Source organism: Kinneretia sp. DJ1R-11 (assembly GCF_025717595.1).
In the GTDB taxonomy this organism is placed as follows: domain Bacteria; phylum Pseudomonadota; class Gammaproteobacteria; order Burkholderiales; family Burkholderiaceae_C; genus Paucibacter_A.
In genome coordinates, this window is the sequence record NZ_JAJIRR010000006.1 from 169,922 (window position 1) to 227,448 (window position 57,527).

Genomic DNA, 57,527 nt, shown 5'->3' on the forward strand with positions numbered 1-57,527 from the left:
AAGGCCGCCAGCAACAAGGCATGGCGGAACACAGATCCAGAGTCAGACATGGCAGTTCTCGCAAGAAAAGAAAAGAGGTTGAAAGCGCTGGCGCCGGACTCAGAAGGCGTGGTTGTATTCCACGGTCAAACGGGCCGAGCGCGGCGACATGCGGCTGGTGACTTCCTGGTAATGCGGGCTGATGTGATCGTCTTCCTCGCGAATTTCGTTGTACGAGGCGGCGGTCTTCTTGTTCAGCACATTGAGCAGCAGGAACTTGGCGGTGAGGCCCTTGACGAAGCTAGGGCTGTAGGCCAGGTTCAGATCCAGCTGCGTGGTCCAGGGCGTGCGGCCGAAGCTGCCGCGCGGCGCCGGCTTGCCATCGCAGAAGAAGTAGCTGGCGCCATAGCCTTGGTCTTCCACCACCGACTCGGGCACATTGCCCTTGCAGTTCTTGGGTCGGCCCGAAGTCAGGTTCAGATTGCCGCCCACGGTCCACTCGGGCGTCAGCTGGTACAGGCCGTAGGCACGGATGGAGTGCGTGTGGTCATTGGGCAGGTAGCCGTAGGAATTGAGCATCAGCTCCTTCAGGTCGGTGCCCACGGTCAGGGCCACATCACCACCGCCGATGGAATCGATCTGACCCTCGGCATTGCCCTTGCTGCGCGACCAGGTGTAGTTGACGCGGCCGTACCAGCCATCGCGCATGGGGTGCTCAGCGAACAGGTTCAGGGCCAGGTAGTTGCGCTTGACCTTGGGGTTGCCCCAGGCCTCGGCCGAAATGTCCACGCGCGTCAGCTTGCCGTCGCCGGCCAGGTCCAGCCACAGGCTGTTCGCCTCGCCGGGGTTGATGACGGCGCAGGGGAAACCGTAGTGGCTGGTGTCCACGCCCTTGGCCTCGCCCCAGGCGTCGATGGGGCGCTGGTCGCAGGTGTCGTCGTTGGTGCTGCGCAGGGTGCGGTAGTTGAGCGAACCGCCCACCACCAGCTCCTTGCTCAGCGACTTCTCGAAGCCCAGGGCCAGCTCGTCCTGGTAGAGCGGCTTCAAGTCGATGGCGACGATGGTGCGCGGGTCCTTGCTCTGGCCGAAGGCATTGTTGGCCGAGACCACGTCCGAGATGGCATGCAGGCCCGTGGGCGCGCCGGTGCTCGGGTCCACGCCGGTGTAGGTGTAGAACTTGTCAGTGCTGCGGAAGGGGCTGGCCAGATTGCTGGACAGATTGGAGGGCACCGGCAGGTGGTAGCGGCCGGCATGGGCGAAGAGCTTGGTCGAGCCGTCGCCGTTGAAGTCCCAGGTGGCGCCCAGGCGCGGCGCCAGCATGCGCTTTTGCGAGATGAAAGGCTTGCCCTCGCTGTTGTTGTTGGTGAACTGTTCGTTGCGCAGGCCCAGGTCCAGCAAGATGTCCTTGGTCACCTGGTAGCGGTCCTGGATGTACTGGGCGCTCTGGGTGCTGGTTGGCGTGGCGATCGAGTAACTGATCACCTCGCTGACATAAAAGCCCTGGGCACCGAAGCCGCCGCCTTGCAGCGGCGACTCGAAAGCCTTGAAGGGTTTGGTGTTGGGGTCGCTCATCTTGCGATAGCTCCACAGGCCGCCGCCGGCCTGGCTCTTGCCCACCACGGATTCGACCTTGATATGGTCGATGCCGGCGCGCAGCGAATGCTTGCCCAGGCGGTACTCGGCGTCCAGGCGCAGCACCTTCTGGCCATCGCCCGAGCCAGGCGCGGGCAGATCGCCGCCTGTGGTTTGGCCGGCCGGGTAGATCAGGCCCGGCACACGCGTGGCGACCGAGGAGCTGGTCTGGTAGATGCCGGGCTTGTAGCCGAAGGGCGTCAGCGAATGGGTCGTCTTGGACTCGCCGTAGAGCGCCGTCACCGTCACATCGTCGTTCAGATAGCCGGTGTACTTGAGCACATCGACCTCGGCACCCGGCGCACTGCCGGCGCCGCAGCAGTTGATGCTCAGCGAGCCGCCGGACTGGATGCCGTCGCTCCGATTGGCGGCGTAGTCGTAGCCAAAGGCCTTGCTCTCGCCACGCGTGCGGTCGCCGATGCGGGTGTACTCGAAGTGATGGTTGTCGTTCAGGTGGTAGTCCAGCTTCAGCAGGTAGCGGCGCACCTGGCTTTCCGATTCGCTGTAGCCGGTCTTGCTGAAGGTCTGGCCGTTGGCCGCTGCGACGCTGCTGCTCTCGCTGGTGGTCTGCTCCAGCGCGGCGAACATGAAGAGCTGGTCTTTGATCAGCGGGCCACCGGCGTAGAGGCCATAGGTCTGGGTCTTGGAGTTGCTGAGGTTCTCGGAAATCAGCTTGCCGTCGGTCAGCGGGTTGGCCCCGGTGTTGGGGTAGTAGCTCGCGTCCTGCTTGGCGCGCCAGGAGGCCGGCACCACGGTCAGCTTGCCGCCCACTTCCCATTGATTGCTGCCGCTCTTGGTCGTGATGTTGACCACACCGCCGGTCGAGCGGCCGAACTCCGAGCTGTAGCCGCCGCTGAGCACCTGGGCATTGGCGATGGCGCCAAACGGCAGCTCGGAGGCACCCACCTGGGTCAGCAGATTGGTGACCGGAAAGCCGTTGATGTAGAAGGAATTCTCCGACGCACCCGAGCCACCGATGCTGGGCGCGCTGCCATAGGCACTGTTGGTGTTCTTGTAGGTGCCCGGTGCCAGTTGCACGATGGCGCCGATGTCCTGGGCAATCGGCAGCTTGGCCAGCTCACGCGCGGTGAAGGTCACGCCGTTGTTGGTGTTGGAGACATCGATGCGCTTGACGCCGCCGCTGACGCGCACGGTGTCCAGGCTGTTGATGGTGACGAAGTTCGCCTCCACGCCCTGCCCCACCAAGGCCTCGACCTCCTGACTCTTCTCCACCGCACTGCCGCGCAGCAACTGCACCTGGTAGCGCCCCGGCGGCATGGAGCTGGCCTGGAAGCGGCCGTTGGCATCGGGCTGCAGCGTGCGCTGCACGCCGGTGGCCAGATTCTTCAAGAGCACGCTGAGGCCCTCGCCGGGCGGCAGCTGTCCGTAAATCGTGCTGGTGGCATTGGACTGCGCCCGCACGGCCGGCGCCAGCGCCAGATTGAGCGATGCGGCGCCAAAGGCCAGAGCCAGGGCCTGGGCCACGGCGCTGATGCGCATGGCACGGAGACTGCGGTGATCCGACATGGGGAACTCCTGCGTGAGGTGTGGCGGGGAAGTAAAGGGAGACGCTGCCCTTGGCCAGGGCCGAAGCCCTGGCCGCACGACATCACCAGAACTTGTAGCTGGCCGACACGCTCAAGACACGACCGAAGATGTTGTAGCGGTGGTCATAGCCCTCCCAGCCATTGGGGTCGTAGTAGGGCTGTCGGTTGAACAGGTTCTTGACGTTCAGGCCCAGATCCAAATGCTTGACTGGGGTCCAGTTCAGCGACAAATTGACCGTCGAATAAGACGGGATGCCGCGGCGGCAATCGTCCGCCGTCAGGGCGCCACCCTTGGTCTCGCAAGCTTCCGGCGTGTAAGTCTCATCACCTGGGTAGTCGGCCCATTTGCGGGTGCCGGTGTAGTTGACGAACACACTGGTCGTGAAGTCGCGGTACTTCCAGTCGGCGTTCAGCGTGGCCGTGACCTTGGGGTTGCTGTGCAGGCCGATGTAGTTGCCCGACCAGCCTTCACCGTCCTCGTAGTTGTAGATGGTGCGGTTCATGATGGTGGTCTTCAGCCCCAGGCCCAGTCGGCCATAGTCACCCAGGCTGAAGCGGCCCTGGGCATCGAAGTCGAAGCCGTCCACCAGGGTGCGGCCGCGGTTCAAGTACTTGTTAACCAACCCGGCCAGATTGCCCACCGTGTACTTGGGCACGCCGGCCGCGCAAGCCGCCGCATTGGCGGGGTTGGCGCACATCGCGGCAACTTCCGCCATCACCGACTTGTCACCGTCTGACAGCGGCACGCGCTGGGCATTGGGTGCGCCTTCCAGGCCCGGGCCGTACTTCTCGACCGCGTCCTTGAACAAACGGGTGAAGTCTTCACGCACGATCTCGTTGCGGCGATAGACGAAGAAGTAGTCGGCCGAGACATTGAAGTCCTTGTGCGGCTGCAGCACGAGCCCCAGAGTCGAGATCTTGGCCTTCTCAGGCTGCAGGTCCTTGTTCGGCGGGGTCATACCGCCCACCACGGTGCTGCAGTTGCTGTTGAAGAGCTGGGTGCCGCGCTCGCGCTCAGAGGCCACGGCCGACTTCTTCAGCAGGTTGGCGATCGCATCGGTCTGCGTGCAGCGCAGCTCGTCGCGCACCACGGTCTGGGCATAGACGCCGCCGTTGCCGGATTCGGCCAGATTGGGCGCGCGGAAGCCTTCAGAGTAGGTGCCGCGCAGCATCAGTTCCGGCGTGGCGCGGTACTTCAGGCCGATCTTGGGCGCCAGATTGGCCGCGAAGTTGGGGTACTTGTCCAGACGCACAGCTGCGTCCATTTCCAGGTCCTTGCTCAGCGGCACGATGGCTTCGCTGAACAGGGCAGCCACATTGCGTTCGCCCTTGAACCAGGAACCGCCCTGCTGGGTGATGTCGCCGGCTGCGGCAGCCGGATTGCCCGGCGTGTAGAACTCCTCGCGCATCAGCTGAGCGCCGAAGGCCGCGCGCACGGCGCCAGCCTCGAGCCGGGCGACCTCGCCTTCGATCTTGCCGTCCCAGGTGGCCAGCTTGGTCCAGGACTGGATGTCGAAAGTCGGGAAGGCCTCGCGCAGCAGGGCCGCGTTGCTGTCGCTGTTCACGCCGAACTTGTAGGCCGGGTTGTCGGCGATGTAGGTGCGCTTGGTGACCGGATCGTAGGTGTAGGGGCCAAAGGCTTTCTCGAAGCCCTTCTTGCTGGTGTTGATGGTCTGGTAGAGGGTCGAGTGGCTGCCGGCCAGGCTGAGGGCCGACTCGTAGTCCCAGGCACCGAAGCTGCCGCGCACACCGCCCAGCACGCGGTAGCTCTTGTCCTCATTCTTCTGGCCGATGTGATTCAGATCGTCCAGCAGGTAATAGGTCAGGCCAGCGGCGCCGCCCATCTTGGCCTTGAGCTCGGGCGTCAGCTTGTTGTAGACGTTGTTCGGGCCCAAGAAAGGCTGGGTGAAAGTGTTCAGCGTGGTGCCGGTGTCGCGCGAGAACCAGTTGCTGGTCGAGCCGCTGTTAAAGAAGGCCGGGCGGTTGATCGAGCTCAGCTCGATCTGGGTGTAGTTGGCCTGGCCGAAAAACTCCATATCGGCACTGGGGGCGTAGACCCCGTTCAGGAACAAGGTGGCGCGGTCCGATTTGCCAACCACGGCCAGCTGATAGGGCAAGTTGTTGATCGCGCAGCTGCTGTTGGCACCGGTGACGACGATGCTGGTGCAGCCAGGCACGGCCATGCTGGAGCGAGCGTTCTTGCTGTCGAACACGAACTGGGTGCCGGGATTGAGCACACCGGGCGTGCTGCCATCGCTGATGCGGAAGTTCTTGATGTAGTTCGGGTTGTCGATGTAGTAGCCGGCCGGGCGCTTGTCCAGGGTGTCTTGCGGGGACACGGTGTCGCGCTGGTAGAGGTTGACCGAGCCGTAGACGTTGAACTTGTCGCGCGCCAGATCACCGAAGCCAAACATGGCGCTGGCCGAATGCTGGCCATAGGCCTTGATGCGCTGCGAGCTTTCGGTGTTGGCGCTCAGCTGCAAGCCGCTGAACTCTTTCTTGGTGATCACATTGATCACGCCGGCCACGGCGTCCGAGCCATAGATGGCGGAGGCACCATCGGTCAGGATTTCCATGCGCTCGATGGCGGCGGCGGGAATCGTGTCGATGTTGACGAACTGGGTCTGGAAGCCGTCCGGCGCGCCGTAGAAAGACAGGCGGCGGCCATTCAGCAGCATCAGCGTGCCTTGCGCGCCAAGGCCGCGCAAATTGGCCTGCGAGGCGCCGTCGGTGCCGGTGAACATGGAGCGGAAGTCCTGCAGAGCCGGCATATTGGCGGGCAGATTTTCCAGCACCTGCTGCAGGGTCTTGGCGCCCATGTTTTCGATCTGCTTGGCGTCGATCACCTGCACCGGTGAGGCGGTCTCCGCATTGATGCGCTTGATGCTGGAGCCGGTCACCTCGACGCGGTCCAGCTTCTCGCCAGCGTCTTTGCTATTCGGGCTCGCGGTCTGGGCCTGGGCCCAGGAGGCCAGGCCGGCTGCGGCCAGGACGGCCACCAATTTACTCGTACGTTTCATCGTCTCATCTCCAGGGTTTGGGCACGCCGCGACGCGGCTGGCCTGTTCTTGCCAACGAATGGGGGTTCAGTGAGGGGGGAAAAGATCGGGGAGCTGGCTGGGTCGTCAGCGCGGGGCAGAAGTTCCAGCTTGCGGCTGCGGCAGCGCGGCCTCGTGCTTCACCGTGGCGCCGGCCAGTCCCAGCAGTGAGGCATTGGCCCAGTTGGCGCAGACCTTGTGGGCCTGGCTGCCGGTGGCGCCCAGGGTGCGCAGGCTCAAGCGCTGCAGACCGCGCACATCGAGTTCGGGCTTGACCACGGCCGGCGCCTGGACCAGGCCGCTGTCGTAGAGCAGACGGCCATCACCCCAAACCTGGAACTGTAGGCCGCCGAAGCTGCGGCAGCTGTCGTCGACGCCGAGGTCGGCGCGGAACAAGTTCCAGTTGCCGCTGAGGCTGAAGTCCAGTCGGCTGCTGGCGCCCACGCCCAGGCCTTTGTGGAACTGCAGGCCGTTCATGCGCATCTGCGGGGCGGCGCTGGCTGGCCGGTCACGGCGCGCCGCGCCGAGGGCCGGCAGCTCGGAGAGGTAACGCTGCTGCTCGGCGGCACCTTCAGCCGCGCGGTGTTCGAGCACATGGAACTCCGACAGGGCGATGGGCTCGACCTCGCTGGGCACCAGAGCATTGAAGGCCTTGGCCGGCACGGCACCAGGCTTGTCAGCCACCGCCGTGACCATGGGGTCCAGCGCAGCAGGTGCATCGGCCGTGGCGTTGTGCGTGCTCAACACCCGGAAGCGCAGCAGGCGGCCGGCGGCCGGCTTGGGGAAGGTGATGGTCTGCAGGCCTTCTTTCAGCGGCAGGCGGCCGGCCAGCACCGGGGCGCCCCAGTCGCCGTTGTTGTCGCCCATGTAGACCTCGAAGTCGCGAACCTGGCCGTACTTCCAGTTCTTGTCATTGCGCGGCGCGATCTCGATGCCGTCGATCAGGCGGCGCTCACCCAGGCCCAGCACCCACTCATGCGGCCCGGCCTTCATGGCCTGGTTGCGGGTGCTGCGGAACCAGGTCTCGGGCTTGCCGTCGAACGCACGCTCGATGTTGTGCCCAGGCTCTTCGGCCGGGCGGTTGACCACGGTCAGGCTGTCCACCGGCACCTGGCGGCCCAGCACCGGGGCGGCCGGGAAATCCTCGCTACCGGCCAGCACGCTGCCCGCAGCGATCTTCAACAGGAAGCTGGCCGGCTGGCGGATGGAGCGCGGGCCGGTCTTGATCTGCACGGTGCCGAAGCGGTCGGCCGCATCGAAGAACCAGCCCTGGCTGGCCGCCTGCAAGGCCTGGGCATCGGCCAGCTCGGGCAGAAGCTGACCGCCCAACTCCACGGATGCCGGCTTGACCCGGGTGTGCACGCTCAGGGCCAGGCGGCGCTGCGCCAGCTGTCCGGCGTACTCGCCCTCGACCGCGCCGACCTGCACGCGCACATCGCCGGCGCCGTCCGTTGGCGCGCTCATGCGGATCAGCTGACGGCTGCTCTTGCCCTGCTCGCGGTACTGGCGGGTCAGTCCATCGTCCTCGTACAGGGTGAAGCTCGATTCACCGAGGGGATAGAGGTCCAGGCCCAGCTCGTCCTTGGGCTTTTCGCCGTCGTACAGACTTTCCGGGTAGAGCGGCAGGATGGCGCCGCCACGCACGAAGACGGGCAGCTTGTCCAGGCTGACTTGCAGGTCGATCGTGCGGCCGGCCTCAGGCGCGCGCACGCTGCGGCCGTCCCAGTAGTCGAACCAATGGCCTTGCGGCAGGTGGATGTTCTTGCGCCAGCCGCCCGAGGCGGCCTGGCTGCGGTAGACCGGCGCCACCAGCAGATCGCGGCCGAGCAGGAACTGGTATTTGTGCGCCTCGGTGTAGGCGGCCGGGTCTTGCGGGTGGTCCCACATCAGGCCGCGCACCAGGGGCGCGCCGCTCACCTCGGCCTCATGGGCCAGGGTGTACATATATGGCATCAGCCGCATCTTGAGCTTCAGGTACTTGCGATTGATGCTGCGGTAGGGTTCCTCGTAGGCCCAAGGGTGCTTGCGCGCGGCCTCGGCCCAGCCGCTCATACCCATCAGCACCGGCGTGAAGGTCTTCCACTGCAGGTCGCGGGTGTAAGTCTCGGGGCTGCCGCCGAAGATGGCGTCCACGTCGCCGGTGGCATAGACCTGGCCCGAGAGGCCGGAGCCGACCAGGGTCGGAATGTGCCAGCGGATGTAGTCCCAGCTGCTGCTCTGATCGCCGGTCCAGGTCACGGCGTAGCGCTGGATGCCGGCCCAGCCCATCACGGTCCACAAGAAGGGCCGTGCGTCGGAGTTGTCGAGAATGCCCTTGAAAGCAGACTGGTTGGCGTCCATGGCGAACTGGTAGCCCTGGCCGGTCCAGGCCACGTCCAGCTTCTGCGCGCGGCTGCCGGCCGTGCCGACTTCCCACTTGATCTTGTCCACGCCGTTCTCGGTCCACAAGCCGGTGCGGAAGCCCAGATCGGCCAGGCCCTTCACAACATCGGGCAGGTCGGTGTAGCCGCAGCCATAGCCGTCGTTGGGCAGGATCCAGCCGCCGGGCATGTCGTGCTCGCGGTATTTGCGGGCCACCGAGTTCAGCACATCGGGTGTCTTGCCGGTCGGGCCGTCGCTCCAGCCCTTGGGCACGGTGCCGGGCTTTTTGACGTTGTCGCCGTCGTTGTAGCAGTCGGCATCACCGTACTCATAGGCCCAGCGCGGCAACAGGCGGGCGCGGCCGGTCAGCTCGGTGTAGCGGGCCAGCACCTCGCGAATGCTCGGGCCGACGAAGAAAAAGGCGTCGAAGCGCCCCTCCTGGTGCTGCAGCGAGATCTGCTCGGGCGAGCGCAGGTCATAGCTGCCATCGCTCCAGGTGTTGCGCAACATGCCCCAGCCGCGCGAGCTCATCAGGAAAGGCGCGGGGCTGGGCCGATCGCCCTCTTCCCAGCCGCCCGAGTACGAAACCTCAAGCTGCTTGCCCTTGAACTCATAACGGCCATTCTGCTGGCCACCACCGAAGAAACGCTCGTCCTTCTGGCTGCTCAAAGTTTGCACGCTGAGCTTGTCGGCAATGTCCAGGCTTTGGGTTTCCTGCCAGAGCAGGCTGCGGTTGTCGGCCTTGTACAGCGCCAGGCGCAAGGGCTTCTTGTAAACGCGCAGGGCCAGGGCCTCGGTCTTGAGCAGGTGATGGTCGCCCTGATCGCTCCAGCTGTGCGCCACTGCTTGGTTGACGGTCTCGATAACGATGGGCGCGGCCTTGTCCGTGGCTGGCGGCAGCTGATCCTTGGCACCGGCCCAGAGGCGCAGCACATCGGGCTTGAGCAGGCTGATGCGCAGACGCATCTTGCTGTCGGTGCGCAGGTCCCATTGCTGAGCGCCCTCACCCGGTGCAGGCGTGGCCGAGGCCGGCACAGCCTGAATCTCGCGCAGCGCACCCAGCGGGGCCGCAGCCACCTCGGCAGCTGCCAGCAGCAGGCCACCGCAGACCTGGAACATGGCCAGAGCCAGGGCCGGCGAGCGCAGCGCTGTGGGTCGCACTTGCCTCTGTTGCTGCTGCGGTAAGCGGTTCTTGACCATCTGCGAATCCCTCTGAATCAACGACGTCCTGCAATTCCTCGAGCCCTGCCTTCATGTCGGCACGGCCCGGATTGCGGTGAATTTGTGCTGCCGACCCTGGGTGGCCGGCGCCTTCCAACTGCGCCGCGAGCCCCTCGCCTGTTTGCGCAAATCGAAAGCAATGAAAAGACTCTATGCAGCACAAAGCAAGATGTCAACGAAGAAAACCAGCAATATCCCTGCGAAAAAGACAAATTCAGTAGAAACCACTAGCAGAAATTCTTGCTATGCCGGTGAAAAGAAAGATTTTTATTGCTACATTCTCACTCTGAAAGTTTTGTTCTGGGCCGGCACTGCCCCACTAATGCAGCAATTGGCCGACAATTTCGAAAGTTAAATGTTTCGTTTCGAAAGAAATAAGCACTAAACAGAAGCAATGCCGCGGGCGTGCCAGAAGCTGGCCGCAAAAGAGACGAAACTCCCGCCTGCGACCGGCCTCGCCGGGCCTGCAGGCGCCGCCGCTAGAAGCACGCGCTCAACAATCAAGCCATCCAGACGCCACGGGCCCGCTGGCCCGACCCCGAGGAGACATGCGATGAAACCGACCGCCACGATTTGCCTTGACGCCACCGCCACCGCCGCCGCAGTGCCCGCAGCACGCCGCGCCTTCTGCCGCCGCCTGGCTCTGGCGGCCGGCAGCGCCGCCCTACTCTCTGCGAGCGTGCTGATCACTCCGGCCCTGGCCGCCGAGACCGCTGCGCCGATCAAGATCGGTTTCATCATCAAGCAGGTCGACGAGCCCTGGTTCCAGGACGAATGGCGCCATGCCGAGCAGGCCGCCAAGGACAAAGGTTTCACCCTGATCAAGATCGCCGCACCCGATGGCGACAAGCTGCTCTCCGCCATCGACAACCTGGCCGCGCAGCGCGCCCAGGGCATGATCGTCTGCGCCCCCGATGTGAAGCTGGGCCCGGCCCTGCAGGCGCGGGCTCGCCAGGCCAATCTCAAGCTGATCAGCGTGGACGACCGCCTGGTCAACGGCGCCGGCAAGCCGATCGAGGCGATCGCTCATGTCGGCATCTCGGCCGGCAATATCGGCGCCCAGGTCGGCGAGGCCTTGCTGGCCGAGGTGCAAAAGCGCGGCTGGAAGCTGGCCGAGGTCGGCGCCCTGCGCGTCACCTACGACCAGCTCAGCACCGCCAAAGAGCGCACCGATGGCAGCAGCGCCGTGCTGACCCAAGCCGGCCTGCCGGCCACCAACATCGTCAGCGCCCCCATGCCCAAGGCCGACACCGAGAACGCCTTCAACGCTGCCACCGTGGCCCTGACCCAGAACCCCAAGTTCAAGCAGTGGCTGGTCTTTGGCCCCAATGACGAGGCCGTGCTCGGCGGCGTGCGGGCCAGCGAGGGCAAGGGCTTCAAGGCCGCCAGCGTGATCGGCGTGGGCATCGGCGGCAGCCAGTCGGCTGTGAACGAGTTCGCCAAGGCCGAGCCCACGGGCTTCGTCGCCACCGTGATGCTGAGCCCGCGCAAGCATGGCTATGACACGGCGGTCGCCATGTTCGACTGGATCAAGAACGGCAAGGAACCGCCCAAGCTGACCCTGACCAGCGGCACCCTGGCCGACCGAGCCAATTTCAAGCAGGTGCGAACCAGCCTGGGCCTGTGACACCATGAAGCAGGACCTGCACATCCGCGCGCTCAGCAAGTCATTCCCCGGCGTGCGCGCCCTGGGCGGCGTGGACCTCGACATCCCGGCCGGCCAGGTTCATGCCCTGCTGGGCGAGAACGGCGCGGGCAAGAGCACGCTGCTGAAAATCCTCGGCGGCGAGCTGCGCCCCGATGGCGGCAGCCTGCAGCTCGCCGGCGAGACCCTGCAATTCAAGAGCGCCGCCGATGCGTTGAACCAGGGCATTGCCGTCATCCACCAGGAGCTGCAGTACATCCCCGAGATGACGGTGCTGGAAAACCTCTGGCTGGGCCGCCTGCCGCAGCGCTGGGGTTTTGTGCGCTTTGCCGAGGCGCGCGCGCAGATGCGTACCCAGCTGGCCCGCATCGGCATCGCGCTCGACCTGGACGCCCGCATGATCGAGCTGTCCATCGGCCAGCGCCAGATGGTGGAGATCTGCAAGGCGGTGCTGCGCGATGCGCGCGTGATCGCGCTGGACGAGCCCACCAGCTCGCTCTCCCACAGCGAGACCGAAACCCTGTTCCGCCTGGTGCGCGAGCTGCGCGATCAGGGCAAGGTGCTGATTTATGTGTCGCACCGCCTGGATGAGATCTTCGCCCTCTGCGACGGCGCCAGCGTGCTGCGCGACGGCCGCTCGGTCGGCCGCTTCGCCAGCCTGCAAGGCGTCAGCCGCGATCAGCTGGTGCAGGCCATGGTGGGCCGCGAGATCCAGGATGTGTTCGGCAGTGGCAGGAAAAAGCAAGGCGCGGCAGCTAACGAAACCGCTGCACGCAGCCCACGACTGCAGGTGCAGCAGCTGAGCGGCCGCAGCCTGCCTGAGCAGGCCAGCTTCGACGTGGCGGCCGGAGAGATCGTCGGCTTCTTCGGCCTGATGGGCGCGGGCCGCAGCGAGCTGATGCGCCTGGTCTTCGGCGCCGACCCGCGCCGCAGCGGCCAGGTGCTGCTGGACGGCGAGCTGATGCGCGGCGACTCGGTCGCCGGCTCGATCGCCGCCGGCCTGATGTTCTGCCCCGAGGACCGCAAGGAGCAAGGCATCATTGGCTGCCGCTCGGTGGCCGAGAACATCAACCTCAGCTGTCGGCGCAACAACTCCGGCCTGCTGATCAACGCCCGACGCGAGGCCGAGGTGGCGGCCGAGTTCATCGCCCGCCTGCGCATCAAGACGCCCAGCGCGGCGCAGGAGATCCGCCTGCTCTCGGGCGGCAACCAGCAAAAAGCCATCCTGGCCCGCTGGCTGGCCGAGCGCGAGCTCAAGGTGCTGATCATTGACGAGCCCACCCGCGGCATCGACATCGGCGCCAAGAGCGAGATCTACGAAGTGCTGCATGAGCTGGCCGCGCGCGGCGTGGCCATCGTCGTGGTCTCCAGCGAGCTGCCCGAGGTGCTGGGCCTGGCCGACCGCGTGCTGGTCATGCGCCAGGGCCGCATCGCCGGCAGCCTGGCCCGCGGCGAGGCCAACGAAGCCCGGGTGCTGGCCCTGGCCCTGCCCGATGGCGGCGCCCGCCCAGAAGCGCAAGCGGCCTGAGGCCCTGATCTCGAATGTCACCGAATCCCGAATCGACCCCGATGAACACGAGCACCGACTCTTTGTCCCACAAGCCCATGCCAGAGCCCATGCAAGCAGCCGCCTCCGCATCCCCTGACACGAGAAAGACTTTGCTGCGTCTGCTCGACGAGCACAGCCTGCTGCTGATCTTTGCCCTGCTCTTCGGCCTGCTCTCGCTGACAGTGGAGTACTTCTTCAGTGTGCCCAACATGATCGGCCTGGCCCTCTCGGTCTCGCAGATCGGCATGGTGGCCTGCGCCATGACCTTCTGCATCGCCTCGCGCGACTTCGACCTGTCCATCGGCTCCACCGTGGCCCTGGCCGGCGTGCTTTGCGCCACGGTGATCAACCAGACCGAGAGCATCGCCCTGGGCATTGCCGCGGCCCTGGCGGCCGGCGCCGTGATCGGCTGGGTCAATGGCGTGGTGATTGCGCGCTGGAAGATCAATGCCCTGATCACCACCCTGGCCACCATGGAGATCGTGCGCGGCCTGGCCTTCATCACCGCGGGCGGCCAGGCCGTGGGCATCTCGGCTGATGCCTTCTTTGAGCTGGGCAATGCCTTCTGGCTGGGCCTGCCGGTGCCGGTCTGGATCACCATCGCCTGCGTGGCCATGTTTGCCCTGCTGCTCAACCGCACCGTCTACGGCCGCAACACCCTGGCCATCGGCGGCAACCCCGAGGCCGCCCGCCTGGCCGGCATCAACGTCGCCCGCGTGCGCATCACCATCTTCCTGATCCAGGGCGTGGTGGCCGCGGCGGCCGGCGTCATCCTGGCCGCGCGCATCACCAGCGGCCAGCCCAATGCGGCGCAAGGTTTCGAGCTCAATGTGATCTCGGCCTGCGTGCTGGGCGGTGTGTCGCTGATGGGTGGCCGCGCCAGCATCTCGGGCATGGTGGTGGGCGTGCTCATCATGGGCACGGTGCAAAACGCGATGAACCTGCTCAATATCGACGCCTTCTACCAATACATGGTTCGCGGCGGCATCTTGCTGCTGGCCGTGGCCTTGGACCAACTGCGCCGCAAAGACAGCTAACCCTGGTTTTCGAAAGCAACTTCTTTTGTTTCATCGTAATTTCTTTTCTTTACGTCAATTTTCTTGACGAATCGAAAGTTAAAAGATAAATTTACCTGCAATCTTTCGATCCATCCGATGACTACTCTTCTCAACCGCTCCGCCAGCGACTGGCAGCAATTGCAAGGCCTGGCCACGGCGGAGGAAATCGCGCAGCAGCCCAGCGTCTGGCGTGAACTGGCCGCCTCGCTGGCCGACCATCAGGCCCAGCTGCGCGCCTTTCTGGACGCCTGGCTGAAGGAACCCAGCCACCGCGTCATCCTGACCGGCGCGGGCAGCTCGGCCTATGTGGGCCAAACCCTGGCCGACGAGATCAACCGCGACTGGCCGGCCGAGGTGCGCGCCGTGGCCACCACCAGCCTGCTGACCCACCCCGAGCTCTATCTGCAGCGCGAGCAGCCCACCTTGCTGGTGTCTTTTGCGCGCAGCGGCAACAGCCCGGAAAGCCTGGCTGCCGTCGAGCTGCTGCGTCAGCAGATCGATTCGCCGCGTTTTCTGAACATCACCTGCAATGCCGAGGGCGAGCTCTACCGCAACAACGCCGCCCGCGCCGACACCCTGAACCTGCTGATGCCGGCCGCCTCCTGCGACCGCGGTTTTGCCATGACCAGCAGTTTCAGTAGCATGCAGCTGGCCGCCCTGGCCGCCTTCAGCCGCGCGCCCTGGGCCGAGCGCCTGGCCCGCCTGGAACTGGTGGCCCAGCGTGCCGAGGCCTTGCTGGCCCAGCAGGCGGCCACCCTGGCCGAGCTGGCCGCCCAGCCCTTCGACCGCATCGTCTACCTGGGCAGCGGCCCCTTGGAGGCGCTGGCGCAAGAGTCGGCGCTCAAGGTGCTGGAGCTGACCAGCGGCCGCGTGCTGGCTTTCTCGAACACCTTGCTGGGCTTTCGCCACGGCCCCAAGTCCATGCTCAATTGCAAGAGCCTGGTCGTGATCTTTCAGTCGCAAGACGCACATGCCCGCCGTTATGAGCAAGACCTGCTGAACGAGCTGCTGCGCGACGGCATCGCCGGCCGCGTGCTGCTGATCGGCGAGGCCGGTCCCGGCGCGCTGCAGGGCGACAACCCTCTGCTGAGCCGCGCCCTGAGCGCCGAGCCCAGCGGCCTGAGCGACAGCTGGCTGACCACGCTGTGGCTGATCCTGGCCCAGCAGTACGCCCTGCACCGCTCGGTGGCCCTGGGCCTGACGCCGGACAATCCCTTCCCCGATGGCACGGTCAACCGGGTCGTGCAGGGTGTGGAGATTTATCCCTATGTCGAATCCGCTCGTGTCCACTGCGACTGAGTCCACCCCGCCGGGCGGAGCGCCCTGCTACGGCCTGGACATCGGCGGCACCAAGATCGAGCTGGTCGCCTTTGATGCTGGCTCGCCCGGCTTCGCCGAGCTCTACCGCCGCCGTGTGGCCACGCCGACGCAGGATTTCGAGGCCTTTGTCGAGGCGATTACCGAGCTGGTGATTGAGGCCGACCGGGCCCTGGCTTGCATCGGACGCGTGGGCCTGGGCCTGCCCGGCATCATCAGCCCGCAGACCGGCTTGCAGCTCAGCTCCAATGTGCCCGCCCTGAGCGGCCGCGCCGTGCCGCAAGCCCTGCGCGAGCGCCTGGGCCGGCCCGTGGCCATCGGCAATGACTGCCAGTGCTTTGCCCTGTCCGAAGCGCAAGGCGGCGCGGCCGAAGGCTTTGCTTCAATGTTTGGTGCCATTCTCGGCACCGGGGCAGGCGGCGGCTTTTGCGTCCAGGGCCGGCTGATCGCCGGCTACAACGGACTGGCCGGTGAGTGGGGCCACTGGGCCCTGCCGGCGCTGCTGCAACAGCGCCACCGCCTGCCCCTGCTGGCCTGCGCCTGCGGGCTGCAAAGCTGCGTCGAGCGCTATGTCTCGGGCAGCGGCCTGGCGGCCCTGTTCCAGCATTTCGGCGGCCCGGCTGGCCAGTCGGTGCCCGAGATCGTGGCCGCAGCCGATGCGGGCGACGCCCACGCGAGCCAAGCCCTGGCCCTGCATCTGGACCTGCTGGGCCATGCCCTGGCCGGCCTCATCATGGCCTACGACCCCCATGTGCTGGTGCTGGGCGGCGGCCTGTCCAAGCTGCAAAGCCTCTACACCGAGCTGCCCGAGGCCATCCGCCCGCATCTCTTTCAGGGCGTCAGCGTGCCGCCCATCCTGCCACCGCGCTTTGGTGATGCCGGCGGCGCGCGCGGCGCCGCGCTGCTGGCGCGCCAGCGTCTGAGCTGAAGCTCGCCGCCTCCCCTCCTTTTCCTTTCTGATCATGTCCCACCTGCTCGCCACCATCACCGCCCACCGCAGCGGTCAGCCTGTCGGCCTCTACAGCGTCTGCTCGGCCAATCCTTTCGTGCTGCAGGCGGCGATGGAAGTGGCGCAGGCCTACGACACGCCGCTGCTGATCGAATCGACCTCCAACCAGGTGGACCAGTTCGGCGGCTACACCGGCATGACGCCGCCGCAGTTCCGCGACTATGTGCAGGCCCTGGCGGCGGAGGCTCACTTCCCGCTCGATCGCATCGCCCTGGGCGGCGATCATCTGGGCCCCAATGCCTGGCAGCATTTGCCGGCGGCCGAGGCCATGGGCCATGCCCGCGTGCTGATCGAGGCCTATGTGGCGGCGGGCTTCGAGAAGATCCACCTCGACTGCAGCATGGCCTGCGCCGACGACGCCCGGCCGCTCAGCGACGCGACCGTGGCCGCGCGCTCGGCCGATCTGGCCCTGGTGGCCGAGGCCACGGCCGCGCGCCTGGGTTTGGCGCCACCGGTCTATGTGATCGGCACCGAGGTGCCGGTGCCGGGCGGCGAAGCCTCCCTGGGCGGCGGCGTGGCCGTCACCGCGCCGGCGGCAGCCGCCGCCACCTTGGCCGTGCATGAGCAGGCATTTGCAGCCCAGGGCCTGGATGCTGCCTGGCTGCGCGTGATCGCCATGGTGGTGCAGCCCGGCGTCGATTTCGACCACAGCCAGGTCCAGCATTACCAGCCGGCCGCCGCAGGGGCCTTGTCAGCCTTCATCGAAGCCCAGCCGCGCCTGGTCTTTGAGGCCCATTCGACCGACTACCAGACCGAAGCCTCGCTGCACGCCCTGGTGCGCGATCACTACGCCATCCTCAAGGTCGGCCCAGCGGTCACTTTTGCCCTGCGCGAGGCCTGGTTTGCGCTCTCGGCCATCGAGCGCGAACTGCTGCCGGCCGAGCACCAGGCCGATCTGCCCGGCGTGCTCGAGCGCTGCATGCTGGAGCAACCCAAGCATTGGGCCAAGCACTACGCCGGCAGTACGGACGAGCAGCGCTTGCTGCGCCGCTTTGCCTTCAGCGACCGCTGCCGCTACTACTGGGGCGAGCCCGAGGTGCAAGCCGCCCTGCAGCGCCTGATTGCCAATCTGACGGCCAGCGGCATTCCCTTGCCCTTGCTGAGCCAGCATCTGCCGCAGCAGTTTGAGGCCGTGCTGGCCGGCGAGTTGGCCGCCGAGCCCGCAGCCTTGGCCCGCCACAAGGTGGGGCTGGAGCTGGCGCGCTATGCCCGGGCCTGCGCCCGAAACTGCCATATGGGCTGAGAGCCGCCGACACATCGAAAGTACCAATAGCTCGATTCTTTCGTTCAACTAAGATTCATTCCGAACAAAAGCTTTCAACCGGGTCGGCCACAAGTCAGCTTGAGTTTGAGCCCATAAAACTTCTTGAATCGAAAGCCACGAGTCCATGAGGAATACCCGAGAGCGGCGCGAACAAATCCTGCAGATGCTGATGGAGCAAGGCAGCGTGCAGGTGGCCGAGCTGGTGCCCATGATGGGCGTGTCGGCCGTGACCATACGCACCGACCTGAGCGTCTTCGAGGACCAGGGCCTGGTCACCCGCAACTACGGCGGCGCCAGCATGAACCGCATGCCGCCGCAAGAGCAGAACATCCGACAGAAGGATGAGCTGAACTCGACGCTGAAGGAGCGCATCGGCGCACGCGCCGCCGCCCTGGTCGAGCCGGGCGACAACATCATCATCGACTCGGGCACCACCACCATGCCCCTGGCCCGACATCTGCGCCACCTGCCGGCCGACGCCCGCGTGACGGTGATGACCAACGGCCTGAACATCGCCTGGGAGCTGGCCGATGCCGAGGGTGTGGAGCTGATGCTGACCGGCGGCCTGCTGCGCAAGAAATCGCTGTCCATCCAGGGCTCGCAGGCCGAGGCCAGCCTGAACGGCTACAACTTCGACAAGCTCTTCCTCGGCGTGGACGGCCTGGACCTGCAGTTCGGCATCACCACCCACCACGAGGCCGAGGCCAGCATCAACCGCAAAATGGTCGAGCGCGCCAAAAAGGTCTTCGTCGTCAGCGACGCCTCCAAGTTCGGCCGGGTCAGCCTGCACCGCATCATCCAGATGGACCGCGTGCACACCGTGATCACCGATGCGGGCATCAGCACTGAATATCGCGAAGGCTTGCAGCGCCTCGGCATCGAACTCATTGTGGTGGATTGATGGCGACTCACGCATTCTCCTAACCTGTTATTTCCATGAACCCGCAGCAGTCCCTTTCGGGTCGCATCCTCGGCCCGCTGGGCTGGGTGCGCGGCCATCTCGAACTCCAAGCCGATGGGCGCATTCGAGCCCTGCATGAGGACGCCAGCGCGCCCGAGGACCGGCTGATCCTGCCCGGCTTTGTCGACCTGCATGTGCACGGCGGCCTGGGCGTGGACATTATGGAAGGCGGCGACAGCGCCCGCACCGTGGCGCGCGCGCACGCCCGCCACGGCACGACCAGCCTGCTGGCCACCACCATGACCGCGCCGCAGGGCGATATCGAGCACGCCCTGCAAGGCATTGGCGCGGTGATGGCCGAGCCGCGGGCCGACGAGGCCCGCATCCTCGGCGTGCATCTGGAAGGCCCTTACCTGAGCTCGCGCCGGCTCGGCGCCCAGCCCGACATCGTCAGCCGCGCCACGCTGGAGGCGGTGCAGGCCTTCTCCGCCTTGGCGGCCATCAAGGTGCTCACCCTGGCGCCTGAAATCCCTGGCCATCTGGCCCTGATCCCCGAACTCAGCGCCCTGGGCATCCGCGTGCAGATCGGCCACAGTGCCGGCAGCTACGAGGACGGCGTGGCGGCACTCAAGGCCGGCGTGGCCGGTTTCACCCATCTGTTCAACGGCATGCCTGGTCTCAACCACTACGAGCCCGGCATGGTGGGCGCGGCCCTGGCCCATGCCGAGTACGCGGAGCTGATCCCCGATCTGCAGCATGTGCACCCGGGCGCCATGCGCGCGGCCCTGCGTGCCATCCCCAAGCTCTACTGCGTGACCGACGCCACCGCCGCCACCGGCATGCCGGACGGCGAGTACAGCCTGGGCTCGCAACGCGTGCTCAAGTGCCTGGGCTGCGTGCGCCTGGCCACCGGCTCGCTGGCCGGCAGCGCCCTGACCATGGACCAGGCCTTGCGCAATCTGGTCGAGGTGGGCCTCAGCGTGGAAGACGCCTCGGCGCGCCTGTCGCGCAACCCGGCTGACTACCTGGGCCTGGCCGAGCGCGGCCGCCTGCAGGCCGGCGCCTGGGCCGATGTGGCGGTGTTTGATACGGACTTGCAGCTGCAACAGGTCTGGGTGCAAGGCCAGCCGGTCTCGCTGGCTTGAAGGCGGCCTTGAAGCTCGCCTCGGGAAACTCCTGAGCTCTGACTTTCGGCACACCCGGCCCCGCCGGCTAGGCTCAGGCCAACCGATCTCCACATGAGCTTTTTCTCTTGAATGCAGATGCCCGGTTTCGCAGGAAGCCGGGCATTTTCTATTTCTAGTCTCCGAACTTTGAATTCCGAACTCCCGCCATGAACGCCTTCAAACATTGCACTCTGGTGGCCTTGCTGCACGTGGCCGGTCTCTCGGGACTGAGCGCCAGTGCCCTGGCCGCATCTGCCGACCCAGCCGTTTCAGGGCTGGATCTGCCCCATTTCGACCGCAAGGTCAGGCCCCAGGACGACCTCTTCCTCGCGAGCAATGGCGGCTGGATCAAGGCCACCACCATCCCGGCCGACAAGGGCTCCTGGGGCAGCTTCGAGAAGCTGGCCGAGCTCAGCGACCAGCGCGTGCGCGCCCTGGCCGAGGGCCTGGCCGCGCAACCTCAGGCCGAGGGCAGCAAGGAGGCCAAGATCGGCCTGTTCTACGCCGCCTTCCAAGACAGCGCGGCCATCGACCGCCTGGGCCTGGCTGCGTTGCGGCCGCAGCTGGACGAGATCGCGGCGCTCGCCAGCCGTGAGCAGCTGCTGGCGTGGCTGGGCCGCGCCCAAGGGCAGATCAGCCAGCCCCTGCGTCTGGCCATCGGCCCCGACCCCAAGGAGCCCATGATCAACCGCCTGCAGCTGGCCCAGTCCGGGCTGGGCCTGCCCGAGCGCGACTACTACCTGAACCCGCGTGACCCCAGCCTGGCCAAGGCGCGCAGCGCCTACCTTGCCTACTTGAGCAAGCTGGCCCGCTTGAGCGGTGAAGCCCAGCCGGGTGAGGCCGCACGCCGCGTGTTGGCCCTGGAGACGCGCATGGCGCAGGCGCACTGGGACGTGGTCAGCAGCCGCGATGTGCAAAAGACCTACAACCCGATGACGCCGGCCGAGCTGAGCGCGGCCGCACCGGGCCTGGACTGGACCGCCTTCTTCGCCGCCGCCCAGCTCAAGGCCGTGGACAAACTGACCGTGGCCCAACCCAGCGCCATCCGCGGCCTGGCCCAGCTGCTGGCCGAGGCCCCGTTGGCCGACTGGAAGCTCTACGCCAAGCTGCACACCCTGGACGCCCACGCCGCCGTGCTGCCCCAGCCCTTCCGTGCCGCCGCCTTTGCCTTCCACGGCCGCGCCATGAGCGGCACGCAGCAAGAGCGGCCGCGCTGGAAGCAAGGCGTGGATGCGATCAACGAAGCCCTGGGCGAAGCCGTGGGCGAGCTCTACGTGGCCCAGCATTTCCCACCGGCGCAAAAGGCGCGCATGCAGGAGCTGGTGGCCAATCTTTTGGCGGCCTACAGAAGCTCGGTCGATGGCCTGAGCTGGATGACGCCCGAAACCAAGCTGCAAGCCCAGGACAAGCTGTCCAAATACTTGGTCAAGATCGGCTACCCCGACACCTGGCGCGATTACAGCGCCCTGCAGGTCAAGGCCGGCGACGCGCTGGGCAACCAGCAGCGCGCGGCGCAGTTCGCCTGGGCCCGCGAGGCCGCCAAGCTGGGCCAGAAGGTGGACCGCAGCGAATGGGGCATGGTGCCGCAGCAGGTCAATGCCTACTACAACGAGACCTTCAACGAAATCGTCTTCCCGGCCGCCATCCTGCAGCCGCCCTTCTTCGACATGAAAGCTGATGACGCGGTCAACTACGGCGGGATTGGCGCCGTGATCGGCCACGAGATCAGCCACGGCTTCGACGACCAAGGCGCCCAGTACGACGGCGACGGCATGCTGCGCGACTGGTGGCAGCCGGCCGACCGCAAGGCCTTCGAGGCCCTGGGCCAGCGCCTGGCCCAGCAGTTCAGCGCCTACCAGGCCCTGCCCGGCAAGCGCGTCAATGGCCAGCTGACCCTGGGCGAGAACATCGCCGACCTGTCGGGCCTGCAAATCGCCTACAAGGCCTACCAAGCCTCGCTGGGCGGCAAGCCGGCGCCGGTGCTGGATGGCTACACCGGTGAGCAGCGCTTCTTCCTCGGCTTCGCACAGATCTGGCGCGAGAAGGTGCGCCCGCCCCTGCTGCTGCAACAGCTGATGGCCGACCCGCATTCGCCGGGCCAGTTCCGCGCCAACGGCGGCGTGGTCAACCACGACGCCTTCCACCAAGCCTTCGGCACCCGCAAGGGCGACCGCCTGTTCAAGCCCGAGGGCGAGCGCATCCGCATCTGGTGAGCGCCCGCCTTCGACCCTGCCCCTTTTTCAGGAAGAACCTGCCCATGTTGATGATGAAAACCCCGTTCAAGCTCGCCACCCTGGCCTTGCTGACCCAGCTGGCCTTCGGTGCCGGCTCGGCCCTGGCCGCCGAAACTGCCGCGCCCATCATCCAGGGCCTGGACCGCAGCAGCTTCGACCCCAGCGTGCGGCCGCAGGACGATCTGTTTCGTGCCGTCAACGGCCTGTGGCTGAAGAACACCGAGATCCCCGCTGACAAATCGCGTTATGGCAGCTTCGACCTGCTGATCGACCAGTCCGACGCGCGCGTGCGCGCCCTGATCGACGAGCTGGCTCGCGGCCAGCACGCCGCCGGCAGCAATGCCCAGAAGATCGCCGACTACTACCGCAGCCACCTCGACATCGAGGCGATCGAGCGCGCCGGCCTGGCGCCCATCCAGCCGCTGCTGAAAGAGATCTCGGCCATCAAGGACCGGGGCGCGCTGGCGCAATGGCTGGGCCGCTCGCAACTGTTCGCCGCCTCGCCGGTGCGCGTGGGCGTGACGGCCGAGGCCAAGAACCCCAAGATGAATGGCGTGCGCATGGGCCAGAGCGGCCTGGGCCTGCCCGACCGCGACTACTACCTGCTCAAGGACGACGCCCGCATGGCCAAGGCTCGCGAGGCCTACCGCGCCTATCTGAGCCAGCTGGCCGGCTTCGCCGGCGAGGCCGAGCCGACTGCAGCGGCCCAAGGCGTGCTGGCCTTGGAAGAGCGCATCGCCACCGTGCATTGGGACAAGGTCGACAACCGCAACCCGGTCAAGACCAACAACCCGACCCGCGTGGCCGATCTGCGCGAGCAGGCACCCGGCTTCGACTGGACGGTCTATCTGGAATCGGCCGGCCTGGGCCAGGCCAGCAGCATCGATGTGGCCCAGCCCAGCGCCATCCGCGCCCTGGCCGGCCTGCTGGCCGAGCAGCCGCTAGAGGACTGGAAGCTCTACCTGCGCCTGCATGCCCTGAGCCGCAGCGCCGATGTGCTGCCCAAGGCCGTGCGCGAGGCCAACTTCGCCTTCCGCCAGGCTCTGACCGGCGCCAAGACCGAGCTGCCGCGCTGGCAGCAGTCCATCAACGAAAGCAACAGCGCGCTCGGCGAGGCGGTGGGCCAGCTCTGGGTGGCACGCCACTTCCCGGCCGCCTACAAGGCCCGCATGCAGACCCTGGTGGCCAATTTGATGGCCGCCTACAAGGACTCGATCGATGGCCTGAGCTGGATGAGCCCGGCCACCAAGGCGCAAGCCCAGGACAAGCTCTCCAAGTACACGACCAAGATCGGCTACCCCGAACAATGGCGCGACTACAGCCGCTTGGAAGTCAAGCCCGGTGACGCCTTCGGCAACAGCCAGCGCGCCGCCCGCTTCGCCTGGGAGCGCATGGTGGCCAAGGCCGGCCAGCCGGTGAACCGCAAGGAATGGGGCATGACGCCGCAGACCGTCAACGCCTATTACAGCGGCTCGGCCAACGAGATCGTCTTCCCGGCCGCCATCCTGCAGCCGCCCTTCTTCAGCATGGAAGCGGACGACGCCATCAACTACGGCGCCATCGGCGCGGTCATCGGCCACGAGATCAGCCACGGCTTTGACGACCGCGGCAGCCAGTTCGACGGCGACGGCGTGCTGCGCGACTGGTGGACCCAGGAAGACCGCGCCGCTTTCGAAGCCATCGCCGCCAAGCTGGTGGCGCAGTACGAGGGCTACCAGCCCCTGCCCGGCAAGCACATCAACGGCCGCCTGACCCTGGGCGAGAACATCGCCGACTTGTCCGGACTGCAGATCGCCTACAAGGCCTATCTGCGCTCCCTGGGCGGCAAGCCGGCACCGGTGATCGGCGGCACGAGCGGCGCCCAGCGCTTCTTCCTGGGCTTCTCGCAGGTCTGGCGCAACAAGTACCGAGACGAACGCCTGCTGCAGCAGCTGACCACCGACAGCCACTCGCCCGGCGAATTCCGCGCCAACGGCACGGTCAGCAACCACGACGGCTTCCACGAGGCCTTCGACACCAAGGCCGGTGACGCCTTGTTCAAGCCCGCTGCGGAGCGCCTGCGCATCTGGTGAGCAAGGCCTGAGCGACCTGAAGTAAAAAAGGCGGAGCGCCGATGGCGCCCCGCCCATTTCCTTGCCTGACTGGAACTCGGGGATCAGCTTTGCAGGCTGGCCACACGGGCGCGGCTCGGCCGGCTCGGGAGGCTGTGGCGCAGGATGCGCCAAATCACCTGAGCGAACTGTTTGGACAGCGAGCCGGTGTTGTAGTGCACACCGTAGCGGCGGCAGATCTCGCGCACCGCCGGTGCCATCTCGACATAGCGATTGGCGGGCACATCGGGGAAGAGGTGGTGCTCGATCTGGTGGCTCAAATTGCCCGAGAGCGTGTTCAGCACAAAGCCGCCGGCCAGATTGCTGGAGCCGCGGATCTGGCGCCAATACCAGTGGGCGCGGGTCTCGTTCTTCAGCACATTGCGATGGAAGGTCTCGACCTCGGTGGTGAAGTGCCCACAGAAGATGATGGTGTAGGTCCAGACATTGCGCAACATATTGGCGACCAGATTGCCCGTCAGCACCACCAAGAAACCGGGACCGGCCAGGGCCGGGAAGATCAGGTAATCCTTGATCAGCTGGTGCGAGATCTTGCGGCCGGCCAGCTTCAGTTCGCGGCGCGCGGCAGGGCCATGCTTGCCGAAATAACCGCCCTTGGGCAAGTTCTGGATGGCCACGCCCCACTGGAAGAAGAGCGCAAAGAAGACCGCAACAATGGGCTGAATCAGCGCCAGCGGCTGCCACTTCTGCTCGGGGAAGAGGCGCAGCAGACCGTAACCGATGTCGTCGTCGAGGCCGTGGATGTTGGTATAGGTGTGGTGGCGGAAGTTGTGGGTCTTGCGCCAGTTCTCGCTGGTGCCGACGATGTCCCACTCGAAGCTCTTGCCCTGGAACTTGGGGTCGCCCATCCAGTCGAACTGCCCATGGATGACGTTATGGCCCAGCTCCATATTGTCGAGAATCTTGGACAGACCCAGGGTCAGGGCGCCGACGATCCAAAAGCCGATCATCCAAGGCATGGGCAGAAAGGCGCCGATCATCAAAGCAGCGCGGCCGATCACCTCGGTCCAGCGCACGGTCTTGAAGATGTTGCGGATGTAGCGCGCATCGCGCACGCCCAGATCGGCCACGGTGCGGGCACGCAGGGCCTCGATTTCAGCGCCGAACTTTTCCAGCTCGTCGTGAGACAGATTGCGGGTCAGGGACTTGCTCATGGGCTGTTTACAGATCCAAACTGAGGTCGGTACAGGCGCGGCTGACGCAGATGCGTATCGCGCTATTGGGCTCGCTGCAGCGCTCGCCGGTGTTCATGTCTTCGGCCAAGCCTTCATGCTTGGTGCAAACGCAGCTGTGGCAGATGCCCATGCGGCAGCCCGATTGCGGGCGCAAGCCTTGGGCTTCCAGGGCGGCCAGCAGGGACATGCCCGAGGCCACCTCCAGCGTGCGACCGGAGCGGCGCAGCTCCACTTGCACCTGGTGCTTGCTGTCGGTGTTCAGCGGCACAGCGGGCGTGAAAGCCTCGGCCTTGAAGCTGGCGACCTGGCCACTCAGCAGCTCGCGCGCCAGCGCGACAAAGCCACCCGGGCCGCAAGCCAGCGCCTGCAGCTGACCGGCGCCCTCGGCCAGGCGCGGAGCCAGCAGCTCGGCATCGATGCGACGGCCGCCTTGCTGGGTGGCGATCAGCTGAAACTGGAAGTTCGGGAAGCGCTTGGCCAAGGCCTGCAGCTCGGGCACAAAGCAGGCCTGAGCGGCCGTCTTGACCCAGTACATCAGGGTGACGGGCTGAGGCATCTGGCGTTCGGCCTGCTCACGCACCAAGCTCATCAGCGGCGTGATGCCGCTGCCAGCGGCCAGCAGCAGGTGGCGAGCCTGGGCCTGAGCTGGCAGTGTCAGTTCACCATAGGCGGGGCCGATGTCCAGGACATCGCCGACCCGGGTCCGCGTGCACAGCTGCGTGGACATCAAACCGCCATCGATCTGCTGTACCGTGACGGCGATTCGGCCATCGGCGCGCGGCACATCACACAAGCTGTAGGAACGCGTCACCCGGCGGCCATCGATTTCGACGCCGAGGTTCAAATGCTGGCCGGGCCTGAAACCCTGCCAGTGCCGGTTGGGCTGCAGCACCAAGGTCACCGAGCCCAGCGCAGCCTCCTGGCGCTCGACCACGCGAGCCAGGGGGCGCTCCCAGGTCCAGAGGCGGTTGATGTGGCCGGCCCAATAGTCAAACACGGCCGGGTCCACGAATGAACGGGCCCAGCGGCGCAGCAGGCCGGACTGAGAGGCAGGGAGAGAAGTCGAAGCAGTGGTCGTCAAAGCGGTCACGAAAGGCACTCCGTCCAGGGGGAAACACTGAACTGCCGTCATTATATGCATACGCATACAGATTTATATACGCTCGTATATTAATTAAGACTTCGTTATGATGCGAGCCTCGTCACGCCCGCCTTCATGACCCCAACGCTCGCGCCACCGCCACTTGCCGATCTCTCAAGCCCCGCCAACGGGCTGGAGCTTCCCGAGAGTTCGGGCGCCAGCGGCCCTGGGCGCAAAGCCTTGATCACGCGCGACGACATCGTCCAGGCGGCGCTCAAGCTGGTCGGGCCGCACCGCAGCATCTCCTCCTTGAGCTTGCGTGAGGTGGCCCGCGAGGCCGGCATTGCACCGAACAGCTTCTACCGCCAGTTCCGCGACATGGACGAGTTGGCCGTGGCCCTGATCGAACGGGCCGGCCTGTCGCTGCGCAGCATCATCGGCGAAGCCCGGCGCCGCTCCAGCGGCGGCGCCAGCGTGGTGCGCAGCGCCGTGCAAGCGTTCATGGACCAGCTGAGCTCGGGCGATGTGCTGCTGCACATCCTTTTGCGCGAGGGCACGGTCGGCTCGGATGCGTTCAAGCATGCCGTCGACCGCCAGCTGAGCTTTTTCGAAGAAGAGCTGAGGCAGGATCTGATCCGCCTGGCCGAGGCCAATGGCACCGGCCTGTACGAGCCGGGCCTCACGGCCAAGGCCATCACCCGCCTGGTGTTCGCCATTGGCTCCACCGCCATGGACTTGCCGCAGGACAAGCTGCCCGAGCTGACCGAGCAGTTGGTGGTCATGGTGCGCATGATCGTCACCGGCACCCAGACCATGTCCGTGGTGGGCTCCCCTGACCGGGCCCCAGCCGCCAAGGCCTGAGGTTCAACACCGCAGGTCAGCGACCCTGCTGGCCCTAGCCCACCCCTTCAGCCAAGCCTGGCGTGAAACCGCACCCGCCGGACGCAGCAGCAATTTCCTGCCGACCATGAAAAAAGCACCGACTGCTTTCGCATTCGGTGCTGGTTTCATTCTTAATTTTGGTGGGCCCTGAGTGACTCGAACACTCGACCTACGGATTAAGAGTCCGCTGCTCTACCAACTGAGCTAAGAGCCCTACGCTTCTCTTGTCTTGCTTGGCGTCAATTTGTTAGCAACCTTGCAAGCCTTGCAGTATAGCATGATTTTTTAGAATTTCCACTGTTTCAGCGAATATCTCAAAAATCTGCTTTTCAGCTTCTTCGCACTTACCGAACAACAGAATTGCTCTTGGCAAGATGGTGGGTCGTGCGGGACTCGAACCTGCGACCTACGGATTAAAAGTCCGCTGCTCTACCAACTGAGCTAACGACCCATCAAGCGAAGCCCATCATTATAGCCAGAATTTTTTGCTTCCGGCAATACTTTCACAAGAACTTCATGTGCAATGAAAAGCGGTTCCTCAGCGCGCACGGGCCAGCACGGCCTGGATCAAGGCCGCCGCCGCCGCCATGCCAAAACTGGCCGTCACCGCCACGCTGGAGCCATAACCATGGCAGTTGAGCGTGCCGTCGACGGCACAGGCTTCACCGCCCTCTCCTTCCTCGGGCGGGCGGTGTACCGCCTCACGCGAAAACACACAACGCACACCGAGCTTGCCTTGCCGCGGAGCACCGTATTCCTTGCGCAGGCGCTGGCGCAGCGAAGCAAGCAAAGGATCATGGGTGGTGTCCGCCAGGTCTTCGATGCTGAGCAGATGGGGTTCGCGTTTGCCACCTGCGGCACCCACCGTCACAAAAGGCAGCTGGCGCGCGCGCGCCCAGGCCGCCATGCAAGCTTTGGCTCGCACCTGGTCGCAGGCATCGATCAGACCGTCGACCCGAGACTCGGTCTCGCTGCCACCCAGCAGGTCCGGCCAGTTGGCGGGCTCGACAAATTCTTCGATCACCCGCACCTCGCAGCCGGGATGGATGTCCTGGATGCGCAAGCGCAGGGCCTCGCCCTTGGCCATGCCCACCGTCGACCCCAAAGCTTGAATCTGGCGATTGATGTTCGATTCGGAGACCTGATCCAGATCGATCAGTGTCAGGCTGGCCACGCCGGAGCGTGCCAGCGCTTCCACGGCCCAGGAGCCGACGCCGCCCAAGCCGACCACGACCAGATGCGCGACGCGCAAGCGCCGATAGTCGGCTTCACCGTACAGGCGCCGCAGACCACCGAAACGACGCTCGCTGTCGGCCGGAAACTCCGCCAGACCAGGCTGGCCGGCGGCCGCATTCATGGCTTCGGCCATATCGTCTTGTCCTTGCATATCCATCGAGCCAGAGATCCTGTTGGCGCACAAAAAAGGCTCTGCACGCAGAGCCTTGACCGGTTGGGAAACACCAGCCCCCTTACTTGAGCGCGGCCAGCCGTTCCTTGCCAGCCTGCGCCGCTTCGGACCCGGGGTAGGCCTTGATCAAATCACCGAGGCTGCGTCGGGCTGCCTTGGTGTCCTTGAGCTCGATCTGGCAATTGGCCAGAGCCAACAAGGCTTCTGCCGCGCGCGGGTGCTCGGGGTTGCCGGAAATGAAGGCCTTGAAGGTGGCAATCGCTTCCTTGTACTCACGCTTGCCGTACTGGGCGTTGCCCTGCCAGAAGCGCACCGAGTCGCTGTAGCCACTGGCCGGGAAACGACGAGCAAAACTGCTCAAGGCCTCGCCCGCTTCGTTGAAATCGCCGCGCCGGACCAAGCCCATGGCCGCCTCGTACTGACGGCGCTCCTCTGGGTCCACCTGAAACTCGCGGCCATCGAGTGCCACTTTCTGTGGCTCCATGGGCTTCAAGCGCGAATCAAAGGCTTGCAGCTGGTCATTGAGCTTGCGCTGGGTCTCGGACAGCTCGCGTGCCAACTGCTCGTTCTGGCCGCGCAGCTTGGCGATCTCGGCGCGCAAGGTGTCGATCTGACCATTGAGGTCCAGCAGGCTGCGGCGCAAAGGACCGAGCTGATCCTGCACCAAAGCGCTCAGCTGCTCGGCGCGCTGACGCTGGGCGTCCTCGCTCTGTTGCAGCTTGGCACGCAGATCGAGGATGGCCTTGCGGGCGTCCTCGTCCTCAAACAGACCGGCACGCGCCGGTTGACTCAGGGCCAAGCCCAGCACCAGGCAGAACGGCAGCAGCCGCGGCAACTTCATCTCACTTGTCCTTCAGCTCGACGCGGCGGTTCTTGGCCCAGGCGGCTTCGTCGCTGCCTTGAACGGCGGGGCGCTCCTTGCCGAAGCTCACCGCCTCGACTTGTGCTGCGCCAACGCCCAGCAAGCCCAGGGACTTGGCCACGGCTTCGGCACGCTTCTGACCCAAAGCCAGGTTGTACTCACGGCCGCCGCGCTCGTCGGTGTGGCCTTCCAGGCTCAGGGCAATCTTGCGGTCGTTGTTGAGGCGCTTGGCATGGGCTTCGACCAGGCCACGGAATTCGTCCTTGACGGTGTAGCTGTCCAGATCGAAATAGACCACGCGCTGGCTGGCCACGGCGGCGGTCAGCTGGGCACCCAGATCCACGGTTTGGACCTTGGATTCAATCGTAGGCTGGGCACTGGCCGAGGAATTGGTCGGAGCCGTCTGGGTCACCGGACGGGTTTCCACCGGCGCCGGCTCATCCAGCTTCACGGCAGTGCTGCAGCCTGCCAGGGCGGCAGCGGCCAAGAGGGACAGAGCAAAACGCGTCATCTTCATGAAAAGCACTCCTGTTTCGATCGCATGGATCGGTCTTGAAAAGGTTTCGCCGCTAACCGGTCCGGTCGGCGCATCAACAGCTGCGAATTGTCATACAGCTTGCACAAGTTTCTCTCGTGGCAAGCGCAAAGAAATCAACGGCCAAAGGGACCCCAAGTCGGCTCTCGCACATCGGCCAGGGTGGAAATCAGCTTGGCCTTGATACGGCCATCCAGGGTGCTGGTCATCAGCACATCGCGGCCGCCAGCGCGGGTGGCATAGACGATCAGACGGCCATTGGGAGAGAAGCTCGGGCTCTCGTCGTCGCTGCCATCGCTGATCTGCTGCACCACGCCTGAGGCCAGGTCCATCACGCAGACGCGGAACTGGCTGCCGTTCAGGCGGGTGACAAAAGCCAGGCTGCGGCCATCAGGGCTGACGGTCGGGCTGATGTTGTAGTTGCCGCTGAAGCTGATACGCTCAGGCGCGCCGCCGCCCACCGCCACGCGGTAGATCTGCGGGCTGCCGCCGCGGTCGCTGACGAAATAGATGGAGCGGCCGTCGGGCGCGAACACCGGCTCGGTGTCGATGGCCGAGCTTTGCGTCAGGCGGCGCACGCCGCTGCCGTCGCGGTTCATCACGAAAAGCTGGGAGCCACCCTCGCGCGACAGGGTCAGCACCAGCGACTCGCCATCTGGCGAAAACGCGGGCGCACTGTTGCTGCCGCGGAAATCGGCCAGCTTGCGGCGACGGCCGGTTTGCAGGTCCTGCACCCAGACCACCGCCTTGCGTGTCTCGAAGGACACGTAGGCCAGCTCGCGACCATTGGGCGACCAGGCCGGCGAAATGATGGGCTCGGGGCTGGCCAGGGCAACCTGACCGCCCTCGCCGTCGGCATCGGTGATGCGCAGGCTGTAGCGGCCGCCAGCTCGGGTGACGTAGGCCATGCGAGTGGCGAACACGCCGCGCTCGCCGGTCAGCTTTTGATAGATGGTGTCGGCAATGCGGTGGGCCGCCAATCGCACATCCTCTGCGGTCACAGCATGGGCTTCACCGCCCAGGTCGGCGCCCTTGACCACATCCCAGAGCTTGTAGCGCAGATCGAAACGGCCATCGGCCAGGCGGCTGACCGAACCGGCAGCCAAGGCATCGGCCTGTTTGCCACGCCACTCGCTCCAGTTCGGTGCGCTGCCTTCGAACAGGCCCGGCGCGGCATCGATGATCTTGAACTGGCCGCTGCGCTCCAGGTCGGCGCGGATGATGGCGGCCACGGCCTGGCCGCTGGCCGATTCGTCACGAAAATCCGGCAGGGCGATGGGCAGCTGCGAGCCACCCACGCCGGAGATTTCCACCCGGAACTGGGCCAGGGCAGGCCCAGCCAGCACGGCGGCGGACGCCGCGGCGGCTTGCTGCAGGAGGGCTCGGCGCGAAAAAAGGTCGGACATGGAGGTGCTCATGAAAAACAAAGCGAAGGGGTCCACAGCGCAGGCCGTGGGCCAGGGTCGGGATTTTGCCTGAGGGCGTTAAAGCACACCGCTGATGCGGGCGTTGTAGCGCCAGGCGGCACCGACGGCCGCAATCAGAGCAACACGATGTCGTAATGCTCGGTCTGATTGGTCGGCTCGGCCGTCAGCGAGATCGGCTTGCCGATGAAATCTGACAGGCCGGCCAGATGCTGGCTTTCCTCGTCCAACAGCATCTCCACCACATTGGCCGCTGCCACGACGCGGAACTCCTTGGGCGAGAACTGGCGCGCCTCGCGCAGGATCTCGCGCATGATGTCATAACAAATCGTTCGAGCGGTCTTGACCTGGCCGCGACCTTCGCAGGTCGGGCAAGGCTCGCAGAGCATGCGGGAGAGCGACTCTCGCGTGCGCTTGCGCGTCATCTCGACCAAGCCCAGCTGGGTGAAACCGCCCAAGGTGACCTTGGTGCGGTCGCGACTGAGCTGCTTGCGGAACTCGGTCAGCACGGCCGACTTGTGCTCTTCGCGCGTCATGTCGATGAAGTCGACAATGATGATGCCGCCCAGATTGCGCAGGCGCAGCTGGCGCGCGATGGCGCCGGCCGCCTCGAGATTGGTCTTGAAGATGGTGTCGTCGAAATTGCGCGCACCGACAAAACCGCCGGTGTTCACATCGACCGTGGTCATGGCCTCGGTCTGATCGAAGATCAGATAGCCGCCCGACTTCAGATCGACGCGCCGGGCCAGGGCGCGGCTGAGCTCCGCATCAATATTGTTCAGATCGAAGATCGGTCGCTCACCACGGTAATGCTCAAGCTTGGCGGTGGCTGCCGGCATGAAGGTCTCGCCAAAGGCATGCAGCACGTCGTACTGCAGCTTGGAGTCGATGCGGATGGAGCCGGTGCGATCGCTGGTCAGGTCACGCAACACCCGCTCGACCAGGCTCAAGTCCTGGTGCAGCAATGTGCCCGGCGGCGAGTTGAAAGCGCGCTCACGAATCGCCGCCCATGCTTTGCGCAAGTAGGCAATGTCGGAGGCCAGCTCTTCGTCGCTGGCATCCTCGGCATTGGTGCGCAGGATGAAGCCGCCGCCGCCGCCCTCCTCGGCCTTGCCGACCAGAATCTGCATGCGCGCGCGCAGCTGTTCACGAGCCTCGTGCGAACCGATCTTCTGCGAAATGCCGATGTGCTCGTCCTGCGGCAGGAACACCAGCATGCGACCGGCGATGCTGATCTGGCTGGACAGACGCGCGCCCTTGCTGCCGATCGGGTCTTTGATGACCTGCACGGTCAAGGTCTGACCCTCGAACACCAGGCGCTCGATCGGCGTGGCCACGCCGGCTTCGCCATGGTGGCCTCGTCCCGCCTGGGTGCCGGTCAGGTGCAAATCGGCCACGTGCAAAAAGGCGGCCCGCTCCAGGCCGATGTCGATGAAAGCGGACTGCATGCCAGGCAGCACCCGGGCGACCTTGCCCGAATAGACATTGCCCACCAAGCCCCGCTCCAGCGTGCGCTCGACGTGGAGCTCTTGCACCGAACCGTTTTCCACCACGGCCACGCGCGTTTCCTGCGGCGACCAGTTGATCAGGATGTCTTCCATGGCGTCTCGTCTCAATCCTCGAATGCTGTCGCAAATGCTGTTGCAAGTGCTGTTGCATGAGGGCCGTGAAACGTTCGGGCCTTCATGCGACAAGACTCGGTCTGTCGTCGGCGCCCCTGCTCGCGAAGATCGGATCTCAGAAGCGCCAGCCCCAGGCGCTCAGCAATTGCGCGGTCTCAAACAGGGGCAGGCCCATGATGCCTGAATAGCTGCCCTCGATGCGCGAAATCCAGGCGGCCGCCTGACTTTGTATCGCATAGGCGCCCGCTTTGCCGAAGGGCTCGCCGCTGTCCACATAGCGGCGCAAAGCGTCCTCGCCAACCGGCGCGAATTCGACTTCTGAGACGTTGAGGGCAGCCTCCCGCCGCTCAGCTTGCCCCACAGCCACCGCCGTGATCACGCGGTGGCGACGCCCGGCCAGCAAACGCAGGGTGCGCAGCGCGTCCTCAGCGTCAAGCGGCTTGCCCAGGATCTGCTGATCCACCGCCACGGTGGTGTCGGAGCACAGCACCGGTGCTTCGGGCAGGCCACGCGCAGCGCGACGCAAGAGCGCGGCATCGAGCTTGGCCTGGGTCACACGCGCCACATACGCCTCAGGCGCCTCACCGGGCAAAACGGCCTCTAAGGCCTCGGCGTCTTCCTCGGGCCCAGGCAGCAAAAGCTCATGGCGCACACCGAGTTGTTCCAGCAGCTGTCGCCGGCGGGGGCTTTGTGAAGCGAGATAGATGAAAAGGCTTGAGCTGCTCATTCTCGGTGGTAGGGGTGGCCGGTCATCACGGTCCAGGCGCGGTACAAGCCTTCGGCCAGCAGGACGCGGGCAAAGGCATGAGGCAGGGTCAGGTCGGACAGGCGCAAGGTTTCGTCGGCCGTGGCCTTGAGGTCAGGATGCAGACCGTCGGGGCCGCCGATGAAGAGGGCCGCATCACGGCCCTCACCCATCCAGAGCTGCATGCGCTCGGCCAGCTGCTTGCTGGTGCGGCGCTCCCCACGCTCATCGAGAATGATGCGGCGCACGCCCTTGGGGCAGGCCGACTCCAGACGCTGCGCCTCGGCCGCCATCAATTGCTCGGCCGTCTTGCTGCCCCGGGTCTCGGCCTTGACGACCTTGAGCTCCAAGCGCATCTCGGGCGGAAAGCGCTTGGCAAAGTCCTCATAGGCGGTGTCCGCCCAGGCCGGCTGACGCTGGCCCACGGCGATCAAGAACAAACGCATCGTTCAGACGAAACTCAAACGTTCTTCTTGAGCGCTGTCTTTTTGGCGGCCGGTTTGGTGGCCGGTTTGGTGGCCGGTTTGGTGGCCGGCTTGGTGGCCGGTTTAGCGGCGACCTTCTTGGCCACAGCCTTGACGGCTGGCTTGGCCGCGGCTGCCTTGGCCGGGGCCTTCTTCACACCCACGGTCTTGGTCGCAACCTTCTTGGCCGCAGGTTTCTTGGCAGCGGGTTTGGTCGCCGGCTTGGTGAGGCCAACCTTGATGGTTTTGGCGGCCGGGGTCTTGGCATCGACCTCGCGGCTGCTGGCGCTCTTCTTGGCCGGAGCCTTCTTGGCCGCGACCTTCTTGGCTGCTGGCTTGGCTTCCGCGGCAGCTGCTGCCGCCTTCTTGCTCACGCCCGGCTTGCCCGGCAGCGAGGGCTTGACGGCCGCTTTCTTCTTGGCCGCAGTCTTCTTGACCGGTGCCGCGTCGTCTTCTTCATCCTCTTCTTCCGAGGCCTTGACCAGCTTGGTCTTGCCGTCGTTCAGAGCCAGCTTGACCGGCTTGCCGCCCCAGATTTCTTCCAGGTGGTAGTAGTCGCGGATGGCCGGCTGCATCACATGGACGACGGCCGCGCCGCAGTCGACGATGATCCATTCGCCGTTCTCTTCGCCTTCGCAGCGCAGCACATCCATGCCACGCTCCTTGACTGTCACGCGCACGCTGGAAGCCAGGGCCTTGGTCTGCCGGTTGCTGGTGCCGGACGCGATGATCACGCGTTCGAACAGCGGCGACAGGTGCTCCGTGTTGAAGACCACGATGTTCTGGGCCTTCACATCTTCCAAACCATCGACGATGGCGCGTTGCAGCTTACGAATGTCCATTCAGTACCTACTCACTGTAAAGACGGTGCTGGGCAATATACCCCGCGACCGCGTCGCCCACCAAGGGGCGGATGTCCTCGCCACGCGAGGCCAGCTCGCGCACTTGGGTTGATGAAACCTGCATCGCTGGCAGGGCCAGTTTCAGCAAGGAATGGGGCTCCTTCTGCACATCGGCAGAACCCCGAACTTCTTGACCCGCCCGTGCCGCCACCGCCAGCGTCACCCGCTGCAGCAACTCGCGCCACTCGCGCCAGCTGTGCAGGCGCTCGTACTGGTCTTGACCAATGACGAGGAACAAGTCCTGGTCCGGATGTGCGGCCTGACGGGCCCGCACGGTGTCAATGGTGTAGCTGGCGCCGTCGCGCTCCAGCTCGCTGTCGTCGATGGCAAAACGCGACTCACCCGCCAGCATCAGCGCCACCATGGCCCGCCGATGCTCGGGCGAGGCCAGGCCGCGCCCCGTCTTCTGCCAGGGCCGCCCGGCCGGCAGCCACAGCAGCTGATCCAGCTCCAATTGCTCCAGCGCACAACGCGCCAGGGCCAAATGGGCCACATGCACCGGATCGAACGAGCCCCCGAACAAGCCGACCCGTGCCCGGCGCGGGCCGGGTGAAGCCGACAGGGCGGGGTCTAGAGCCATAGATGGGTGGCCGGCTCATGCGCCCAGTCGCGCGGGCGCAGGAAATCGCTGTACAGCCGCGCTTCCTGCGTGCCCTCTTCCGGTGCCCACTGATAGCGCCATTTGACGATGGGCGGCATGGACATCAGGATGGACTCGGTGCGCCCACCCGACTGCAGGCCGAACAAAGTGCCACGGTCGAAGACCAAATTGAACTCGACGTAACGTCCGCGACGGTAAGCCTGGAAATCGCGTTCATGCTCGCCATAGGCATAAGCATGGCGACGCTCGACGATGGGCAAATACGCCGGCAAGAAAGCATCGCCCACCGAGCGCATCATGGCGAAAGCCGCCTCAAAGCCGCCCTCGGCGTGGTCATCAAAGAAGATGCCGCCGATGCCGCGCGGCTCGTTGCGGTGCTTGAGGAAGAAGTACTCGTCGCACCACTGCTTGAAATGCGGGTAGAGCTGCTCGCCATGCGGCTGCAGGGCCGCTTCGCAGGTTCGATGGAAATGCTGGGCGTCGCGCTCGAAGCCGTAGTAGGGCGTCAGGTCCATGCCGCCACCGAACCAAACCACCGGTTCCTGCCCCTCGGGCAAGGCCGCGAACATGCGCACATTCATGTGCACGGTCGGCACAAAGGGGTTGTGCGGGTGCATGACCAGGGACACGCCCATGGCCTCGAACGGCGCACCGGCCAACTCGGGCCGATGCTGGGTGGCGGACGGGGGCAAGACCCGCCCCCGCACATGCGAGAAATTGCAGCCACCGCGCTCGAAGACGGCCCCGCCCTCGATCAGACGCGACAAACCGTCCCCTTCCAGGCGGCTGCCGGGCTCGCGCGTCCAACCATCGCTGACAAAGGGGTTGCCATCCACCGCCTGCAAGGCCGAGATGATGCGGTCCTGCAAATCGAGCAGGTAGTCGCGGACCCGCTGGGTATCGAGGGTGGCCGTGCCGAAGCTGGGTGGTGTGCTCATGTCTTGGTGTTCATCCGGATCGGACTGGCCAGATGGTGGCGCTTGCCGCGATAGGGGGCGAAATGCTCGGCCATCAAGGCCAGGTCGGCCTCGACATCGCCACTCAGGCGAACGAAGCGGTTGAGCGCAATGGTGCGGGTGGCGAAGTCGAATGTGGCCAGGCCGACCGGCGCGCCGGCTTGCAAAGCCACTTGGTAGGCGCCCGAACGCCAGCCCTGGGCCAGCGAACGTGTGCCCTCAGGCGCGGCGGCCAGCCAAAACATCTGGCCCGCACGTGCGGCTGCTTGCATTTGTGCGGCCGTGTCGCCGACCAGACCGTTGCGGCTGCTGCGGTTCACCGCCACACCGCCCAGCGAACGGATCCAGGGGCCGAACACGGGCACGCGGAACAGGCTGTCCTTGGCCCAGAAGCGCAGGCGCACGCCCAGCGCCGCCTTGCCCAGCAGGCCGAGGACGAAGTCCCAGTTGGAGGTATGGGGGTAGACCAGGATCACGCCCTGCTGCCCCGGCAGGCCCGGGAAATCAAGCCGCCAACCCGCCAGCGCCAGCAGGCCACGCGCCAGGCGACTGCCCCGCGGCTGCACCGGCATAGGGCCGCTGATCCACTGCGGCACGGAGGGCAAGCTGGACTTCGCTGTACTCAACGCTTCACCGCACGGTGACCGATGTCCTGGCGGTACTGCTTGCCATCGAACTGGATCTGGACCAGGGCCTCATAGGCGGCCTGCTGCGCCGTGCGCACCGACTCGCCAAGAGCCGTGACGCAAAGCACGCGGCCGCCCGAGCTCTGCAGCTTGCCGTCGACCTCGGCGGTGCCGGCATGGAAGACCATGACGTTTTCCGCGTCGGCCGGCAGGCCGCTGATGGCATCGCCCTTTCGTGGAGTGAGCGGATAGCCGTGGGCAGCCACCACCACGCCGAGCGCCACGCGGCGGTCCCATTGCAGCTCGACCTGGTCCAGCGTGCCATCGGTCGCGTGCAGCAACAGATCGAGCAGATCGCTCTTCAGCCGCATCATGATGGGCTGGGTTTCCGGATCGCCCATGCGGGTGTTGAACTCGACCGTGCGCGGCTGGCCGTACTCGTCGATCATCAGGCCGGCGTAGAGAAAGCCGGTGAAAGGAATGCCGTCGCGCGCCATGCCCTGGATGGTGGGCATGATGATTTCGTGCATGGCCTTGGCGTGGACATTGGGCGTCACGACCGGGGCGGGCGAGTAAGCGCCCATGCCGCCTGTGTTCGGGCCTTCGTCGCCGTCCAGCAGGCGCTTGTGGTCCTGGCTGGTGGCCAGGGAGACGACGTTCTTGCCGTCGCAAAGCACGATGAAGCTGGCTTCCTCGCCGTGCAGGAACTGTTCGATGACGACGCGCGCGCCGCCTTCGTTGTGCACCACGCCCAGCTTGTTGTCAGCCAGGATCCAGTCGATGGCCTCATGCGCTTCGGCCAAGGTCATGGCCACGACCACGCCCTTGCCCGCGGCCAAGCCGTCGGCCTTGATGACGATGGGCGCACCTTGGGCCTCGACGTAGGCATGGGCCGCCGCCGCATCGCTGAAGGTCTCGTAAGCCGCCGTGGGAATGCCGTGGCGCTTCATGAAGTCCTTGGCGAAGGCCTTGGACGATTCCAGCTGCGCGGCCGCCTTGGTCGGGCCAAAGATGCGCAGGCCACGGGCGCGGAACTCGTCCACCACGCCGGCGGCCAGGAAGGCCTCGGGGCCGACCACGGTCAGGGCGATCTTCTGCTCCTCGGCGAAGTCGGCCAGCGCCTTCACGTCGGTGATGGGCACATTCTTCAGACGCGCGTCACGGGCCGTGCCGCCGTTGCCGGGCGCCACAAAGACCTGGCTCACGCGTTCCGCCTGCGCCAGCTTCCATGCCAGCGCATGTTCGCGCCCGCCATTGCCCAGTACCAAGACCTTCATTCGATGACTTCCATGCGCTGCATCAGCGCTTTACTTGCGGTTGCTCTTGCCCGTGCGAGTGTCACGTCAGCACGGCGGGCCGGATCAGACTTCGATGGCGGCGTTGTGATAGACCGCCTGCACATCGTCCAGGTCCTCGATCACGTCGAGCAGTTTCTGCATCCGGGCGGCATCATCGCCGCTCAGGCTGATTGTGTTCTCAGCCCGCATCGTCACTTCGGCCATCTCGGGCTTGAAGCCGGCGGCCTCCAGGGCCGCTTGCACCGCTTCGAACTCAGTCGGCGGCGTCAGCACTTCGATGGCGCCGTCTTCGTCGGTCACCACATCGTCGGCGCCGGCCTCCAGCGCCACTTCCATGATCTTGTCTTCTGAGCTGCCCGGGGCAAAGATCAGCTGGCCGCAGTGCTTGAACTGGAAGGCCACCGAGCCATCCGTGCCCATATTGCCACCGTACTTGCTGAAGGCATGGCGCACCTCGGCCACCGTGCGGACCCTGTTGTCCGTCATGGTGTCGATCATCACAGCCGCGCCGCCGATGCCATAGCCCTCGTAGCGGATTTCCTCGTAGCTGATGCCGTCGAGGTTGCCGCTGGCCTTGTCGATGTTGTACTTGATGCGGTCGGCCGGCATATTGGCGGCCTTGGCTTTTTCCACCGCCAGACGCAGGCGGGGGTTGTCCTTGATGTCCGGGCCGCCCTGGCGCGCTGCCACCGTGATTTCACGGATGATGCGAGTCCAGATCTTGCCGCGCTTCTCGTCCTGGCGGCCTTTGCGATGCTGAATATTGGCCCACTTGGAATGACCAGCCATATGGCTCTGCTCCTGCTGGATGCGCCTCAGGCGCACCCTCATTTGAGTTGGATAGACTGCGATTTTAGCTTTGCCACCCGGACACCCCATGCCTGACCCGATTCTGCTGGCCCGCCGCGACGCCATTGAGTGCTTTTTGCTGCCCGCCCTGGCCAACCGCCACGGCCTGATCACAGGCGCCACCGGCACCGGCAAGACCATCAGCTTGCAGACCCTGGCCGAGAACTTCAGCCGCATCGGCGTGCCCGTCTTCATGGCCGATGTGAAGGGCGATTTGACCGGCATCTCGCAGGCCGGCAGCCTGTCGCCCAAGCTGCAGGCGGTGCTCAAGGACCGCGGCCTGGAGGCGCCGGCATCGCTGGCTTGCCCGACCACGCTATGGGATGTGTTCGGCAAGCAGGGCCACCCGGTGCGCGCGACCGTGTCAGACATGGGTCCGCTCCTGCTCTCGCGCATGCTGGACTTGAACGAGACCCAGCAAGGCGTGCTGCAGATGGTGTTCAAGATCGCCGACGACGCCGGCTTGCTGCTGCTGGACCTCAAGGACTTGCGCGCCATGCTCCAGCATGTGGGCGAGAACGCGGCGCAGTACACCACCGAGTACGGCAATGTCTCGGCCGCCAGCGTCGGCGCCATCCAGCGCGGCCTGCTGCAGATCGAAGCCCAGGGCGGCGACCAGTTCTTCGGCGAGCCCATGCTCAATATCGCCGACCTGATCCAGCAGGACCGCGGCCTGGGTGTGATCAACATTTTGGCGGCCGACCAGCTGATGACCGCACCGCGGCTCTACGCCAGCTTTCTGCTCTGGATGCTGTCCGAGTTGTTCGAGACCCTGCCCGAGGTGGGCGATCTGGACAAGCCCAAGCTGGTGTTCTTCTTTGACGAAGCCCACCTGCTGTTCAAGGACGCGCCGGCCGCCCTGGTCGAGCGCATCGAGCTGGTGGTGCGACTGGTGCGCTCCAAGGGCGTGGGCGTCTATTTCGTGACCCAGAACCCGCTGGACATCCCCGACGCCGTGCTGGGCCAGCTCGGCAACCGGGTGCAGCATGCCCTGCGCGCCTTCACGCCGCGCGACCAGAAGGCCGTCAAGGCCGCGGCCGAGACCATGCGGGCCAATGCAGGTCTCGATGTGGCCACAGCCATCACCGAGCTGGGCGTGGGCGAGGCCCTGGTCAGTCTGCTGGACGAGAAAGGCCGGCCCAGCGTGACCGAGCGCGTCTTCATCCTGCCCCCGGGCAGCCAGATCGGCCCGATCACGCCCGAGCAGCGCCAGGCTTTGCTGAAGAGCTCGCTGGTGGCCGGCGTCTACGAGCAGGCGGTGGACCGCGAATCGGCCTACGAGAAGCTGCGCGGCCGAGCGCCCGCGGCGGCCGGACCAAGCGCTGCAGCCCCGACCCCGGACGGCAGCGGCGCCGCAGAAAACGAGGATGGCGGCGGCCTGCTCGGCGGCCTCAAGGATGTGCTCTTCGGCAGCACTGGCCCACGCGGCGGCCGACGCGAAGGCCTGGCCGAGACGGCGGCGAAGTCGGCCCTGCGCAGCATTGGCTCCTCGGTCGGCCGCGAGATCGTGCGCGGCGTGCTGGGCAGCCTGCTGGGCGGCAGCGCGGGAAAAAGCAGCAGCCGGCGCCGCTGAGCTCGGCGCTTCGTCGCCTCGCGCCCACCTGTTTCATTTCGCGCCGCTACCGGGCCGGCGGTCGCAGCGCGCTGGCCGGTGGGCGCGCCAGCCCTGACACTCCTGCCGTCCCCTGCACATTTTGCTGCCCATGACCACGTCCACATCGACCGCCCGGCCTCGGCGTCTGCTGCACCAAGTGATGATCATCGCCGGTATCACCGGCTTCATGAGCCTGCTGCTGACCCTGCAAACGCCGGACGCCTTCGGACGCAACTGGCAGCGCACCCAGAACCAGTGGCTGTACTGCCTGTGCGTCACCCTGGGCTGTTCGGCCATGATCCAGCTGCTGGCACAGGCCTGCACCGTGTTGATCAATCTGCGACGCACCCGTCAAGGCCTGGAGGCTCAGGGCTGGCCGGGCTGGCCGCTGATGTTGCTGTGCCTGCTCTTGGGCACCTTGCTCGGCTACTCCCTGGGCATCGAGCTTGGCAATGTGCTGACCGGACGCAATGAGCCGGGCCTGTTCCATGTAAATTTGCGATCGGCGGCCGGCATGCTGGGAGTCTCGCTCTTGCCCGGCCTGGCCCTGACGATTTACTTCGTCGGCAAGGGTCAGGTCGAGGCCGCCCTCACCCAGGCCCAGACGGCCCAGCGCCTGGCCGCCGAAAACCAGCTGCGCTTGCTGGAGTCGCAGCTGGAACCGCACATGCTGTTCAACACCCTGGCCAACTTGCGCGTGCTGATCGGCATGGATTCGGCCCGGGCGCAAAGCATGCTGGACCACCTGATCGCCTTTCTGCGCGCCACCTTGAACGCTTCTCGCAGCGGCAGCCACCCACTGCGCGAAGAGTTCGCTCGCCTGCGCGACTACCTGGCCCTGATGCAGGTGCGCATGGGCAGCCGCCTGCAACCCCAGCTGGATCTTCCGGCCGAGCTCGCCGAGCTGCCAGTGCCGCCCCTGCTGCTGCAGCCCCTGGTGGAGAACGCAATCAAGCATGGGCTGGAACCGGCCATTGCCGGCGGCCTGTTGAAAATAAGCGCCCGGCGCGCGGGCGATCAATTGATTCTGGAAGTTCTGGACCATGGCGTCGGCTTGTCTGCGGCCAAGCCCAGCCCTGAGGCCGAGGGCACACATTTCGGCCTGCACCAGGTGCGCGCCCGCCTGTCCACGCAGTTCGGCCCTGCCGCCGGTCTGGTTCTGCAGGCATTGGAAGCCCCAGGCCATGGCACCCAGGCCCGGATCCACATGCCCCTGATGCCCGTGGCAAAACCTGACCCCCACCCTGCCCCATGAACCTGCCCGCCTGCACCGCCCTGATTGCCGAAGACGAAATCCTGCTGGCCGAGAGCCTGCGGCAAGAGCTGAGTCGGATCTGGCCGGCGCTCGAGGTCGTGGCCATGGCCGGCCACGGGCAAGAGGCGGTCGACCAGGCTTTGCGCCAGCGGCCCGACATCTGCTTTCTGGACATCCGCATGCCGGGCCTCAGCGGCTTGGAAGCTGCAGCGGCCCTGGCCGAGGACTGGCCCAGCGAAGGCCCGCCCTTCCCGCTGCTGGTCTTCGTCACCGCCTACGACCAGTACGCTTTGCAGGCTTTTGAGCATGCGGCTGTGGACTATGTCCTCAAACCGGTCCAGGCCGAACGCTTGGCGCAAACCTGCGAGCGACTGCGCAAGGCCTTGCTGGCCCGCCAGACCGAGCAGCCGGCGCCAGCCTTGTTGCAAAACACCGTGGATCAGCTGCGTCAACTCTTGAGCGCAGGTGGCCTGGCAAGCAGCATCAGACGCCCCGAGCCACTGCGCCTGCTGCAAGTCAGCATCGGCCAGACCATACAGATGGTGCCGGTGGACGAGGTGCTCTACTTCGAGGCGGCCGACAAATACGTGCGGGTGCTGACGCGCAACAAGGAGCATCTGGTGCGCATTTCCCTGCGCGAGCTGCTGCCCCAGTTGGACAGCCAGCGCTTCTGGCAGGTGCACCGCAGCGTGGTCGTGCGGGCCGATGCCATCGACCGCGCGGTGCGCGACGAGAGCGGCCGCCTCACCCTGCACCTGCACGGCAGCCCCGACACACTCAACGTCAGCCGCATGTACGCACCACTTTTCAAGGGCATGTGAGCCCGGGCCGATAAAATCGCGGCCAAGTCCATTTTGAACAAGGCATTTCGCCTTCACCGCATTCCAATCCCGCCCTGCACGGCCGGCTGAAACCCCATGTCCCACACCCACGACGCTGCCAAAGACGAGGCCAAAAACGAGGCCGCCAAGCCCGGCAACAATTTCCTGCGCACCATCATCGAGCGCGACCTAGCCCAGCAAGAAGGCCAGCCCCAGCGTCACTTTGCCGGCAGCCCGGGCGACGCCGCCCACCATGCAGCGGGCCCCCTGGACCCGGCCAAGATCCGCACCCGCTTTCCGCCCGAGCCCAATGGCTATCTGCACATCGGCCACGCCAAGGCCATCTGCTTGAATTTCGGCCTGGCGCGAGACTACGGCGGCATCTGCCATCTGCGCTTTGACGACACCAACCCGGAGAAGGAAGAGCAGGAGTATGTGGACGCCATCAAGGAGATGGTGTCCTGGCTGGGCTGGGACTGGAACCAGGGCGGAACCTCGCACCTGTTCTACGCCAGCAACTACTTCGACTTCATGTACCGCGCCGCCGAGCACCTGATCAGCGACGGCTTGGCTTATGTTGATGAACAGACGCCGGAAGACATGCGCGCCAACCGCGGTGACTTCAGCACCCCGGGCGTCAACAGCCCCTTCCGCGATTTGGGCGTGGCGCACCATCTGAACCGCTTCCGCGAGATGCGCGAGGGCAAGCACCCGGACGGCGCCATGGTGCTGCGGGCCAAGATCGACATGGCCAGCCCCAATATCAATCTGCGTGACCCGGCGCTCTACCGCATCCGCCGCGCCACCCACCACAACACCGGCGACCAATGGTGCATCTACCCGATGTACACCTTCGCCCACCCGATCGAAGACGCGCTCGAGCGCATCAGCCACTCGATCTGCACCCTGGAATTCGAAGACCAGCGCCCCTTCTACGACTGGCTGCTCGGCCATCTGGCCGACGGCGGCCTGCTCGAGCGCCCGCTGCCGCATCAGTACGAGTTCGGTCGCCTGAACCTCAGCTATGTGGTCACCTCCAAGCGCAAGCTGCGCCAGTTGGTCGACGATGGCCATGTGACCGGCTGGGACGACCCACGCATGCCCACCCTGGTCGGCATGCGCCGCCGCGGCTACACGCCTGATAGCGTGCGCGCCATGGTGGAAGCCACCGGCGTGACCAAGAGCAATGCTTGGCTGGACTACAGCGTGCTGGACGGCTGCCTGCGCGCCGATCTGGAAGGCAAGGCCGCGCGCGCCATGGCCGTGCTCGACCCGGTGCAGCTCAAACTGACGAATTACGCGGACATCTTCGGCAGCCTGGAACACCGCGAACCCTGCAGCGCCCCCGCCCACCCGCAGCTGCCCGAGCTGGGCCAGCGCAGTTTCAGCCTCGGCCCGGCCCTGTGGATCGAGCGCGAAGACTTCATGGAAGTTCCGAGCAAGGGCTACCACCGCCTGTACCCCGGCAACAAGGCACGCCTCAAGGCCGGCTACATCATCGAATGCACCGGTTGTGAAAAGAACGAAGCCGGTGAAATCACCGCCGTGCTGGCCGCCATCGTGCCCGACACCAAGAGCGGCACGCCGGGCGCCGACGCCGTCAAGGTCAAGGGCGTGATCACCTGGGTGGGCGCGCACGAAGCCATCGCCGCCGAACTGCGCCTCTACGACCGCCTGTTCACCGAAGCCCAACCCGATGCCGGCGGCCGCGATTTCCTCGAAGCCATCAATCCGGGCAGCCTCAAGGTGGTGACCGGCTACCTCGAACCCTCACTGGCTACGGCTGCCGCCGATGTGAAGGTCCAGTTCGAACGCCACGGCTACTTCGTAGCCGACCGCATCGACCACCGCAGCGACAAGCCTGTCTTCAACAAGATCACGGGCTTGCGGGACAACTGGGGCGCAAAGTAAACAGGGCTTGAAGCGGCGGCTTGCGGACCTTGGCTTGGGTGACGATCGGGCCGACTGGGTGCTCTGCTCCGTTCATGTCCCCCGCCCCCAGCCTGCGGCCGGGGGCTCCTCCTTGACTTCACTTCGCAGAGCACCCAGCCGTCCCGATCCAGCAAGGCCCTGCCCCATCGACGAGGGCGCCAATCGGTGGCCCTGACAAGGGGTGTTGGGTGAGTGCTGAAGCGAAGTCAAGGAGGAGGTCCGCGCGAAGCGCGGGCCGGAGGACATGAGCGGAAGCACTCGCCCGATGCCCCTTGGCACAAGCCCAACCTCCAACGGCTGCTCTATGCCGACAGACGCCAGCCACCGGCTCACCTGAGCCGGGTCGTCGCGAAGCGAGTTAAGACAAAAGAGCCGCATCACCCGAGGTGATGCGGCTCTTATTCTGTTCAGGAAATTCTTGATCGAGGGAGCAAAGTGCAGCCGCTTTGGGCTGCTGGAGCCCTTCTACTCGCGTGGCTGAATCACCGGCGTGGCGTACTCATGGCCTACCACGGCGCGGGCGAACAGGTAGTTCTCCAGGGCCTTGGCGCTCAGCGAATCGAGTTGCACATCACCGCGCGCATTGCAGGGGAAAGACAAGGCTTTGCCGGTGTGGAACAGCGACTGAAAGCGCAGCTCATAGGCGCCCGGCCCGGCCGGTGGGCGAATCGTTTCGGTGTTCGGCTGCAACATGGCGGCTTTGTTTGCTTCCCTGTGGTCCATCAAAAATGTGTCCATGAGGTGTTCTCCAACGACGTCTTCATGTTCCTTGGGTCCTTGATGTAAGACTAGGCCCCGGATGAGGGGTTCAACATGTGCAAACGTCTCGTTTCAACGTCGGCGCAGGGCCCGCGGTGGACTAGGAAGTGCGCTGACACGAATTCATCACACTTTTCTTTTTGTCCAGTCCCGCAAGACCAGCCGCCACGGACCTCAAGCTCAAGGCTTCAGATGCCGGATGAAGAAGTCCGTCTGCGAGCGATCCAGGTGCAGACGTGCTTTCTTGCCGCTGATGCCGTGAGCTCGGCCGGGATAGATCACGGTCTCGAACAGCTTGCCTTCGTTTTGCAGGGCGTCGATCAGGCGCAGGCTGTTCTCGAATAGCACGTTGTCGTCGGCCGTGCCATGGATCAGCATCAAGGGCTTTTGCAAAAGGCTGGCTCGGCTGATCAGATTGGCTTCGGCGTAGGGTTTGGCACGGCCACCCTCAGGCAGACCCAGATAGCGCTCGGTGTAAGCGGTGTCGTAAAGCATCCAGTCGGTCGGCGGCGCGCCGGCAATGGCGGCTGCAAACGGCGTGTCGGCGTCCAGCATGGCACGCGCGGCGAGGTAGCCTCCGTAAGACCAGCCGGTGAAGCCGATGCGGGCCGGGTCCACCGCTGGCACGAGCTTGCTCAGCTGACGTGCGGCCGCGAACAGATCGGCCAGTTCGGCCTTGCCGAAGCCTTCGGCATGGGCGCGGGTGAATGCGCGGTCCCGGTAGGCCATGCCGCGCGTGTCCAGCATCAGCACGCCAAAGCCCTGACGCTGCAGATAGGCGAGCAAGGCCGTGTCACCACTCCAGCGCCAGCCCACCGTGGCCGTGCCGGGCCCACCATAGGCCTTGACGATGACCGGATGGCGCTGACCCGGCTTGATCCCAGACTTGAGCGGCGGCAGGTAGAAGGCATTGAGCGGCGTCTTGCCATCGGCCGCCAAAATGTCGAGAACCTGCACAGCGGGCGTGATCGCGGCCAGCAGCGGGTCCGGTGCATCACCTTTGAGGGGCAGGCCCGGCTGCTGACCGTCCAAAGCCAACACCTCGGTGCGTGGCGGCTGGCCCCAGCGGGACTCGGTCAGCAGCAAATGGCGGCAGCCCTGGTCGGCACGGGCATCGCGCCAGCGGCGAGCCTCGCCGGGCTGTAACACGCGTGCCTGGCCCTGCCAGTTCAGCTCAAAAATCTCGCGCCCACGGCCGCGTTCGGTGGCGCCCGAGAAGACCAGGCCCTGATCACGCTGGCAGATCAGGCGGGCCACCGGCTCGGCTTGCTGGCTCAGTTGCTGGCGATCGCCGCTGACACGGTCGACCAGCCAGAACTGGGCGCGGCCGCTGGCTTCGCTGGTCCACAGCAAGGCCGGCTTGCCCGAACGCAGCTGCGTCGGCAGTTCGCGCAAATCTTCTTGCACCTCGACCCAGGCCGGATCGCGCTCGACCAGCACGCTGCGCGCCTGCGCCTGCGGGCCGCTGAATTCCACCAAGCTCAGCTGCTTCTGGTCGCGCGTGAACCACTGCAGCCAAGGCGTGCCATCGGCAAACCAGCCGGCACGTGGGATGTACTCGGCCTCCGGTGGCAGACTCAAAGCCTGGGCCGGCGCCTGTGCCGTGACGTCAAAGACCAGCGCACGCACCGTGGCATTGCGCTCGCCGGCGCCGGGGTAGCGCTGGCTCGTCATGGCCATGCGGTCGGCAAAAATCTGCGATCGGGTCTTGAGCGGCACCTCGGACTCGTCCACCTCCAGCGCCAGGATGCGATGGCCATCGGGCGACCACCAAAAGCCACGCTGACGGCCGAACTCCTCGGCCGAGATGAACTCGGCCAAGCCGGTGCTGCGTGTCTCGCTGCCACCCTGGCTCAAGCGCCGGGCTGAGCCGGGCGCTGCGCCGTCCAGGCTTTGCACCCACAGGTCGCCGCCCTTGACGTAGGCGATCTGGCGGCCCGAGGCATCGCAGACCGGGTCACGCTCAGGCTCGGTTTCATCAAAGGTCAGGCGCTGGCTGCGAGGCCCCAGCTCCGTCAGTTCGACCAGGTAGAGATCGCCCGACAGCGGCAGGATCAAGCGGCGGTCATCCTTGCCGCACCACTGATAGCCGGTGATGCCACGGCCTTGCACGCGCCGGCGCTCCAGCGCCATTTTTTCAGCCTCGGTCAGGCGCACGCTTTGCGCGCCGATCAGGTCGCTGACTGACACCAGCCGTTGAGCTTGGCCGCCAGGCAAGGCCTGACCCCAGAGCTCGTTGATCTCGCTGTCCTGCGCCGAGCCGCGCAGATAACTGACCCAGCCACCGCCTGGCGACAGCTCAGGCGCACGTGGCAGGCGGCCGGCCAGAGGCGGCTCGCTGTGTATGCGCTCCAAGCTGATGGCCGCCGGAATGGGCTTGGTGGCGGCGACGCTGGGAACAGCGCTGAGGGCCAAAGCCGCCAGCAAGGCGACCCGCCACAGGGAAGGCGGCAAGGACAAAGAAGTGGCGTGAAATTGCATGCGGCATGCTAGAGCCCCCCACCTCGCTCGCCTATCGAGACAAGCCCTTGCGAGCCGGTCTGATGAGCGCAGGCCGCACGGGGAAGCCAGAGCCGCCGCAGCCGCTGAGCCTCAGTCCAAGCTGCTCAGGTCCGCCATGCGGCGCACCTTGACCTTGCGGCCTTTGAGCTTGCCCTCGCTGAGGCGGCGCGCGGCCTCTCGGGCGATGCTGCGCTCCACCGCCACATAGCTGTGGAACTCGGTGATGTTGATCTTGCCGACCTGCTCGAACTTGAAACCTGCTTCGCCGGTCAGGGCGCCGAGGATGTCGCCTGGGCGGATCTTTTCCTTGCGGCCACCGAGGATCTGCAAGGTGTCCATGGCGGGCTGCAGCGGCGCGCCGCCGGCGTCTTTCAGGCTGTCCAGCTTCTGCCAAACGAACTCACGCCCCAGCAGCTGCTCGATGCGGCCGATGCGCCCCATTTCGTCCAGGCTGGCCAGGCTCAGGGCCAGGCCTTGCGCGCCGGCGCGGCCGGTGCGGCCGATGCGGTGCACATGGACCTCGGTGTCGGGCGTGACCTCGACATTGATCACGCATTCCAGCTGCGCGATGTCCAGGCCGCGCGCGGCCACATCGGTGGCCACCAGGACAGAACAGCTGCGGTTGGCAAACTGGATCAGCACCTGGTCGCGCTCGCGCTGCTCCAAATCGCCATGCAAGGCCATGGCCACAAAGCCCTGACCGTTCAGCACATCGACCAGATCGCGGCATTGCTGTTTGGTGTTGCAAAAAGCGATGGTGCTGGCCGGGCGGAAATGGCGCAGCAGCTGCGAAACGGCATGCAGGCGATCGCCCTCGCTGACCTCAAACGCGATCTGCTCGATCTGCGCCGGTGCCTGGCTGGCGCTCGCGCTGCTGTTGAGCTTCACTTCCTTGGGCTCGCGCATGAACTGGCTGCTCAGCTTGGCGATGCCTTCCGGGTAGGTGGCCGAGAACAGCAGGGTCTGGCGCTTCTTGGGGCATTGGCGAGCGACGGTGACGATGTCGTCGAAGAAGCCCATGTCCAGCATGCGGTCGGCCTCATCCAGCACCAAGGTGCTGAGTGCGCCCAGATTCAAGCTGCCGCGTTCGAGATGGTCCATCACCCGGCCCGGCGTGCCCACGGCGATGTGGCAGCCGAAGCCCAGCGATTCCATCTGCGGCTTCATCGGCGAGCCGCCGCACAGGGTCAGGATCTTGATGTTGTCGGCGGCACGGGCCAGGCGGCGGATCTCCTGCGTCACCTGATCGGCCAGCTCGCGCGTCGGACACAGCACCAGCGCCTGGACATCGAAGCGGCTGGCATCGAGCCGGTGCAACAAGGCCAGAGCGAAGGCGGCCGTCTTGCCGCTGCCGGTCTGGGCCTGGGCGATCAAGTCCTGACCCTCCAGCGCCAGCGGCAGGCTGGCGGCCTGGATGGGCGTCATCTGCGTGTAGCCCAGCTGGGCCAGATTGGCCTGCATGGCGGCGCTCAGCGGCAGCTGAGCGAAGGAGAGTTTGGAGTCAGGCGTGGGGGCGTTCATCGCCGGATTATCCCTGCTGCGGCTCACACCCCTCGGGAAAACACCAATCCGCCGACCAAGAGCTCAGCAACGGCGGCCTCAGCCGCCCGCTTGCTTGACCGTCCACGTGCCTTTTTTCTTGAGCAACTCGATCACGCGCTCGCGGTGGTCGCCCTGCACTTCGATCACGCCGTCCTTGACCGTGCCGCCCGAGCCGCAGGCAGCCTTGAGCTCCTTGCCCAGGGCGATCAGGCCGGCTTCGTCCAGCGGCACACCCTTGACCAGAGTGACGCCCTTGCCGGCCCGGCCCTTGGTCTCGCGCGAGACGCGCACGATGCCGTCGCCCTTGGGCAGCTGAGGCCGGCCGCAGCGGCAATCGGCTTTGGCCTGGCGGCATTCAGGGCAGGTGCGGCCGCTGTCGGTGGAATAAACCAAGCCGGACAAGGCGCCCAGGCCGGACAGGGATTTGCTGGACTTCATGCGGTGCAACTTTCTACTTCTTCATCGATCAGACGCGGACGGAGTGGCCGCGGCCCGCGATCGTCCGGGCCGAACATCTGCAGGTCCAGATCCTCGGGCGAATTGACCGTGCGCAGGCGCAGATAGGCCTCTTCCGCCTCGGGGTAATGCCGGCGCAGGTAATGCAGCCATTGTTTCAGGCGGCCAGCCTGGTGGCGATGGGCGACGTTGCTGCGCACCAGATCAAAGAAGCCGCGCATCAGCGGCAGCAGCGCGGCCCAGCTCAGCGGCGGCCCATCCGGGGACTGCAGGGCCAGGGCCAAGCCCGGGTTGGCGACCATGCCGCGGCCCACCATCAAATCGCTGCAGCCGCTTTGCGCGCGGCAGTTCTCGGCGTCGGCCGGCGTCCAGATCTCGCCATTGGCCACCACCCGCACCTGCAACGCCTCGCGCACCGCCGCGATGCGGTCCCAGTAGGCCGGCGGCTTGTAGCCATCGGCCTTGGTGCGGGCATGGATGACCAGCTCCTCGGCGCCGCCGTCCTGCATGGCCAGGGCGCAATCGAGCGTGCGGTGGCTGTCCATATAGCCCAGACGCATCTTGGCCGAGAGCGGCATGTCGGCCGGCATGGCCCGGCGCACGGCCGAGACGATCTCGTGGATCAGCTCCGGCTCGTCCAGCAGCACCGCGCCGCCGCGGTGGCGGTTCACGCACTTGGCCGGGCAGCCGAAATTGAGGTCGATGCCGGCCGGACCCAGGGCCGCCAGCTTGGCCGCGTTCTCGGCCATGCAGACCGGGTCGCTGCCGAGCAGCTGGGCCCGCACCGGCACGCCCGCCGCCGTACGCCCGCCGTTCAGCAGCTCGGGCACGATGCGGGTGAAAACACGGTTAGGCATCAGCATGTCGGTGATACGGATGAACTCGGACACGCAGCGGTCGATGCCGCCGACGCGGGTCAGCACATCTCTTAGCATGTGATCGAGCAAACCCTCCATCGGCGCCAACAAGATCATGTGAGCCCCTCGTCCAGCGGGTACGCTGGCCGGTCCCCCGAGGGGACCGGCATCCTGCGGATGCCACGGGCCGGCTTGGGGCGGCCCGGCGCTCGGCCCTCAATGCAAGGCAGTTCCATCGGCTCAATCATGGCAAGCCTCCGCGGCCTGCAGGTCTTGATGCGTGAGGTACAGGCGCAGATCAAACTCCAGCTGACCGTAGGCCGGCTCCATATGCTGGCAAAGCTGGTAGAAGGCCTTGTTGTGGTCCAGCTCCTTGAGGTGGGCCAGTTCGTGCACCACGATCATCTTGAGGAAGTCCGCCGGGGCTTCCTTGAACAGGCTGGCAACGCGAATCTCGCGCTTGCTGGTCAGCTTGGCGCCCTGCACGCGCGAGGCGCGGGTGTGGGTGCCCAGGGCATGCTGCAGCACCTTGAGCTTGGCATCGAAGCAGACCTTGGACAGGGGCGGCGCATTGCGCAGGTAGCGATTCTTCAGCGCCATGGTGTAGTCGAACAGCGCCGTGTCGCTGCGCACCTCGTGGCCCAGCGGATAGCGGCGCGCCAGGGTCTCGCCCAGGCGGCCGGCATCGATAAGCTGCTGCACCTGCAGCAGCAGCTCGGCCGGGTAGCCGGCCAGGTACTTCAAAGTCGGCATCACGAAGTTCAGCTCGGCTGGGCGAGTGCCCCGGGGCTGCTGTAGTTCGCGGCGATCCAGGTCTCGAACTGATTGCACATGGCTTCATCCCCCTCGCGGTTGTCAGCCAGCAACTGCTCGCCGTGGACGATGCGGATCTCGGCCGCCAGAGCCGATGGGAACTCGCTCGGGTACTGGCGCTGCGCGGCGGCGGCCATGCTGGCCTGGGCCTCGGCCCAGCAGTCCTCGACCGACTGGTTGCAGGCCTCGGCCAGGTAGCGGGCAGAGAAGCCCTCGCCCGTCAGGCTGCGCAAGGTGGCGTCGTGATCGATGCTGTTGCCGGGCTCCCAGTAATGCGCCGACAGCGCCGGGCCGATGGCCGGGTTGTCGGTCAAATAGCCATGCTCGCGCAAGAAGTGAGCGCGGGTCTGATAGACGGCCATATGGGCCAGCAGATAGCCCTGGTAGGACGCGGCCGATTCCTGGTTCAGCAGATGCGGAATCGCCAACATGGGCCGCGGGCTGTGCACACCCAGCACACGCAGCTCGGTCGCGCGCGCCAGGGCCAACACATTCTCGGCTGTCAGTGCGTCGTCTGGCATGGCATACAGCGCCGCCTCGAAATAGGGCACGACGGCGATCGAGCGCTCGTCAAAGGCGCGCATGGGCTGGCTGCTGGCGATGCGGGCGCGGATCAGCTCGTCAGGGATGGCCTCGCCCGCGGCGTTATGGGCATAACGCTTGAGCCAATCAGCATCGCCGAGCAGGCTGTCGCAGAACATGGACTGCGTCTCGGCGTAGGCCATCGAGGTCGGCGCGAACTCCTGCGAAAAGCAAGGCGAGTTCTGCACCACATTGGCGAAATGCGCCGCATGCCCGCCCTCGTGGAACAGGGTGTTGATGGCACGCAGGCCGCTGCCGACCTGGTCGGGCTTGGCCTCGGCGGTGAAGTTGATCTGGCCCGGCACCCAGCGGCCATGTGCATCGACATGGCTGGGAATGGGGCCGTGGCAGAAGCCGTTCTGGTACTTGCCGGCACGCTCCAGCAAGTCCAGCTGCAAGGTGGCACCCCGGTACTGGATGCCCAGGCGGCGGAAGCTCTGCACCCAGCGGCGCAGTGCGGGGCCGAAAGGCATATAGGCATCCATGCGGCGCACCACATCGCCGGCCGAGTAGAAGCGCAGATTCCAGGGCTGCAGGGCCTGCTCGCCATGGCGGGCACTCAAATCGGCCAAGGCTCGGGCATTGGCCACATCAGTGCGCCGTACGAAATCGTCGAGGATGTCCTTCAGCTGCTGCGGCGTCATGCGCTCGTTCTTGTGCAGCTTGAGCTCGAAGTAGTTGTCAAAACCCAGGGCCCGGGCGAAGCGGTTGCGCAGACGCACCAGGTCGAGAAAACCGTTCGCCAGCACCCAATGCTCGATGTGATGGAAGGCTTCGAGCGAGCTGCGCCGGCGCGACTCCTCCGGGTTGGTGGCCAGATTGGTGGCCAGCATGGACAGCGAAGCCACCTCACTCTCGCCCGCCTCGTTGATATGGCGCGGCTGGAGCTCGCGCTTGGCGGCGAAGATGCGGCTCTCGGCCTCGATCAGCTCGGCCATCAGGGTGCGTCCGGCTTCATTGTCGATGATATTGGCCTCGAACACGGCCAACCAGCCGCCCAAGCCGTGCAACAAAGCTGCGCGTTCTGGGCTCTCAACTGCCGATTCCAGGCGAGCGATGTGCTCACGCGTGGCGGCCAGGCGGGCCGGGTCGGAAATGAAGGCTTTGTAGGTGCCTTCGGCCCGCTCGAAGCCAGCCTGGTCCTCGCTGGTGGCCATGTACGTGGCCCAGAACAAGTCTTCCTTGGTCTTATGGACCCGGTTGTAGTCCAGATTCAGCTGGTCGAAAAAGGCGCGGGCGCGTTCCATGTGACGGGCTCTTGTGAAGTCGGCAGGGGCGAGAGCATAGCGTCTGCCCTGATTTGCAGCATCATGGCTCCATGAGCAGCTGCTTTCAGATACGCCTGATCCAAGCCGAGGGTCCAAGCGAAACCTTCACCGCTCGGCCCGAACAAAGCGTGCTACAGGCCGCACTGCAGGCGGGCGCCTCCATGCTGAGCAGCTGCCGCAATGGCACCTGCCGCGCCTGCGTGCGTCAGCTGCTGGAAGGCGAGATTGCCTACCGCATCGAGTGGCCGGGGCTCAGCCGCGAGGAGAAGGCCGCCGGCTGGATCTTGCCTTGCGTGGCCGAAGCTCGCAGCGACCTGCTTCTAGCCCCGGTGCGGGGCAAAGACTGAAACGCCGTACGGGCTGAACCCGCTCAGGCACGCGGCGCGCTGTCGGGCGCGGCGGCTGGGTCCGACTCGGGCGGTGTTGCCGCGGCATCGGCGCCTGCCTCGGCGCCAGCGGTGGCCTCTGTCATGGCGTCCACCAAGGCCTGGCCCGGGTTGCGCTCTTTGGCCGTGACGTCCAGGTAATGCTGCTCGATGAAGCTCTTCTCGACCAGATTGCGCTTGAGCGAGTCCTCGAGCTCCTCAATGCGGCCATTGAGCTTCGCAATCTCCTTCTCCAGCTTGGCGCGGGTCTCGACCACGGCTTCGTCGGGCGCTTCGTCGTGCTCCGGAGGGTCGGCCGAGAGCACCTCCAGGTCATGACGCAGCTTCTGGATGGTGCGTTCGGCCGTGGCCAGTTGCTCGCGCTGCGCCTGAGCTTCACGTTCCAGGGCTTTGATGGCGCTGGCACTGGGCGGTGCCTCGGCTGCCGCTGCGGGCGAGGCATCGGCAGGCCCGCGCAAGGCCAGGTCCTCCAGTTCACGCTGCAGGCGCGCCGCAGTCCGCTCGGCGCGCTCTGCCCGGATCTCGAAGCTGGTGGCGCGATCCTGGGCCTGGGTCACCTGGCCGCGCAGCTGGTCGAGGCGCTGCTTGGCCGCCGCCAACTCACCGGCATCGCCGCTTGCGGCTCCAGATCTGATGCGGGCATGGCTCTGGTTGCGCAGGCTCTCCTCGAGGCGCTCGCGGGTACGCCCCAGCTCCATCTGCACGCGCTGGCGCTGGGCCAGCAAGCGATCAACCTCATTGCGATGGCTGCGCTTGAGGCGCTCCATCTTTTCCTGATCCATCTCATGCGCCTGCGCGGGCCAGGGCTCGCGCTCGGCCTCGCGTTGCTCGCGCTCGGCCGAGCTGTCCATGCCGTAGTTGTTGATCAGACTGCGCACCAGCTGGGGCAGCTCGTTCAGCGCCTGCATATCGGGCGGCAGACCGCCACCGAAGGCACCGCCGCCGCTGCCGCCACGACCTTCCGCCACGCGCATCAACTCATGGGCGGCGATCTTCATCTCGCGCCCGGCGTCACGGGTCTCGCGCAGGGCATTGACGATATGGATGTGGTTGCTTTCCTCGTAGCGTGTCATGCGCCAGTAGGTGGCGATGACGACAATGATCACCACCACATTGGCGAGGAACAGGCTGACGCCGGCAATGCCTTCGACGGTCAATTCCATGACGGATCACGTTTCATCGACTCAGCTCCACTGCGGCGTCAAAAGCCGACTCAAAGGCGTACAAAGGCCATGCGACCCTCGCCATAGCCCGGCACCGACAGACGGTAGTCGCTGCGCCCGGCGTCGCGCTCCATCAGGCTGCGCAGTTTGTCAAAGGGCTTGGCGACCAGATTGACCACTTTCAGCGAGACCGGCCCCGTTCCTGGTTCACGCATCAGGATCCCAGCGGCCGAGCGCAGGAAAAGATCGGCCTGCTTCATCATCTCAGGTGTCGGCACACCCGATTGCAATGCGGCGCGCACCGGCGGCGGCTGCAACTGCGCGCCACCGCCGCCCAGGATGCAGCAGGCATTGACGTCGAGGATGCCCAGGGCATGCGGGGTCTTCTGACCATCGGCCACATACATGGCCAGGTCATGGGGCAGCTTCAAGTCATCGAGACCCTGGCCGGGCGCGGGAATCAAACGGAATGGAATCTCGCGCATCTGCGACTTGATCAGCCGATTCAGAGCTTCGGCCGACTCGAGCGCCGGCACCGGGCCTTTCAAGGCCTCACGGCAGGAAGCCAAGGCCGCCTGCACCTCGCGCAACAGGTCCTCATCCTTGAAGGGCTTGTTGATGACGAAGATGGCGCCGTTGCTGCGCGCCTGGGACAAATGACGCTCGGCCGTCTCAGTGGTGACGAAACCGACCTTGATCTCATGGCGGCCAATCTGGCGCAGGGTCTGCAGCATCTCCAAGCCGCCAACCTTGGGCATATGCCAGTCCGAGATCACCAGATCGGGCTCGAAGCTGGTGACCAGGCGCAGGGCCTGCTCGCCGTCCATGGCCAGCTCGAACTGCAGCGGCCCTAGAGAGGGCGTCTGCAGCACGCGCTGGATGATGGCCTGGATGGCTCGGCTGTCGTCGACGATCAGGACACGCAGTGGGGCTAGGTTGGCTGTTTGCATGGTCTTGTTACTCGCGGCAGAAGCTGTCATCCAGATGGATGTCGGTCAGCATGACGACCAGACGCCGGGGCTGGTCGCTCAATTCGAAAAGGGCGCGGCGTTCACCGCGGTGGCTGAGATCCGGCCAGCGGCTGAGTTCCAGGGGTTGGGGCAGGCCCAGATTGGCCAAGCTGGAATCGTCCAGGCATTCCATCAGGCTGGCGCTGAGGATGTTGCACAACTCGGCTCCGGCGTCCTGCAAGTCGGCGGCGCTGAGCTGCTCAGGTGGCAGGCCGAACATGGCGGCCGCCAAGGCCTGACTCTCGGCGGCCCCCAGGAGCAACAGCACGATGGCACGAGGGTGGCTGCTGAAGCCGGTGACGCAGTCGGTGATGGGCAGCATGAAGCATGCATCGTCGGCCCGGGGAGCCGGCGGATCGGAGCTGGGAGCAAAGGCACAGCTCTGCCCGGTCAGACCCGACCAGGCACGCGCCAGATTGCTCAGAACCACCCCTTCTTGCACTCGAAAACCTCCAAGGCTGGGAGCTCAGTGTCCCCGGCTTTGGGCGGCGGACAAGCTCGGAGCAAACGGCACAAGACCTGCCATCTCGTGGCAAAAGCCCCCGCATCCACGGCGCACACTCGCTCCACAGCCGCTGTGGACAAGTCCGTGCACAGCCTGCGCATGCACGCTGCAAGTGATTGATTTCACGAAACCTTTGCTGGTTTGCTGCAAAAACTGGCAGCGGCGCCGCAAGCGGCCCGGCCACCGGGCCGGATAATCCCGGGTTCGCTGCGCCCCACCGACATGCATAGAACCATCTTCACCACCCCCGTCGTCAACACCTTGTTGCGCCGCTTCTCGCTTGCGTTCCTGAGGTGGCGCGGCTGGACGGTTTCAGGCAGCTTGCCGACCGAACATCCCAAATGCGTGCTGATCGCCGCACCCCACACCAGCAACTGGGACCTGCCCTACACGCTGATGGTGGCATTCGCGCTGCGCCTGAATGTCTACTGGATGGGCAAGCAACAGATCTTCCGCTGGCCCTTCGGCCCGGTGATGCGCTGGCTGGGCGGCATCAGCGTGAACCGAGAGCAGTCCAGCAATCTGGTGGCCGCCTCAGCCGCCGCCTTGGTGGCCGCGGATGGTCCGGTGCAGTTGATCGTGCCGCCCGAGGGCACTCGCAGCAAGACCCGCTATTGGAA

46 protein-coding genes and 2 tRNA genes (2 of these 48 running past the window's edge) are annotated in these 57,527 nt (G+C 65.7%); 17 read left to right on the forward strand and 31 right to left on the reverse strand.

Annotated elements, in window-relative coordinates:
- From LNV23_RS12485 to LNV23_RS12500, 4 genes are all read right to left on the reverse strand, one after another.
- Window positions 1-50, reverse strand: partial view of a DUF3472 domain-containing protein gene (locus LNV23_RS12485; protein ID WP_263563267.1) — the start only. Its footprint begins 1,351 nt before the window's first position; only the first 50 of its 1,401 coding nucleotides appear in the window; it begins with the start codon at window positions 48-50; its stop codon lies beyond the left edge, outside the window.
- 49 nt (window positions 51-99) lie between these two features.
- Window positions 100-3,138 (reverse strand): TonB-dependent receptor, encoded by a 3,039-nt coding sequence (locus tag LNV23_RS12490; protein WP_263563268.1) that lies wholly within the window; start codon window positions 3,136-3,138, stop codon window positions 100-102.
- An 82-nt stretch (window positions 3,139-3,220) separates the two neighbouring features.
- Window positions 3,221-6,178, reverse strand: a complete 2,958-nt coding sequence (locus tag LNV23_RS12495; RefSeq protein ID WP_263563269.1) for a TonB-dependent receptor plug domain-containing protein — start codon at window positions 6,176-6,178, stop codon at window positions 3,221-3,223.
- 105 nt (window positions 6,179-6,283) lie between these two features.
- A complete protein-coding gene (locus tag LNV23_RS12500; RefSeq protein ID WP_263563270.1) occupies window positions 6,284-9,757 on the reverse strand; it encodes a TIM-barrel domain-containing protein in 3,474 nt (1,157 codons plus the stop codon).
- Window positions 9,758-10,331: 574 nt separating this feature from the next.
- Here LNV23_RS12500 and LNV23_RS12505 point away from each other — a divergent pair.
- The 10 genes from LNV23_RS12505 to LNV23_RS12550 all read left to right on the forward strand — a co-directional run bounded on the left by LNV23_RS12505 (window position 10,332) and on the right by LNV23_RS12550 (window position 23,993).
- On the forward strand, window positions 10,332-11,405 hold the full coding sequence (locus LNV23_RS12505) for an arabinose ABC transporter substrate-binding protein (RefSeq protein ID WP_263563271.1): 1,074 nt from the start codon (window positions 10,332-10,334) through the stop codon (window positions 11,403-11,405).
- Between the two features lie 4 nt (window positions 11,406-11,409).
- Window positions 11,410-12,951, forward strand: a complete 1,542-nt coding sequence (gene araG / locus LNV23_RS12510) for an L-arabinose ABC transporter ATP-binding protein AraG (RefSeq protein WP_263563272.1) — start codon at window positions 11,410-11,412, stop codon at window positions 12,949-12,951.
- A gap of 89 nt (window positions 12,952-13,040) precedes the next feature.
- A complete protein-coding gene (gene araH, locus LNV23_RS12515) occupies window positions 13,041-14,009 on the forward strand; it encodes an L-arabinose ABC transporter permease AraH (protein WP_263563355.1) in 969 nt (322 codons plus the stop codon).
- Between the two features lie 117 nt (window positions 14,010-14,126).
- On the forward strand, window positions 14,127-15,329 hold the full coding sequence (locus tag LNV23_RS12520; RefSeq protein WP_263563273.1) for an SIS domain-containing protein: 1,203 nt from the start codon (window positions 14,127-14,129) through the stop codon (window positions 15,327-15,329).
- Window positions 15,313-16,275, forward strand: a complete 963-nt coding sequence (locus LNV23_RS12525) for an ROK family protein (RefSeq protein ID WP_263563274.1) — start codon at window positions 15,313-15,315, stop codon at window positions 16,273-16,275. Before LNV23_RS12520 ends, LNV23_RS12525 begins: the two co-directional genes overlap by 17 nt.
- Before the next feature lie 34 nt (window positions 16,276-16,309).
- Entirely contained in the window at window positions 16,310-17,599 is a 1,290-nt protein-coding gene (locus tag LNV23_RS12530) for a D-tagatose-bisphosphate aldolase, class II, non-catalytic subunit (protein WP_263563275.1), read from the forward strand.
- A gap of 145 nt (window positions 17,600-17,744) precedes the next feature.
- Window positions 17,745-18,521, forward strand: a complete 777-nt coding sequence (locus LNV23_RS12535; RefSeq protein WP_263563276.1) for a DeoR family transcriptional regulator — start codon at window positions 17,745-17,747, stop codon at window positions 18,519-18,521.
- A 35-nt stretch (window positions 18,522-18,556) separates the two neighbouring features.
- A complete protein-coding gene (gene nagA, locus LNV23_RS12540; RefSeq protein ID WP_263563277.1) occupies window positions 18,557-19,666 on the forward strand; it encodes an N-acetylglucosamine-6-phosphate deacetylase in 1,110 nt (369 codons plus the stop codon).
- Between the two features lie 188 nt (window positions 19,667-19,854).
- Window positions 19,855-21,900, forward strand: a complete 2,046-nt coding sequence (locus LNV23_RS12545; protein ID WP_263563278.1) for a M13 family metallopeptidase — start codon at window positions 19,855-19,857, stop codon at window positions 21,898-21,900.
- A 44-nt stretch (window positions 21,901-21,944) separates the two neighbouring features.
- A complete protein-coding gene (locus LNV23_RS12550) occupies window positions 21,945-23,993 on the forward strand; it encodes a M13 family metallopeptidase (protein WP_263563279.1) in 2,049 nt (682 codons plus the stop codon).
- Between the two features lie 83 nt (window positions 23,994-24,076).
- On the opposite strand, the gene LNV23_RS12555 is transcribed toward LNV23_RS12550, so the two are convergent.
- Window positions 24,077-25,186 carry a fatty acid desaturase family protein gene (locus tag LNV23_RS12555; RefSeq protein WP_263563280.1) on the reverse strand — a complete coding sequence of 370 codons (1,110 nt, stop codon included), beginning with the start codon at window positions 25,184-25,186 and terminating at the stop codon, window positions 24,077-24,079.
- A gap of 7 nt (window positions 25,187-25,193) precedes the next feature.
- Window positions 25,194-26,297, reverse strand: coding sequence for a ferredoxin reductase (locus tag LNV23_RS12560; protein WP_263563281.1), 1,104 nt, complete (start codon window positions 26,295-26,297; stop codon window positions 25,194-25,196).
- Between the two features lie 126 nt (window positions 26,298-26,423).
- On the opposite strand from LNV23_RS12560, the gene fabR reads away from it, so the two are divergent.
- Window positions 26,424-27,149 carry an HTH-type transcriptional repressor FabR gene (gene fabR, locus LNV23_RS12565; protein WP_263563282.1) on the forward strand — a complete coding sequence of 242 codons (726 nt, stop codon included), beginning with the start codon at window positions 26,424-26,426 and terminating at the stop codon, window positions 27,147-27,149.
- A gap of 159 nt (window positions 27,150-27,308) precedes the next feature.
- Here the strand turns inward: fabR and LNV23_RS12570 are convergent.
- The 15 genes from LNV23_RS12570 to LNV23_RS12640 form a co-directional block, all read right to left on the reverse strand.
- A tRNA-Lys gene (locus LNV23_RS12570) sits at window positions 27,309-27,384 on the reverse strand.
- Window positions 27,385-27,545: 161 nt separating this feature from the next.
- Window positions 27,546-27,621: transfer RNA gene (locus LNV23_RS12575), tRNA-Lys, on the reverse strand.
- An 87-nt stretch (window positions 27,622-27,708) separates the two neighbouring features.
- Window positions 27,709-28,527: a tRNA threonylcarbamoyladenosine dehydratase gene (locus LNV23_RS12580; RefSeq protein ID WP_263563356.1), complete on the reverse strand. Its 819-nt coding sequence runs from the start codon at window positions 28,525-28,527 to the stop codon at window positions 27,709-27,711.
- Window positions 28,528-28,639: 112 nt separating this feature from the next.
- A complete protein-coding gene (ybgF, locus tag LNV23_RS12585; protein ID WP_263520590.1) occupies window positions 28,640-29,419 on the reverse strand; it encodes a tol-pal system protein YbgF in 780 nt (259 codons plus the stop codon).
- 1 nt (window position 29,420) lies between these two features.
- On the reverse strand, window positions 29,421-29,957 hold the full coding sequence (gene pal / locus LNV23_RS12590; RefSeq protein ID WP_263563283.1) for a peptidoglycan-associated lipoprotein Pal: 537 nt from the start codon (window positions 29,955-29,957) through the stop codon (window positions 29,421-29,423).
- A gap of 134 nt (window positions 29,958-30,091) precedes the next feature.
- Window positions 30,092-31,381 (reverse strand): Tol-Pal system beta propeller repeat protein TolB, encoded by a 1,290-nt coding sequence (gene tolB, locus LNV23_RS12595; protein WP_263563284.1) that lies wholly within the window; start codon window positions 31,379-31,381, stop codon window positions 30,092-30,094.
- 134 nt (window positions 31,382-31,515) lie between these two features.
- On the reverse strand, window positions 31,516-33,000 hold the full coding sequence (gene rng / locus LNV23_RS12600) for a ribonuclease G (RefSeq protein ID WP_263563285.1): 1,485 nt from the start codon (window positions 32,998-33,000) through the stop codon (window positions 31,516-31,518).
- A 136-nt stretch (window positions 33,001-33,136) separates the two neighbouring features.
- Window positions 33,137-33,748: a Maf family protein gene (locus tag LNV23_RS12605; RefSeq protein ID WP_263563286.1), complete on the reverse strand. Its 612-nt coding sequence runs from the start codon at window positions 33,746-33,748 to the stop codon at window positions 33,137-33,139.
- On the reverse strand, window positions 33,745-34,212 hold the full coding sequence (rlmH, locus tag LNV23_RS12610) for a 23S rRNA (pseudouridine(1915)-N(3))-methyltransferase RlmH (RefSeq protein WP_263563287.1): 468 nt from the start codon (window positions 34,210-34,212) through the stop codon (window positions 33,745-33,747). Before rlmH ends, LNV23_RS12605 begins: the two co-directional genes overlap by 4 nt.
- 14 nt (window positions 34,213-34,226) lie before the next feature.
- Entirely contained in the window at window positions 34,227-35,072 is an 846-nt protein-coding gene (rsfS, locus tag LNV23_RS12615) for a ribosome silencing factor (protein WP_263563288.1), read from the reverse strand.
- A 7-nt stretch (window positions 35,073-35,079) separates the two neighbouring features.
- A complete protein-coding gene (gene nadD / locus LNV23_RS12620; protein WP_263563289.1) occupies window positions 35,080-35,712 on the reverse strand; it encodes a nicotinate-nucleotide adenylyltransferase in 633 nt (210 codons plus the stop codon).
- Window positions 35,703-36,671: an oxygen-dependent coproporphyrinogen oxidase gene (hemF, locus tag LNV23_RS12625; RefSeq protein ID WP_263563290.1), complete on the reverse strand. Its 969-nt coding sequence runs from the start codon at window positions 36,669-36,671 to the stop codon at window positions 35,703-35,705. Before hemF ends, nadD begins: the two co-directional genes overlap by 10 nt.
- Window positions 36,668-37,315, reverse strand: coding sequence for a 1-acyl-sn-glycerol-3-phosphate acyltransferase (locus LNV23_RS12630; RefSeq protein ID WP_263563291.1), 648 nt, complete (start codon window positions 37,313-37,315; stop codon window positions 36,668-36,670). Before LNV23_RS12630 ends, hemF begins: the two co-directional genes overlap by 4 nt.
- Complete coding sequence (gene purD, locus LNV23_RS12635; RefSeq protein ID WP_263563292.1) at window positions 37,312-38,592, reverse strand: phosphoribosylamine--glycine ligase; 1,281 nt, start codon at window positions 38,590-38,592, stop codon at window positions 37,312-37,314. Before purD ends, LNV23_RS12630 begins: the two co-directional genes overlap by 4 nt.
- A gap of 84 nt (window positions 38,593-38,676) precedes the next feature.
- On the reverse strand, window positions 38,677-39,402 hold the full coding sequence (locus tag LNV23_RS12640) for a YebC/PmpR family DNA-binding transcriptional regulator (protein ID WP_263563293.1): 726 nt from the start codon (window positions 39,400-39,402) through the stop codon (window positions 38,677-38,679).
- 88 nt (window positions 39,403-39,490) lie between these two features.
- Between LNV23_RS12640 and LNV23_RS12645 the strand changes: the two genes are divergently transcribed.
- The 4 genes from LNV23_RS12645 to LNV23_RS12660 all read left to right on the forward strand — a co-directional run bounded on the left by LNV23_RS12645 (window position 39,491) and on the right by LNV23_RS12660 (window position 45,043).
- Entirely contained in the window at window positions 39,491-41,035 is a 1,545-nt protein-coding gene (locus tag LNV23_RS12645; protein WP_263563294.1) for a helicase HerA-like domain-containing protein, read from the forward strand.
- 130 nt (window positions 41,036-41,165) lie between these two features.
- Window positions 41,166-42,311, forward strand: coding sequence for a sensor histidine kinase (locus tag LNV23_RS12650; protein ID WP_263563295.1), 1,146 nt, complete (start codon window positions 41,166-41,168; stop codon window positions 42,309-42,311).
- Entirely contained in the window at window positions 42,308-43,132 is an 825-nt protein-coding gene (locus LNV23_RS12655) for a LytR/AlgR family response regulator transcription factor (RefSeq protein WP_263563296.1), read from the forward strand. Before LNV23_RS12650 ends, LNV23_RS12655 begins: the two co-directional genes overlap by 4 nt.
- A 96-nt stretch (window positions 43,133-43,228) precedes the next feature.
- Window positions 43,229-45,043, forward strand: coding sequence for a glutamine--tRNA ligase/YqeY domain fusion protein (locus LNV23_RS12660; protein WP_263563297.1), 1,815 nt, complete (start codon window positions 43,229-43,231; stop codon window positions 45,041-45,043).
- 486 nt (window positions 45,044-45,529) lie between these two features.
- Here the strand turns inward: LNV23_RS12660 and LNV23_RS12665 are convergent, their stop codons facing one another.
- The 7 genes from LNV23_RS12665 to LNV23_RS12695 all read right to left on the reverse strand — a co-directional run bounded on the left by LNV23_RS12665 (window position 45,530) and on the right by LNV23_RS12695 (window position 53,822).
- Window positions 45,530-45,802, reverse strand: a complete 273-nt coding sequence (locus LNV23_RS12665) for a hypothetical protein (protein ID WP_318013820.1) — start codon at window positions 45,800-45,802, stop codon at window positions 45,530-45,532.
- A 201-nt stretch (window positions 45,803-46,003) separates the two neighbouring features.
- Window positions 46,004-48,304 (reverse strand): S9 family peptidase, encoded by a 2,301-nt coding sequence (locus LNV23_RS12670; protein WP_263563298.1) that lies wholly within the window; start codon window positions 48,302-48,304, stop codon window positions 46,004-46,006.
- A 111-nt stretch (window positions 48,305-48,415) separates the two neighbouring features.
- Window positions 48,416-49,846, reverse strand: coding sequence for an ATP-dependent RNA helicase DbpA (gene dbpA, locus LNV23_RS12675; RefSeq protein ID WP_263563299.1), 1,431 nt, complete (start codon window positions 49,844-49,846; stop codon window positions 48,416-48,418).
- Between the two features lie 78 nt (window positions 49,847-49,924).
- Window positions 49,925-50,305: a translation initiation factor Sui1 gene (locus LNV23_RS12680; protein ID WP_263516702.1), complete on the reverse strand. Its 381-nt coding sequence runs from the start codon at window positions 50,303-50,305 to the stop codon at window positions 49,925-49,927.
- The gene (locus LNV23_RS12685; RefSeq protein ID WP_263563300.1) at window positions 50,302-51,297 is read right to left on the reverse strand and encodes a tRNA dihydrouridine synthase; all 996 of its coding nucleotides are present in this window, start codon (window positions 51,295-51,297) and stop codon (window positions 50,302-50,304) included. The genes LNV23_RS12680 and LNV23_RS12685 overlap by 4 nt, the downstream gene beginning before the upstream one ends.
- Before the next feature lie 123 nt (window positions 51,298-51,420).
- Entirely contained in the window at window positions 51,421-51,933 is a 513-nt protein-coding gene (locus LNV23_RS12690; RefSeq protein WP_263563301.1) for a M48 family metallopeptidase, read from the reverse strand.
- Between the two features lie 8 nt (window positions 51,934-51,941).
- Window positions 51,942-53,822, reverse strand: a complete 1,881-nt coding sequence (locus tag LNV23_RS12695) for a M3 family metallopeptidase (RefSeq protein ID WP_263563302.1) — start codon at window positions 53,820-53,822, stop codon at window positions 51,942-51,944.
- 71 nt (window positions 53,823-53,893) lie between these two features.
- Here LNV23_RS12695 and LNV23_RS12700 point away from each other — a divergent pair, with 71 nt between their 5' ends.
- On the forward strand, window positions 53,894-54,190 hold the full coding sequence (locus LNV23_RS12700; protein WP_263563303.1) for a 2Fe-2S iron-sulfur cluster-binding protein: 297 nt from the start codon (window positions 53,894-53,896) through the stop codon (window positions 54,188-54,190).
- Window positions 54,191-54,213: 23 nt separating this feature from the next.
- Here LNV23_RS12700 and LNV23_RS12705 read toward each other — a convergent pair whose 3' ends face one another.
- From LNV23_RS12705 to LNV23_RS12715, 3 genes are read right to left on the reverse strand one after another with little or no spacing between them, the layout of a single operon-like run.
- Window positions 54,214-55,392 (reverse strand): hypothetical protein, encoded by a 1,179-nt coding sequence (locus LNV23_RS12705; RefSeq protein ID WP_263563304.1) that lies wholly within the window; start codon window positions 55,390-55,392, stop codon window positions 54,214-54,216.
- A 50-nt stretch (window positions 55,393-55,442) separates the two neighbouring features.
- On the reverse strand, window positions 55,443-56,342 hold the full coding sequence (locus tag LNV23_RS12710; protein ID WP_263563305.1) for a response regulator: 900 nt from the start codon (window positions 56,340-56,342) through the stop codon (window positions 55,443-55,445).
- A gap of 7 nt (window positions 56,343-56,349) precedes the next feature.
- Window positions 56,350-56,724 carry a hypothetical protein gene (locus LNV23_RS12715; protein WP_263516709.1) on the reverse strand — a complete coding sequence of 125 codons (375 nt, stop codon included), beginning with the start codon at window positions 56,722-56,724 and terminating at the stop codon, window positions 56,350-56,352.
- Between the two features lie 405 nt (window positions 56,725-57,129).
- Here LNV23_RS12715 and LNV23_RS12720 point away from each other — a divergent pair, with 405 nt between their 5' ends.
- Window positions 57,130-57,527: the 5' portion of a 1-acyl-sn-glycerol-3-phosphate acyltransferase gene (locus LNV23_RS12720; RefSeq protein ID WP_263563306.1), read on the forward strand. It continues 193 nt past the right edge of the window; 398 of the gene's 591 nt are visible here — the first part of the coding sequence; it begins with the start codon at window positions 57,130-57,132; the stop codon falls past the right edge of the window.

Excerpts from the sequence above, each read along its gene's own strand:
- tolB (WP_263563284.1), bottom strand. The coding sequence starts at position 31,381 with ATGTCCGACCTTTTTTCGCGCCGAGCCCTCCTGCAGCAAGCCGCCGCG.
- LNV23_RS12500 (WP_263563270.1), bottom strand. The coding sequence starts at position 9,757 with ATGGTCAAGAACCGCTTACCGCAGCAGCAACAGAGGCAAGTGCGACCC.
- LNV23_RS12655 (WP_263563296.1), top strand. The coding sequence starts at position 42,308 with ATGAACCTGCCCGCCTGCACCGCCCTGATTGCCGAAGACGAAATCCTG.
- LNV23_RS12695 (WP_263563302.1), bottom strand. The coding sequence starts at position 53,822 with ATGGAACGCGCCCGCGCCTTTTTCGACCAGCTGAATCTGGACTACAAC.
- rng (WP_263563285.1), bottom strand. The coding sequence starts at position 33,000 with ATGGAAGACATCCTGATCAACTGGTCGCCGCAGGAAACGCGCGTGGCC.
- LNV23_RS12640 (WP_263563293.1), bottom strand. The coding sequence starts at position 39,402 with ATGGCTGGTCATTCCAAGTGGGCCAATATTCAGCATCGCAAAGGCCGC.
- LNV23_RS12700 (WP_263563303.1), top strand. The coding sequence starts at position 53,894 with ATGAGCAGCTGCTTTCAGATACGCCTGATCCAAGCCGAGGGTCCAAGC.
- nagA (WP_263563277.1), top strand. The coding sequence starts at position 18,557 with ATGAACCCGCAGCAGTCCCTTTCGGGTCGCATCCTCGGCCCGCTGGGC.
- rlmH (WP_263563287.1), bottom strand. The coding sequence starts at position 34,212 with ATGCGTTTGTTCTTGATCGCCGTGGGCCAGCGTCAGCCGGCCTGGGCG.
- rsfS (WP_263563288.1), bottom strand. The coding sequence starts at position 35,072 with ATGGACATTCGTAAGCTGCAACGCGCCATCGTCGATGGTTTGGAAGAT.
- LNV23_RS12535 (WP_263563276.1), top strand. The coding sequence starts at position 17,745 with ATGAGGAATACCCGAGAGCGGCGCGAACAAATCCTGCAGATGCTGATG.
- LNV23_RS12530 (WP_263563275.1), top strand. The coding sequence starts at position 16,310 with ATGTCCCACCTGCTCGCCACCATCACCGCCCACCGCAGCGGTCAGCCT.
- LNV23_RS12685 (WP_263563300.1), bottom strand. The coding sequence starts at position 51,297 with ATGATCTTGTTGGCGCCGATGGAGGGTTTGCTCGATCACATGCTAAGA.
- LNV23_RS12690 (WP_263563301.1), bottom strand. The coding sequence starts at position 51,933 with ATGCCGACTTTGAAGTACCTGGCCGGCTACCCGGCCGAGCTGCTGCTG.
- nadD (WP_263563289.1), bottom strand. The coding sequence starts at position 35,712 with ATGGCTCTAGACCCCGCCCTGTCGGCTTCACCCGGCCCGCGCCGGGCA.
- LNV23_RS12495 (WP_263563269.1), bottom strand. The coding sequence starts at position 6,178 with ATGAAACGTACGAGTAAATTGGTGGCCGTCCTGGCCGCAGCCGGCCTG.
- LNV23_RS12580 (WP_263563356.1), bottom strand. The coding sequence starts at position 28,527 with ATGAATGCGGCCGCCGGCCAGCCTGGTCTGGCGGAGTTTCCGGCCGAC.
- pal (WP_263563283.1), bottom strand. The coding sequence starts at position 29,957 with ATGAAGATGACGCGTTTTGCTCTGTCCCTCTTGGCCGCTGCCGCCCTG.
- LNV23_RS12670 (WP_263563298.1), bottom strand. The coding sequence starts at position 48,304 with ATGCAATTTCACGCCACTTCTTTGTCCTTGCCGCCTTCCCTGTGGCGG.
- LNV23_RS12665 (WP_318013820.1), bottom strand. The coding sequence starts at position 45,802 with ATGGACACATTTTTGATGGACCACAGGGAAGCAAACAAAGCCGCCATG.
- LNV23_RS12550 (WP_263563279.1), top strand. The coding sequence starts at position 21,945 with ATGTTGATGATGAAAACCCCGTTCAAGCTCGCCACCCTGGCCTTGCTG.
- LNV23_RS12710 (WP_263563305.1), bottom strand. The coding sequence starts at position 56,342 with ATGCAAACAGCCAACCTAGCCCCACTGCGTGTCCTGATCGTCGACGAC.
- ybgF (WP_263520590.1), bottom strand. The coding sequence starts at position 29,419 with ATGAAGTTGCCGCGGCTGCTGCCGTTCTGCCTGGTGCTGGGCTTGGCC.
- araH (WP_263563355.1), top strand. The coding sequence starts at position 13,041 with ATGCAAGCAGCCGCCTCCGCATCCCCTGACACGAGAAAGACTTTGCTG.
- LNV23_RS12705 (WP_263563304.1), bottom strand. The coding sequence starts at position 55,392 with ATGGAATTGACCGTCGAAGGCATTGCCGGCGTCAGCCTGTTCCTCGCC.
- fabR (WP_263563282.1), top strand. The coding sequence starts at position 26,424 with ATGACCCCAACGCTCGCGCCACCGCCACTTGCCGATCTCTCAAGCCCC.
- LNV23_RS12605 (WP_263563286.1), bottom strand. The coding sequence starts at position 33,748 with ATGAGCAGCTCAAGCCTTTTCATCTATCTCGCTTCACAAAGCCCCCGC.
- LNV23_RS12680 (WP_263516702.1), bottom strand. The coding sequence starts at position 50,305 with ATGAAGTCCAGCAAATCCCTGTCCGGCCTGGGCGCCTTGTCCGGCTTG.
- LNV23_RS12660 (WP_263563297.1), top strand. The coding sequence starts at position 43,229 with ATGTCCCACACCCACGACGCTGCCAAAGACGAGGCCAAAAACGAGGCC.
- LNV23_RS12505 (WP_263563271.1), top strand. The coding sequence starts at position 10,332 with ATGAAACCGACCGCCACGATTTGCCTTGACGCCACCGCCACCGCCGCC.
- LNV23_RS12520 (WP_263563273.1), top strand. The coding sequence starts at position 14,127 with ATGACTACTCTTCTCAACCGCTCCGCCAGCGACTGGCAGCAATTGCAA.
- LNV23_RS12650 (WP_263563295.1), top strand. The coding sequence starts at position 41,166 with ATGACCACGTCCACATCGACCGCCCGGCCTCGGCGTCTGCTGCACCAA.
- LNV23_RS12715 (WP_263516709.1), bottom strand. The coding sequence starts at position 56,724 with ATGCTGCCCATCACCGACTGCGTCACCGGCTTCAGCAGCCACCCTCGT.
- LNV23_RS12545 (WP_263563278.1), top strand. The coding sequence starts at position 19,855 with ATGAACGCCTTCAAACATTGCACTCTGGTGGCCTTGCTGCACGTGGCC.
- dbpA (WP_263563299.1), bottom strand. The coding sequence starts at position 49,846 with ATGAACGCCCCCACGCCTGACTCCAAACTCTCCTTCGCTCAGCTGCCG.
- LNV23_RS12555 (WP_263563280.1), bottom strand. The coding sequence starts at position 25,186 with ATGAGCAAGTCCCTGACCCGCAATCTGTCTCACGACGAGCTGGAAAAG.
- hemF (WP_263563290.1), bottom strand. The coding sequence starts at position 36,671 with ATGAGCACACCACCCAGCTTCGGCACGGCCACCCTCGATACCCAGCGG.
- araG (WP_263563272.1), top strand. The coding sequence starts at position 11,410 with ATGAAGCAGGACCTGCACATCCGCGCGCTCAGCAAGTCATTCCCCGGC.
- LNV23_RS12490 (WP_263563268.1), bottom strand. The coding sequence starts at position 3,138 with ATGTCGGATCACCGCAGTCTCCGTGCCATGCGCATCAGCGCCGTGGCC.
- LNV23_RS12645 (WP_263563294.1), top strand. The coding sequence starts at position 39,491 with ATGCCTGACCCGATTCTGCTGGCCCGCCGCGACGCCATTGAGTGCTTT.
- purD (WP_263563292.1), bottom strand. The coding sequence starts at position 38,592 with ATGAAGGTCTTGGTACTGGGCAATGGCGGGCGCGAACATGCGCTGGCA.